This is a genomic window from Emticicia fluvialis (genome assembly GCF_024793945.1).
Classification (GTDB): domain Bacteria; phylum Bacteroidota; class Bacteroidia; order Cytophagales; family Spirosomataceae; genus Emticicia; species Emticicia fluvialis.
This window is the reverse complement of the sequence record NZ_JANUSD010000001.1, coordinates 1-57,671: the sequence shown is the minus strand read 5'-3', so window position 1 is coordinate 57,671 and position 57,671 is coordinate 1. Positions and strand designations below refer to the sequence as shown.

Below are 57,671 nucleotides of genomic sequence, written 5' to 3'. Positions count from 1 at the left end.
GTGGTAATTTCAACCGCTTTGTAACAGTAAACCTCAACAACCCGCCGGTACGCCAGTTTACGTTAGGTGTAAATCTTAAATTCTAATTTTTGAAAAGACATGAAAAAAATAAAAGTTATACTCATCATCGCAACGCTGTTTTCTAGCCTGGGTTGCGAAAAAATTCTTGAAGAACACCCCCAGTCGCAGATAGTACCTTCATTTTTTAACAGCCCTGCAGGGGTTCTGGGTGGTATTGCCGGGGTATACAACGAAATCCGTAACCAGTGGGGCACCGAAGGTTTCTCTTCTGAAATGCAGGCCGGTACCGACGAATTCATTCAGGGTGCCAGTAGCGGTGGCGGGCCTGTACACACTTTTAACGGCCTGAACGGCACCAACTTCGGTTCTGCCTGGGCTACCTCGTTTACCTGTATCAATACCCTGAATGGTGTGTTGAAATTCGGACAGGACATCTCATTGCCCGAAGCCACCAAAAAACAATACCTGGCACAAGCCAAGTTTCTGAGAGGTTTCTGGTATTTTTATCTGGTTCAGACCTGGGGAGATGTGCCGCTGAATACCGAGTTTATTACCGTACCGTCTCAAAGCGCCAAAAGAGACCCGGCATCTGAAGTTTACAAACTGATTATAAAAGATTTAACCGAGGCTGCTGCCGCATTGCCAGACAAACCTACGGCTCCGTTTCTGGGCAAAGCTGCTACCAAGCCGGTGGCTCAGTTCTTTCTGGCCAAGGCCTACCTTACACGTGGCTGGCTGACAGGCTCGCAGGCAGATTATGCCGAAGCAGCCAAAATTGCAAGCGATATTATTGCCAACAAAGCCACTTATGGCCTGGATCTCTGGCAAGACTTTGGCGATGCCTTCGTGCCCGCTAACGACTACGGCAAAGAAACCATGTTTGTGAGCGATCACATGCTCGATGCCAAGTTTGGCTATTACACAGTTGGCGCCGGTGCCAGCGCCGGGGGTGCACAAAACCTTACGCCCTGGTTTACGAACTGGAACTACCCCAACAACAGTGGGGTTAACTCTTTCGTTAATGCTTCCGGCGTTCTGGTTAACTCGGGTACATCGGGCATGATCCGTGATTCTTACTATGGCCGCCCGTATCAACGCATTCGTCCAAACAGTGTCAAACAAACATCCGGCGAATACACCGGCAAGAACTACTTTCTTGACCAGGCCTTTGTCAGAAGAGACATAGACGCCAGGTACGCCAATACCTTTTACTCGGTTTATATTGCCAATACCAGTGTTACCAACACGCCATCTTCTGCCAATAACAAACGCGGCATTGGCTATACTACCCAGATAGGGATAGATACTGCCGTATGGCTGCCTGACTTTGAGGTTGTGGGCGCGCCGCAGTTTTATGGCACCAGACCATTTAAGGGCATCATTGCTCCACCCAGCCTTTGGAAGGCCGACTTATACCCGGCCATCAAGAAATTTATGGACCCCAGCCGCGGCAGTAACTTCAATGACCCTTCTACCCGGCCGGTGGTAATTACCCGCTTTGCAGAGGTGTATCTGGTTGGTGCCGAGGCTTATCTGCAAGCCGGAGACAAAACCAAAGCTGCCGAACTGCTGAACGTGATACGCCAGAGAGCGGCTTACCGGAAAACCAACACGGCCGCGCAAAATGCTGCCGCAGCCGAAGCCATGTTAATTAAACCGGAAAACGTAACCGTAGACTTTATTCTGGACGAAAGAAGCCGGGAGCTGTTTGGAGAATGGATGAGATACCACGACCTGGTACGTACCAAAACGCTGGTAAAACGTGTAAAGGCCTGGAACAACGAGGCCGCCAATTATGTGAAGGATTTTCACATGCTGAGACCTATTCCGCAATCGCAGATTGACCGGACGGTGGAAGGCCCTAAGTTTCCGCAGAACCCGGGATACTGATTAGGTCTGAATGAATTTGCACTCACTTACCTTAACTGAATAGCTGTTCAGACGTGGCTCAGGCAACCAACCATGATACCGCCACCGCCTTTCAGGCGTGGCAGATTCATGGGCCTGATTCACGCCGGGCAGAAACACCTCAGTCATATTAGAAAGTTTACAGTACCAATAACAATAGTAGTTTCGTTTCATACAAGTTGGTCTAACGTCTGTATATTACAGGCGTTAGATTTTATTCAGAAGCGTCATAACCCCATTTCATAGTTATTTTACTTTTAATAATACCCACATGAAAATAAAGCTGTTCATCATCATTGCCTGGGTGGCTGTCTTGTTTGCCAACTTCACCTTTCAGGACAACACCAAAAAAGCCAAGACCCTGAAAGAGGCATTTAAAAAAGACTTTGCCATTGGTACCGCCTTGAATACCGCACAAATTGAAGAGCGTAACGCTGCCGTAAATGAGCTCATCATTGCTCAGTTTAACAGTGCCACACCCGAAAACATTATGAAGTCTGCCCTGTTGCATCCCCAATGGGACACCTACGATTTCACTTTGGCAGATAAGCTGGTAGCTTATGGAAAAAGACATAAGATTAAAATAAACGGGCATACACTGGTTTGGCATAGCCAGCTGCCCGGGTTTATCCGTCGTATCCAGAGCGCCGACTCCATCCGAATGTTCTTTACCGACCACATCAAAACCGTGGCCGGCCGTTATGATGGCCAGGTGTTTTCATGGGATGTAGTCAATGAGGCGCTCAATGAAGACGGCACCCTCCGAAAATCAGTTTTTCTGCAAAAATTAGGAGAGGGTTACATTACAGAGGCTTTCCGGCTGGCGCAGCAGGCATCACCCAAAAGCGAGCTTTATTACAACGATTATAATAACGAGCAACCCGCCAAAAGAGCCGGATGCATCAATCTGATAAAGAAAATTCAACAGGCCGGGGTAAGAATAGACGGTGTGGGCATTCAGGGGCATTGGCATCTGGGTAAGTTACCGCTTAAAGACATCGAGGAGAGTATCCTTCAGTATGCTGCCCTGGGTGTTAAAGTGATGTTTACAGAGCTGGACATAGAGATTTTACCAAGGAATTTTCAGGGGGCAGATGTGGGCCAGCGTATGACAGCCAACGCGGAGTCGAACCCCTACCCTGATGGTTTACCCGAGGCGGTTCAGAATCAGCTGGCTGATGATTATGAAGCGCTGTTTAAATTGTTTCTGAAACATAAAGACAAGATTACCAGGGTTACTTTCTGGGGTGTAAATGACGGCGACAGCTGGCTGAACAACTGGCCCATCAGGGGCAGAACCAACTACCCGCTATTGTTTGACAGAAACAATCAACCCAAACCGGCCTATTATAAGGTTTTAGGCCTCAGACAATGATATTACCGCCTGAAAACCTGTTTATGAATGTTTAACTTTTTTATATCAAGTATCTTTTTTGTTTAATTATTCAATTAAAATTTATCAACTATGAAACAGCTTTTTGTATTAATGCTGATGCTGGGTGCATTGACAGCTTTTGCACAAAACCCCATTGATGGCAACTGGAAGGGGTCTCGTGAAACCCCGAATGGTAACTTTGAAGTAACCTATACTTTTAAAGTAGAAGGAAATGAACTAAAAGGAACCTGGAAAACACAATTTGGAGAGACCAAACTTGAAAACGGGAAAGTAGATGGCAAGAAGTTTTCTTACAGCATTTCGTTTAATGACATGACCATCGCCAGCACCGGTGAACTGATTAATGAGAATGAAATTATTGTAAAAAACGAGAGAGGCGAAATGAAACTAACCCGCCAGAAACCGTAAAAATAACGAGGCCCTTATTCTGTTATGAGTAAGGGCCTTCTTGTTTTATTTATCTGGCAGAAAAACTATAAACCGTAGTAGTCTGATAGGTTTCTCCGGGTTTCAGCACCGTAGTGGGGAATTTTGGTTGATTGGGCGAATCGGGATAATGTTGGGTTTCCAGACAAAAACCTGTGCGGAATTGGGCAGGAATACCGCCTTTTCCGATAACGGTTCCATCCAGAAAATTACCTGAGTAAAACTGAATGGCCGGCTCTGTGGTAGACACCTCCATCAAACGGCCGGTAGTAGGTTCATAAACAGATGCTACTTTTTTCAATTTATTACCGGCTTCGGTAAATACCCAGCAATGGTCATATCCTTTGCCGTACTTAATCTGTACATCCTTGGGGTCATTGATGCGCGCGCCTATTGAATGCGCTGTCGTAAAATCAAAAGGTGTTCCGGCTACGGCTTTCAGCTCTCCGGTTGGTATAAGGGTTTCATCTACCGGCAAAAACTTATCTGCCAGCAGGGTTACTTCATGCCCCAGAATATCTTTTGTGGCATCACCCGTCAGGTTAAAATATGTATGATTGGTCAGATTCACAACCGTCGCCTTGTCGGTAGTAGCCTTGTAATCTATTTTTATAGCGTTATCTTTCTGTAGGGTATAAACTACCGATACTGTCAGTTTACCCGGATACCCCTCTTCTCCATCTGCCGAAGTATAGCTGAGTTTCAGTTGGGGTTCTGCTCCGTCAACTGCTGTGGCTGTCCATAGTACCTTATCGAAACCCTTTTTACCACCATGCAGGGCGTTCACTCCATTGTTTTGCGCAAGGGTGTACTGTTGCCCATCCAGGCTGAATTTACCCTTGGCTATGCGGTTACCATAGCGGCCAATTAAGGCGCCAAAGTAAGGTACACCTTTCAGATACCCGCTCAGAGAATCGCAGGCCAGGGTAATGTTTGCAAACCTGCCGTTTTTATCAGGCGCCTGCAGGCTTGTAATGGTGCCGCCGTAGTTAGTAATTTGTACCTGCATGCCACTGGCATTGCGCAAGGTATATAAGTCGGCCGTTGTGCCGTCCGGCAATTGGCCGAAAGCTGCTTTTTCAATGGTGTTCACTTTGGCAGTGTCGGTCATTTGTGTATTTTCTGATGTTTTAGAGGCACAGCTCTGAAACAGGGCCATTCCGCAAAGAAGTACACCCAGTGTTTTTAGATTCATAATTATCAGATTGAATAGGTTTACCAAAAAACTGTATAAATTATAACAAAAATACCCACCACAACCCAGGCGCCTATGGTAAAAGGCGTATCTACCTTAAACCATTCTTTCTTTACCTCAAAGGCATTGGACTGGTCTTTACCTTTACCCTGCAAAAGACTGATGACAATATGCACCAGCGAGCAAATCCAGAACACCAGACCCATCCGGTTCATAAACGGAAACTCGGGGTAAACACTGGCAATTACGGTCGATAACACAATACTGAGCACGGCAGCTGCCAGTGCGCCGTTGGCAGTAGCTTTTTTCCAGAAAAAGCCCAGTACAAAAATACTGAGAATACCCGGAGAAACATAGCCTGTATAAACCTGAATATACTCAAAAGCCTGCCCGAAATTAGCCAGAAGCGGGCTTACCAGCAAGGCAATGATAAAGGCAATGACAATGGCTACGCGGCCCGTCCAGACGGTTTGCTTTTCAGTCAGGTTTTTATTGAAAAACTTGGTGTGAATATCCAGCATATAAATCGTAGAAATACTGTTGGCCTTACCCGCCAGCGACGCCACAATGGCTGCCGTAAGCGCTGCAAAAGCCAGGCCTTTTAAACCCACCGGCAACAGATTCAGCAAAACCGGATACGCATTATCAGGTTTAACGATGCCGTTCTGGGTAATGCCATTAACAATAGAACTATCGGCGTTTTCTTTGAATATCACATAAGCTGCCAGCCCGGGTAAAACCACTATAAAAGGCATCAGCATTTTCATAAAGGCCGCAAACAACACGCCCCTGCGAGCGGTGGTGATATTGGCACCCAATGCCCTTTGTGTAATGTACTGGTTACAGCCAAAATAACTAAGGTTGTTAACCCACTGCCCACCAATGATGAACATCATAATGCCCGGTACCTGATGATAGGCATCTATGAAACCTCCTTTGCCGTCATGTACCTGATATTCGCCGGGTTTGAAAATCATGTGCAGGTGGCCATTGGCTTTCTGGGCTATCAGACTCATGCCTTCCAAGACACCAGAGCCGGTACCAACTTTGTTCGATAACAATTCCAGTGCCAGGTAAGTAGTGGCCAGCCCGCCGAAAATCAGGCAAACTACCTGAATTACATCCGTATAGCCAATTACCTTCATACCACCCAGGGTGATAATCACAGCAAAAATGGTCAGGAATAGGGCGCAGGTCATAAAACTAAAACCTGTCATTTTCTCTAAACTGAGCCCCCCCAGATAAATGATAGAGGTAAGGTTGACAAAAATGTAAAGAAACAACCAGAAAACAGCCATGATGGTTGCCAGGCGGCCGTCGTAGCGTTTGGCAAGAAACTGCGGCATTGTAAAAATCTTGTTGTTCAGATACATGGGCAAAAAATACACCGCCACTATCAATAAAGATACACCACCTAAAAGCTCATACACCGAAATAGCGATACCCAACTGAAAAGCCTGCCCGCTCATACCAATAAATTGCTCGGCAGAAATATTTGAGGCAATAATAGAGGCGCCAATGGCCCACCAGGTTAGCGAGCCTTCTGCCAGGAAAAAATCCTTGCTATCGGCCGACTGCTTCCCTTTGTTTTTATAAATCCAGTATCCGTAAGCAGATACAATAACAAAATATACCAGAAATATGATATAGTCCAGGCTTTCGAGTCCGAGTGTCATTAGATACAGGTGTAATAAGGTTGAATGAGGTTGTCTGGTAAAAGGCGTATATCAGCCGTTTACTTTTTTGTAATCGGCCAAAAATTTCTCCAGGCCAATGTCAGTAAGCGGGTGCTTCAATAAAGCTGTTATAGCGCTCAAGGGGCCGGTCATTACATCAGAACCGATTTCAGCACATTTAATAATATGCATGGGATGGCGAACCGAAGCGGCCAGAATCTCCGTCGGATACCCGTAGTTATCAAAAATCAGGCGGATTTGTCTGATTAACTCCAGGCCATCCACTGAAATATCGTCCAGCCGGCCAACAAACGGCGACACATAGCTGGCGCCTGCTTTGGCAGCCAGCAATGCCTGCCCTGCCGAAAATATCAGGGTACAGTTGGTTCTGATGCCCTTGTCTGTAAAGTACTTGATGGCCTTGATACCGTCTTTTACCATTGGTACTTTTACCACTATATTCTGGTGAATCTCAGCCAGTTCTTCTCCTTCTTTAATAATTCCGTTGAAGTCGGTAGCTATTACCTCTGCCGAAATAGGCCCATCAACAATCTGGCAAATGGCTTTGTAATGGTTCAGGATATTCTCTTTGCCGGCAATACCTTCTTTGGCCATTAGCGAAGGATTGGTAGTAACCCCATCCAGCACGCCCAGGTCATTGGCTTCTTTAATTTCGGCCAGATTGGCCGTATCAATAAAAAATTTCATTGGTAATATATTATTTAATGTAAAAATCAGGTTCAGTTAGCATCCTTGTCCGTAATACGCATTTTTACCGTGCTTGCGCTCATAGTGTTTCATGCGTAATGTATCTTTAATACGGGGGGTATCAGGGTTAATCTGCAAGGTAAGCAGCGCCATCCGGGCAACTTCTTCCAGCACGGCAGCATTGTAGACAGACTTTTCAGCGGTTTTGCCCCAGGTAAACGGACCGTGGTTCTGTAAAAGAACCATTTCCACTTCTTTGTGCGACAGCCCTCTGGCCTGAAAGACATCAAATATCTGGTTGCCGGTTTCAAATTCATAGTCTCCCTGTATCATCTCGTCTGTCAGCACCGGTGCACACGGAATATCATGGTGGGTATGGTCGGCATGGGTAGTGCCAAACACCGGTATGTCCATACCGGCCTGTGCCCAGGCAACCGCATAAGTGCTGTGTGTATGCGTAACACCGCCGATATCCTGCCAGGTTTTGTAAAGCCGGGCATGCGTTTTGGTATCTGAAGACGGCCGCAGATTACCTTCAACCACCAGGGCATCGTAATCTACAATTACTATATCTTCAACTTTGAGGGTTTCGTAAGGCACACCGCTGGGCTTTATGGCAAAAACAGCTTTTTCTCTGTCAACCACACTTACATTGCCAAAAGTAAACAAAACCAACTTCAGCTTCGGCAGCATCATATTGGCTTCATAGCACTCTTCTTTTAATGATTGATAGGCGCTCATTTGTAGAATACTTCGTTGATTTTCAGTTCATTCTTCAAACCTCTGATGGTGGTTGCTTTATCAATCACTACCAGTTCAATATCCAGCATTTCTGCCAGGTTTTCAAGGTACTCAACCGTAAGGTTCTGGCTATATACGGTATGGTGTGCCCCTCCTGCCAGTATCCAGGCTTCCAGACCCACCTTCATATCGGGTTGAGGTTTCCATAGGGCCCGGGCAGTAGGTAGTTTAGGAAAAGACTCAGTTACTTCTACTGCTTCTACTTCATTAACAATAAGGCGGAAGCGGTTGCCGAGGTCTACCAGCGAAACGTTCAGAGCCGGGCCTGAGGCAGCATTGAACACCAGGCGCACAGGGTCTTCTTTACCCCCGATGCCCAAAGGATGCACCTCGCAATTAACCGTACCGGTGGCAATGGAAGGGCAGATTTCAAGCATGTGAGAACCCAGAACCATGGCGTTTTCAGGGTCAAAGTGGTAGGTGTAGTCTTCCATAAAGGTGTTGCCTCCTTTCATACCACTGGCCATCAGTTTCATTACATGCACCATGGCAGAGGTTTTCCAGTCGCCTTCACCGCCATAACCATAGCCGGCGGCCATCATGCGCTGCGAACCGATACCCGGCAACTGGCGCATACCATGCAGGTCTTCAAACGTATTGGTGTAGGCACCGTAGCCTCCATCTGTTAAAAATGCTTTCAGCCCCGCCTCTATGCGTGCGGCCTCAACCAGTGAGCTGCGCCTTTCGCCGTTCTTTAAAAGCGAGGGCATCAAGGCATACGTATCTTCGTATTCCTGTATGAAACGTTCAATTTCCGCATCAGTAATCTGGTTAATTACCTGCACCAGGTCTCCTACCGCGTGGGTATTCACTGAAAAACCGAACTTCATTTCAGCCGACACCTTGTCGCCGTCAGTAACGGCTACCTGGCGCATGTTATCGCCAAAGCGTACCACTTTCAGGTGTTGCATCTGATACCTGCCTACGGCCACACGTGCCCAGGCATTGATTTTATCGTGCACCTCTGTATCTTGCCAATGCCCTACTACAACCTTGCGGTTCAGGCGCATTTTGGTCATGATATGCCCGAACTCCCTGTCGCCATGCGCCGACTGGTTCAGGTTCATGAAGTCCATATCGATGGTATCAAAAGGAATATTACGGTTGAACTGGGTATGCAAATGAAGAATGGGTAATTGCAGGGCATTTAAACCGCGAATCCACATTTTGGCCGGAGAGAACGTGTGCATCCAGGTAATAACACCCACGCAGTTGGGGGTATTATTGGCTGCTTTGCAAACAGACCATATCTCGTCGGGGGTTTTTACCACCGGTTTAAATACAATTTTTACGGGTATGGCAGAAGAATTATTGAGTGCATCAGCTATGATCTGCGAGTGTTCATCTACCTGCCGGAGGGTTTCTTCTCCGTAAAGATGCTGGCTACCTGTTACAAACCAAACCTCAAATGATTTTAGATTAAACATTGCTTTCTGTAAATTTTCCTAATCGATGATATTTCTTATATAATTGTTCATATACTTCAACATACGGAGCCCGTGGCACATAGTGGGCATCAAAGCCTGACCCCATGGCCTTTTGTGCGGCAAATAAGTCTGGGTGTATGCCTGCGGCTACTGCGGCATTCATGGCTGCACCTAAGGCACAAGCCTGGTCAGACGAGGCCACTTTTATGGGCATATTCAGCACATCTGCCAGTGTCTGCATCACGAACGGAGATTTTTTGGCCACGCCACCAATGGCAATTACCTGTTTAATAGGCACCCCTTCTTCTATAAAACGGTCAACTATGGCCTTAGAGCCAAAGGCCGTTGCCTCTACAATCATTTTAAAAAGCCTGACGGCATCGGTACCCAGATTCATACCGGCAAAAGCTGCTTTCAGGGCATGGTTGGCATCGGGTGTCCGCCGGCCGTTAATCCAGTCGGTAGCTACCGGGTCTTTTTCAGTTACCAGTATAGCGGCCGCTTTTTCTGATAAATAAGGAATCAGTTTTTCGGCCAGTTCATCCGCTGCTTTTTCGCCCAGCAAGGCCCGCACCGGCTCGGTAATTACTTTCTGAAACCAGGCGTAGTAGTCACCATAGGCAGATTGCCCGGCTTCCATACCCAGCATACCCGGTATAATGGAGCCATCTACCTGCCCGCAAATACCTTTGATAAGCAAATGGCCTATTTCTTCGTTAGGCGCAATGAGCATGTCGCAGGTAGAAGTACCCATTACACGCACAAAATCGTAGGGTTCAATTTCTGCGCCCACAGCGCCCATGTGGCAGTCAAATGCGCCAACACCAATAACCACCTCTGATGAAAGCCCGAGTTTTTGGGCCCATTCGGCAGATATTTTGCCCATTGCCTGGTCTGATGTAAAGGTATCTCTGAAAAGCCTGTCGCGTACACCTGTTAAAAGGGGGTCAAGCCTGCTCAGGAATTCTTCTGAAGGCAGCCCTTCAAATTCTTCATGCCACATGGCTTTATGCCCGGCCGCACAGCGTGAACGTTTCATGGTTAGCGGATGGGTATTGCCCGTAAGCACGGCAGAAATCCAGTCGCAATGTTCAACCCATGAAAATGCCTTGTTTCGCACGCCTGCGTCTACTCTTAATGTATGAAGTATTTTAGCCCAGAACCACTCAGAAGAATAAATGCCGCCTACATATTTTGTAAAGTCGGTGTCCCATCTATGGGCCAGATTATTGATTTCTTCGGCTTCGGCATTGGCGGTATGGTCTTTCCAGAGAATAAACATCCCATTGGGGTTTTCGGCAAACTCGGGCAACAATGCCAGGGGTGTTCCGGTAGTATCTACCGCTACGGGCGTTGAGCCCGTGGTATCTATTGAAATACCGGCTATTTGCTGCTTTACGGCTTCCGGAATATTCTCTAACGTGGTCTGAATGGCACTTTCAATGCCTTCCAGATAATCCAGCGGGTGTTGTCTGAACTGCGCAACAGAAGGGTTACAATACAAACCTTCATGCCAGCGCTTATAATAAGCAACGGCAGTGCTTAAACATTGCCCGTTGGAAGTATCCACTAATAAAGCACGCACAGAGTCGGTTCCGAAATCAACACCTATTGTAAACTTTTGCTCCATTTATTTATGTGTTAAAATGACACATTTCATTTTATAAAATTACTCCCAGACATAGCGAATCCGGAATTATCTGAGTTTAGATGATTGCATCTGAAATAAAATAGTGAAAGGCATTAAACTGGCTTTGATATTTTTCTTTGTCAAGCTTATAAAGAATAGCCTTTTTTGTGGTTGAATTTTGATTTTTCTCTCCGGTATCAATCAAAAGCTTGGTTGAAAGTATCTTACGGCTAAAGTTTCGTCTGTCAAGCGGTGTATCATAAATCGCTTCATAAAGCCTTTGCAGTTGTGGAATCGTAAATTGCTCTGGCAGCAGCTCAAAACCAATCGGATGCAAAGCAGCCTTGTAACGGAGTTGCTCCAGGGCCAGGTCTACCATCTGGTTATGATCAAAAATAAGGTCTGGTCTGTTTTTCAGGTTTATCCAATAGGCATTTTGCGCCTTTGCCAGGTCCTGATTATGGGCATGAATGTTAATCAGTGCAAAAAAACATATTGAAATTGTTCGTTCTACGGGGTCACGCCCCACCTTGCCAAACGTTTTGATTTCTTCAAAATAAATATCTTTCAAGCCGGTCAAATCATATAAAATCCGGTTCGCTGCCACTTCCAGGTCTTCTTCTGCTTCCAAAAAACCACCCATCAAAGACCATTTTCCTTTTTCAGGCTCAAAATTCCTTTTTATCAGAAGTAACTTAAGCTCTTCACCATCAAAACCAAATACTATACAATCAAGTGCCACCAATATTCTGGTGGAGTGCGGGTATTTATTCATTATATAATTTGATGCATAAAATTTGCGCAATTTTAGTATTACCCTCCTTAAAATCAATAAAATTCGTGAAAATCAAGGATTTTCACGAATCAAATTAATCTTAACCTAATATAAACTAATAGTAGATGCAAATCTAATTGTGTAAATATAACACAATATTTTCAAATTGTATAAAGTGCCTGAAAGTATTTAAGATTTTACTTCCTTACATTCAACACAATAACCGAGTACGCCGGCACTGTAAGTTTCAATACGCCTTTCTCAAGTCTGGCTCCGCTGAAGTCTTTTACCGAAACTTTTTGCGGTTGCTCAAAGGTGTTGTGGTCGCTGATTTTTGCTGAACTCAGAATCTGTCCCGAAACTTTAGAGAACTCCTCGCCTCTCAGGCTGATAGTCACTTCGTGAGCTTTGGTGTAATCTATATTAGTCAATGATATATTAACGCCATTTTCATTTCTGGAAGCAGAAGCAGAAACGGCTGTCAGCTTTTTGCCCTGGTACTCATAAGCCGGAGACTCAATACTGATGGGTACCAGTCGGGCATCCTGATGCACATTATACATCTTCATGACATGATAAGTGGGTGTCAGAATCATTTTCTCTTCGTTAGTCAGTATTACCGACTGCAGCACGTTAACTATCTGCGCCAGGTTGGCACCTCGCACACGGTCTGCATGATTATTGAAGATGTTAAGGGTAAGACCGGCTATCATGGCATCGCGCATGGTGTTCTGCTGATATAAAAACCCGGGATTCGTGCCCGGCTCTACATTGTACCAGCCACCCCATTCGTCTACAATTAAAGCTATGTTTTTCTGAGGATCATACTTGTCCATAATGGTGCTGTGGCCTTTAATAAACTCTTCCATCTGCCAGGCCTCATCCATGGTTTTGAAATACTGCGCTTCGGTAAAATCTACCGACGGCCCCTTGTCTGTCCAGCTTAGTACCGAGTAATGATGTAATGCAACAGCCGCCAGCATTTTATGCGGAATGTTCTTCATCAGGGTTTCTGTCCAGGCATAGTCGCCATCACTGGCACCCGAGGCAATACGATAAAGTTTAGAGGAGTTGTCCCAATCTGTCATGAAAGTGGCATACTGGCGATAAATGTTGGCATAATAATCGGCCGTCATGTTTCCGCCGCATCCCCAGGCCTCGTTGCCTACACCCCACATCTTCACGCTCCAGGGTTTTTCACGGCCATTCTGTTTACGTAGCTCCGACATCGGGCTGCCCCCGGGATGATTCACATAAGTTACCCAATCGGTCAGGTCTTTAACGGTACCGCTACCTACGTTGCCTGCCAGATACGGCTCAGCGCCGATGCGCTCGCACAAATCAAGGAAATCGTGCGTACCAAAACTGTTGTCTTCTGTTACGCCACCCCACCATACATTAACCATTTTGGGGCGGTTAGCCTTGGGCCCTATGCCGTCTTTCCATTGGTAGGTATCGGCAAAGCATCCGCCCGGCCAGCGCAGGTTAGGCACCTTCAGGTCTTTCAGTGCCTGAATAATATCATTTCTTACACCGGCGGTGTTGGGTATTCTGGTGTTTCCTTCGCCAACATAAATACCTCCGTAAATACAGCGGCCCAGGTGTTCGGCAAAGTGGCCGTAAATATGCTTGCTGATCTGGGTTTTAGCCAGGTCGGTGTTCAGGGTAATTTTGGTTTGCGCCAGTGTATTTACCAACGCAGCACACACCATAATTAATGATAGAATAGTTCTTTTCACGGTATTATAATTTTTATTTTTGTCTTTTTTTTACTCCTTCATAAGCCTGAACTGATTGAATCTGGGCGATAAAGCGTTTTGTATTGTTTCAATTCTTACCTCTACCCATTCGGCATCAATACCTGTAACTAGTAGTAAGTTATCCGCTTTAACGATTGGTTCAACCGGTTTTCCGTTAATCAATATCTTTACTTTGCCGATATTGAAGTTTTCCAGCGTGGTAATTTCCAGCTGTCTGCCAGCCAGCCCTTTGTTTTGCAACAGATAAGCAAAATACGCACGTGTCGAACGCCAGAAATGCTCGTCATCATAGCCGGTAATACTTTTTTCTCCTTTATACTGGTGGTCAACTTCCGATTGCTGTTCTCCACAATTGACCTTATCAACCGTACGCGCTTCAATGGCCAGCAGTTCTTTTTCTTTCTGCTTCAGTTTCTGTTGATGCGCCTCATAATCCTTCCCTGTAAAAGTAGGGAAATACATTTGATAGCGGGCTTCGTGAATCTCAAAAAAGGGTTGCAGTGTAAGCGAATCTAAACTGAACCTGAGATTACCGAGCGGTTTTAATTTTGAAACAAAATGGCCGGAGTCGTCCACCAGTGCAAATGCCTTGTCGAGCGGATAAAGCGGGCCTTTGGTTTCATGACCCATGCGGCTGTCGTCGGCAAACTGACCCGTGAGGTCGCGGGTTGAGGTGGCTGCCGCCAGCACGATGGGGCCATTGACAAATGCCGCCCAGTTAGAGCCATCCGGCAGATTCTCCAGATGGGTGGCTGTCCTGAAACGGATAATGACCCTGTCGCCTGTTTTCCATTTCCTGTTCAGGGCGGCATAACCGGCAGGCTGCGCCACAAAGTTATGCTTTTTACCATTCACTAAAACTTCAAAATGCTGCGCCCATTTCGGAATCCTGATATTGACAGCGAACCGTTTGGGAGGTACCGTTGTAAACACCAATTCTGATTGATTTTGATACGGAAAATCGGTTTTCTGCGTCAGACTAATCCCCTTTTCTTTCCAGGTCAGACTTGACGGAATGAAAAGGTTGACAAATACTTCATCAGCCGTATGGCTGTAAATCAGTTCGCCATATTTGGTATGGTTTTCAATGCCAGAACCTACGCAGCACCACATACTGGTTTCTGGCTGAGAATACACCCGGTAATGATTGGGGCGGATGGGTGTAAAATAAACAAAGCCGCCCTTTTCGGGATGCTGGCTGGACAAGATATGATTGTACATGGTACGCTCATAAAAATCCAGGTATTGCACATCCTGACTATCCAGAAATAAGGCCTTGCTCAGGCGCAACATATTAAACGAGTTGCAGGTTTCGGGGCCTTGGTTGGTTGCCAGCATTTTGCTGAAATCATTAACCGGATTGAAATGTTCTCTCATGCTGTTACCGCCAAAGGCTACGCTTCTGGTTTGTGAAACATTCTGCCAGAAATACCGGGCCGCTGCCGACCACTGGCCGTTATTAGTTAAAGCCCCTATTTTCTCAAACCCGATTACTTTCGGAATCTGCGTGTTGGCATGCAGGCCGGTCAGTTTATCCTGCCTGGCTATAAGTGGGTCTAATAATGCCCGATGAGACAACCTTTCGGCGGCCTGGAGATACTTACGGTCTTGGGTAAGCATATACAAATCGGCGAAGGTTTCGTTGATACCCCCGTGTTCGGTGCGCAGTATCTGCTGAATCTGTGCATCAGAAAGGGGCTGTATAAGGTCAATAAACCAGTCACCCAAGCCCATCAGCACCTGTTTTGCCTGCTGATTACCGGCGTACTCATAGGCGTCACGCAAACCGGCAAATAATTTATGAATATTATACAACGGCACCCAGGTGTTGTTCAGACCAAAGCTGCTGCCGTCAATATCACCTTTATGGATTCTTTCCCAGAATACCTTGCCTTGCGGAATCCCCCCAACGTAACCATTGCCGTTTTTTGCCTGGCATTGAGCCAGCTCAGCAATCATGTAATCGAGCCGGGTTTTCATTTCGGCGTTTCCGGTACTGGCATACATCATGGCCAGCGCCGACAGATAATGGCCCCCTATATGCCCATCCAGACCAGAACTTTCCCAGTTTCCATACTTGCTGGTTTTTGGAGGCAGACCGGCATCCAGCAGGTAAGGTGTCAGCAGTTTATCGGGGTTCAGGGCCAGTATATACTTCAGGTCAACATCCTGAGCATTCTTAAAAATGCCATCGTTTAGCTTAACTTCCTGCAATGAAAAAGGCCGCATCTGTGCCTGAACAGACAAAGAGCAAAACACCAGACCAATGAATACTATTTTTCTCATATTGTTTTCTAAACACATCACACCGCTAATGCTCAGGATGCCCCCCACAATTAATTATTTGAACAGTAGCTGAGCGAACTCCATCAAATCATGTCGCCAGACAGGCCAGGTGTGTCCACCGGCATACTCACTGTATTTATACTTAACACCAAATTCGTCAAACTTTTTCATCATTATCTGGCAATTGGCATGGGCAATGTCTTCTTTACCGCCCTGCGATATCCAGAATTCTTTCAGGTTGCCGTTTATTTTATCTTTGTTGGTTTTCATGTACTCATACTGTGGGTCAGACAATTTGTTATTATTTGCCCACCAGCCCGAACTGAAAACGCCCAGATAATTAAACATTTCGGTGTTGTGCACACCCGCATGCAAGGTCTGCAAACCACCCATTGACAAACCTGCTAAAGCCCGGTTTTTGCCATCGGCCAGAACCCTGTAGTTCGCTTCAATTACCGGAATCACGCCATTCTTCAATTCATTTTCAAAGGCTTTCAGGGCGTTTTCATTAAAACCTGCCACGCCGCCACCCATGCCAACGTTACCGTCTACCATCACAATCAGCATGGGTTTTGCTTTCTTTTCAGCAATGAGGTTATCCAGAATCAAATCGGTTTTACCCTGTGTTGCCCAGCCTCTCTGGTCTTCACCACCGCCATGCAGCAGGTATAATACCGGATATTTTTCTGTAGACACATCATAGCCGGGAGGTGCATAGATATACATTTCTCTCCAACTGTTAGAGGCCTTTGAGAAATATTTTTTGATACGGATATCGCCATGAGGCACATCTTTCAGCGCATAAAAGCCTCCTTCTTTGTAAGGTATTTCAATGCCGCTGGCCATTCGGCTCATTCCGTAGAAACTCTCACTGGCGGGGTCGGCCACGGCCACGCCGTCAATCAGCAATGAGTAATAATGAAACCCTCTGCTCACCGAGTCGGTAGTTACCGTCCACACCCCACTGGTGTCTTTTACCATGTCATACTTTTTGCCCAGGTCAATCTGCACCTTTTGGGCTGCTGGTGCTTTTACCTTAAATATCACCCGGTTATCAGGCAGTATCTGCGGGTACTTGCCGTTTCTGATATTGGTGGCGGCGGGCGTACCCAACACTGAGTAACGGGTAAAGTCTTTGGTACTTACCGGCTTGAACAAAAACTGAGAAAACATATACAGGCCGTTTTTCCAGACTTTAAAATCGTGTACGCCCGGCTCAAGGTAATAAATGTGCGGCACGTCTTTCTCGTACAGGTAATCATGCGTGCGTTTACTGAAAGTAATCAGTCCGTCTGCATCACCGCACGAAATCCACAGAAGTTTCAGTTTTTTTCTGGCTTCTTCCGGGTCTGGTACCAGTTCTTCCGGCCTTTTGGTATTGGGCGCTGAAGAAAAACCACCTACCCAGGCAAACTTGTCCAGATTGCCCAGACCAAAATTAAGCGATTGCCCGCCACCCATTGACAGCCCCGCAATGGCTCTGTTTTCGCGGTCAGCCAGTACCGGGTATTTCTTTTCAATAAAGGGTATCAGGTCATTCAATAAATCTTTCTCAAAAGTAGCAAAAGCTTCCACTTTCTCGCGATCAAATATATTGCCAATGGCGCGGTCGTCTTTCATGGCCCTGCCGTTTGGCATCACCACTATCATGGGTTGCAGCTTGCCTTGGGCGTACAGGTTATCCAGAATTACCGGAGGATTCCCGCCATTCAGCCATTCTTTGTCGTCACCGCCAATGCCATGCAACAGGTACAAAACCGGATACTTTTTCTTTTTATCAAAACCAGGTGGCGTATACACCAGAGCCTTACGGGTGGCGCCTACGGTTTTGGATTCATATTTTATAGAATCCAGCCTGCCTTTGGCTATGCCGGTTTGTTCTTTATCAAAACCTTTGGGCGCTTCTTTTTCGATTGACTGGGCAAAGGATGAAATCACCATGCCTAAAATACCGATGAGCGATACAATTTTTTTCATCTGTTGTAAGAATTTATCTACCTGCTGTAAGAAATTTTTTCAAGAATCTGGCGGGCCACAAGACCCACCAGACCAACGGTTTATTTTTTGAAAAGAAGCGGTGCTAACTGATACAGACTGCGGCGCCAGGTCTGAAACTCATGCCCGGTACCGTCTGAAACATAAGAAACGGCGTTAAACCCAGCGTTTTTCAGCTCTTCAGCTGCTTTTTTCACGCCATCAGGGCGTTCTTTACTGCCACAGCTCAGGAAAATCAATTTCACTTTCGACTTATCCTTGATATCAGCCGGGGCATATATGCCACCACTTAACAAACCATAATAGCCAAAAACATCCGGGTTATTAAGCGTAATGGTCTTTGTTTCCATTCCGCCCATCGACAACCCAGCCATCGCGCGGTTATCCCGGTTGGCCAGGGTACGGAAATGGCCGTCTACATACGGAATCAGCTCATTGATCAGCACCGTCTGAAAAGGGTCAATCTTGAAATTGCGCATTCCACCCGGTTTTACATCGTTGGTCATTCCGTAGGTCATTACAATAATAAAGGGCTTGATTTTGCCTTCGGCTATCATATTATCCATAATCAGGTTGGCGTGTCCCTGGTTGCTCCAGGCGGTTTCATCTTCACCCCAGCCATGTTGCAGGTACAAAACAGGATATTTAGCCTTGGTATCTTTTTCGTATCCCGGAGGCGTATAAACAAATGCTCTTCTGGATGTATTGGTGCTGGGCGATGGGAACAACACCTGTTGTACATGGCCATGCGGTACGTTTTTCAGGGCATAGAAGTCCTGATCATGGGCAGGTATTTCAATGCCGCTTTCCCAACGAACCGAGCCGTAATAGTTCAGCGCACCGGGGTCGTTGAATTTCCCGCCATCAATTCTTACATTGTAGTAGTGAAAACCCTCATCCATCGGGCCTTCGGTGGTGCCCATCCAGGTACCATCTTCTGCTTTAGCCAGTTTGGTGCCTTTTCCACCGCCCAAACCCAGGCTCACGCGCACACTGTCGGCGGCGGGTGCAACTATCTTGAAGCGGGCATAACGTTGCGAATTAACCATTGGGTATTCCTGCCCAGGCTGGTTTAATGATGAAGGCTTGAAGTCTTCAATAATACTGGCCTGTTGGGCCTGTGCCACAAAAGCACTACCTGCAAGGGCAGCCACAGCGGCAAGTTGTAATAATGTGCTTTTCATTGTTTTAAGGTTGATTTTGGTAAGAGAGGTATGTAATTATTTAAAAGCCTGTTGTAATGAATTTGCCAGAAACAGCTTACAGTTCATCCAGGTATGCCCGCCAGACACAATCAGAGGTTCAACCTTGATTTTCTTTTCCTGAAACATGGCTATATTTTGTTTCACGCTTTCATAGAGAAAATCTTCTGTGCCTACGCTGATGGTAAAGAGCTTCACCTGTTTGTTTATCAAACCGGCATTGGGGTTCCAGTCGGTAAAATTCTTCTTGAATTCTTCAGTAGCTGTGTACGGGGCATAAGAAAAAATATAACCGAATTTATCGGTATTGGTAAACCCGATATTCAGGGTTTGCCCGCCACCTACCGAAAACCCGGCTATTGCCCGGCTTTTACTGTCGGTCTTAGCCGGATAGTTTGCCTCAATAAACGGGATAATGTCATTAACTATCTCCTTCGTAAAGTCTGGCATCGGGCTTGGGCGCACATTGCCGTATGGCATCACAATAATCATGGGTATTGCTTTTCCCTGAGCAATGAGGTTGTCGGCAATGAAATTGGCCCGGCCTACTTTTGTCCAGGTCTCCTGCGTATCAGAGCCGCCATGAATCAGATACAATACCGGATATTTGGTTTTGCCGCTGGCATCAAAATTCGGTGGGGTATATACCAGCAGGTCTCTTGTACGCCCCAGTGTTTTTGAGTTGTAGTATTGATAATGAATTTTTCCGTGCGGCACATTCTGCAAAGCATGCACCAGTGGTGTTTTACCCGGCACATCAACAATACTGCGTTTGAAACGCTCATTGGCAAAAATAAAAGTATTGTTAGGGTCGGCTATCTGCACGCTGTCTACATAATAACTGTATGGGTAAATATCAGGTTTAATAGCCGGTACGGTAACAGACCAGATTCCGGCGGTATCTCTGGTCATGGCTACTGGAGCTTTCAGAAATTCGCCTGAAAGCGAGACTCTCTGCGCTTTTTTAGAAAAGTATCTGAACGTAACGCTGTTGTCGGCCTGCACATCAGGCGAACTGATAACGGGCGGTCTTTGCTGTGCGAAAACGCCCCCGCCCACCGTTAGCATCAGGAATATGAATGAGATATATTTTTTCATGATTTTAGTTTTATTGAAATAACAAGGGCAGAGTTTGGTTCATGTATTTCTTCACGTTCATCCAGGTATGGCCACCATCCGTTACATAACTTTTGAAGTTGATTTTTCTGGCCTTCAGATAATCTTCAAACTCAACAGTACCTTTGTACAGAAAGTCTTCAGTACCAATGCCCGACCATAGCAGTTTCAGTTGTTGGTTGGTTCTGTCGGCATTGCCACCAATGTGGCTGAACCCCTTGTCCATTTCAGCGGGTGATATGTACGATGCGTAACTGCAAACCCAGGCAAACTTATCCATATTATTAAATGCAGCTCTGAGTGTTTGCCCGCCACCCCTTGAAAAACCCGCTATGGCTCGGTTCTCACGGTTATTGAGCGTGCGATAGTTTTTCTCTATATAGGGAATAATATTGGTGATTAAATCGGTCTCAAAAAATTTGGCTCTTTTAATGGCATCTTCACTGTCACGGTTCATGATGTCGGCTGGTTTAGCCTGGCTTTTCTGCTCGGCAATGCGTGCCGCCGGATTACCATAAGGCATTACCACTAGCAGGGGTTTGGCTTTGCCGTCTGCAATCAGGTTATCCAGTATAAGGTTGGTTTTTCCTACTTTAAAAAAGGTCTCTTCGGTATCGGTTGTGCCGCTTATCAGATAAAAAACGGGGTATTTTTTGGCTTTATCTTTTGTGTATCCCGGTGGTGTGTACACTACTAAAGTTCCGGTTGAACCTTCCACAGAAGGGTAGTACTCATAGCTGATGGTACCATGAGGCACATTAGTTAATGAATACACCGAAGGGGCATCATCCGGAATCTCAACAAGGCTTGCCTTGAAACGTTCATTCGGAAAAAAGGCTACATTGGCCGGGTCCATTACAGTAACGCCATCAACCACAAAACTGTAAGGATAAATATCCGGTTTTACAGGGGCGGTGGTAACGCTCCAGATACCCTGCGCATCTTTGGCGAGGTCTACGGGGGCTTTCAGAAACTGCCCGCTGAGTTTTACTTCTTTGGCTGCTGGTGCCAGATACCTGAAAGTTACCGATTTGTCGGCATTTACCTGTGGCGAAACCACCAAAGGCCCTCTGGGAGGCTGGCCGCTTACCTTGCCTGCGAAAACCAGCAGCAGGGTGAGCGTCAAAAGCTGGATAGTCACAATTGTTTTCATTTTCATAGTTTTTATTTAAAGCTTAAATCAATTACCGGAATAATTTGGGCGCAATGGTTGACAGATACAGTTTGCAGTTCATCCAGGTGTGTCCTCCGTCTGAAATCAGGCTTTCGTATCTGATTTTCTTCTGGTTCAGCACCTCTATAAATTCCTGATTTACCCCATACAAACCATCTTCTTTGCCCACCCCAATCCAGAACAATTTCAGATTTTTATTTACCAGTTCAGGATTTTTAAAGGCTGTCTCATTGTTTCTGTCGAACTCGTTTTTGAGCATTCCCGGAGCAAAACCGCATACATAAGCAAACTTGTCGGTATTGTTCAGTCCGAAGTAAAGGGTAGTGCCACCTCCGCCCGAAAAACCGGCAATGGCCCTGCTGTTTTTGTCTTTGATGATTCTGTAGTTTTGTTCAATAAAGGGCATCAGGTTATTGAAGAAATCTTTTTTAAACGCCTGCAGGTTATCCCAGTTTCGCAGGCTGCCTGACGATTTGCTGATAACCGGATAGGCCCGCCCATAAGGCATTACAATAATCATGGGTCTGGCTTTACCCTGCGCTATCAGATTATCCAGAATAATATTGGCCCGGCCTACCTTTGTCCAGGTTTCTTCGGTATCGGTAGTGCCATGCAGCAGATACAATACAGGATACGCGGTTTTGGTATTGGATTCATACCCCGCAGGCGTGTAAACAACCACCGGGCGCGTACCCAGTTCGGGCGATGTATAATAGCGATAAGCAACCGTACCATGCGGTACAGGCTGAATGGTATGCACCAATGGTGTGCTGCCGGTTATTTCAACCAGACTATTCTGGAAACCCTCATTCGGAAAAATAACCGAATTGGCGGGGTCGGCTACCGGAAGACCATCAACCTGAAAGGCGTAAGGATACATATCTGGTTTTACCGGGCCCACTTTCACGCTCCATACACCCCGCTCATCTTTGTTCATGCCCACCGCTGCTTTCTCAAACTGCGCATTGAGTTTTACTTCTCTGGCTGTTGGTGCATAGAGGCGGAAGGTAACGGTGTTATCAGGATGCACCTCCGGCGAAACCACCGTTGGCCTGGGGTTGGGCTGGGCTTTTGCCACTACCCCTAAACCAATCAGTAAGAGGCTTGTAATCAGCTTTTTTTGCATAGTACGGTTTAGATTTTTATTGGGTAATAATATCTATATCGGCATATCCCGGAGCAGCGCCTTCCTGCACATTTTTAAGGGCCCGCAGCCTGATGTATCTGGCCTGCGACGGTTCAAACAGCTTATCCTGCCAGAATGGGCTGTTCTTAATATTGGCAAACTCGCCTTCACTTTTCAGTTGCCAGGTTTTGTTATCGGTTGAAACCTCAAACTGATAATGAGTAATGATGCCGGCATCGGCCCACCAGTTCTGGTCTGGCAGGTATCTGAAACCCCTCACCATTTGCTGTGTACCTAAGTCAATTGTTAAATCTACCGGCATCTTCAACCCCTTATCCTGATGCCAGGAGGTATTTGGGTTTCCGTCCAGTACCTGATAGGCTCCTTCTTTGCCGGTGCTTAGTATTTTCCAGTTTTTGCGTGCCACATCAAACCTCTCTTCGCTTATCACGCTTTTTTGCTTCGTAAACGGGTTATAAGCAATGGCTTTTACTTCCAGTTTACCTTCACCGCTTTTTACAGGAACTGTATACCTGGCCGTATTCGGCCCCGGCATACTTCCATCTAATGTATAATAGAGTACCGACTCAGCATCGCCTGACTGAAGGTGAACATTACCGGCCTGGTCTCGCATGATAACCGGTGGAGCTAGAATAATCGGGGCATTATAAATTTCCAGATTCGATATAAGTGGGGTGCTTTTGGCATCCAGAATATTGAATCTTATCCGGGTTGTTTCCAGAGTCGGGAACCGCAGGATACGCTTGTAGCCAATGGTGGTTTCTCTGGCAATTTCCTGCCATTGGCCTTTTACCAATGCCTCTACACTAAAGGCTTTTACCCGCTGCCCCAGCTTGATAGGCTCCTGCACCAGAAAGCGGTTAAAGGATATTGGCTTTGTATATTGCAGGGTAAGAGAAGCTTTTCTGCTTGTATCGTTTACCGCCCAGTAGCTGTCTTTGTCTGCATCTATGGCCTTGGCCGCGCCATAAGTCTGGCTGTTACCTCTAACCTGCGATGCACTCACTTTTGCACCTGTAGCAAGATTTTTTGCAAATGCGGCTTTAACGGCATTGGCAAATTCAATAGCCACTTTTTCATCCTGCGGGTGAATCAACCCATTGGGCATCACCGGAAAATTAAGTAGAAGTGTACCATTTCGCCCGATGGAATGATAGTAGGTATCCATCAGTTGCGGCAGCGTTTTTACTTTTCTATCTTCTCTTTGATGATAAAACCATTCAGGACGAATAGAAGTGTTTACCTCGCCCGGCACCCAGGCATTGCCGTTTTCAACACCATGGCGCAACATATCTTCGGGTACATCGCCGGTGGCATTCAACAGGCTCCAGTTGGTTTCACCCACATAACCTGCTTCGGTTCCCACCCATCGCAAATCGGCCCGGTCTCCGCCATCATTCCATATCACAATATTGGGTTGCAGCTTACGCACCAGCTTATAGGTTTCCTGCCAATCATAATACGTTTTGGCATCAATTTTACGGGTTTCGTTGGCACCGCCATAATAGCCCGAACCGCCATTGGCGCCATCAAACCACACTTCAAAAATATCTCCGTAGTTTGTCAATAGTTCGGTCAGCTGGTTTCTGAAATAGGTAATATACTCCGGTTTTCCGTAGTCAGGATGGTTTCTGTCCCATGGAGACAGATAAACACCGAATTTGAGGCCATATTCTTTGCAGGCATCAGCCAGCTCTCTTACCACGTCGCCTTTGCCGTTTTTCCAGGGTGCGTTTTTTACCGAGTACTCTGTATATTTCGACGGCCACATACAAAATCCGCTATGGTGTTTAGCCGTGAAAATGATGCCTTTCATGCCAGCTTGCTTACATATTCTTGCCCATTGCCTGCAATCGAGTTTTTCAGGGTTAAACAAAGCCAAAGGTTCATTACCGAACCCCCAGGCCATATCGGTATAGGTGTTTACCGAATAATGAATGAATGCATAATACTCCATTTTTTGCCACCGAAGCTGATTAGCGCCGGGCAAAGGCCCGTAAGGCTGCGGTGGAGTAACCTGGCTAAAAGCCAGTAAAACCATAAGATTTAAAACTAAGGTATTTAGTACCGTTTTTTTCATTGTAATTAGTTAGATGAATTTACCTGGCCCATTGTTTTCCTTCTGAGGTGCGGCGCCATTCAAAGTATTTATCAAGCACCTGCAAGGCCTCTGCGCTTGGCACGCCACCCATTTGCGCCTTTTGCTGAAAATGCATCACACCGGGCTTCTGAATGCTGAATGGCTCCCACTGAGGCACACCTTTGCCGTTAGGGTCGCCGTATTTGGCAAAGTTTGTCCAGTAAGTCATAATTGTTTCTGAGACATCGGCATCGCTTGGCGTCTTTTCCTGACTATTCGGATTAATGTGTCCGAACACAAAGCCTACGTCCTGCCCATGAGGCGAACCATAGCCATGCCGCGGTGAATCAGCCGGAAACTCCGGGTGCTGGTCGAAGTAGTAATAGTAAACCTTCGACTTACCGGTTTGTGATTGTAGCCTTGCCCAACTCCAGGTATGCCAGCCAAATGCAGCATCACGCGCCAGGTCGCGAGCCGTTTTAGGCACCTTGGTTTCACCAACCGGGTAGGCCTTTATCAGTTCATCGGCAAATTTCCCATAGCGTTTGTTTGTACCATCCACATAATCTTTAGGTGTTTTGGGTGGAGAGAAACTGGCGCCTTCGTCTGAATTATAGCCAATCAGTATGGGGGTATCGTTATATTTTTTTCTTTCGTATAGTAAGTGCTGGTCGTCAGGCACTACGTAGCCGTCAATGATAGGCCAGGCACCGGGCAGGCCAAATCCCGACGGCAGTTTGTCGGCAGGTAAACTTCTTAATTCAGCCAGATTTTTAGCGCCGGCTTTCTCCATAAACTCTAGCCCCTGTTTTTCTGCCAAAGAAAGAAGTTTCATGTTTTCTCCGGGATACGTTGTACTCCGGTAAGGACCAAAAGAACCGCCACTCTGAGAAATAGCTCCATGAAACAAACCTTTGGCCAAAGGTGAAACACAAAGCATACTGACGGCTATACCCCCGGCAGACTCACCAAAAATGGTTACTTTGTCGGGGTTACCACCAAAGGCTTTGATATTTTGCCGAACCCATTTCAAACCGGCAATCATATCGAGCAATCCATAATTACCTGATACCCGCTGGGGGTTTTCAGCGCTTAACTCCGGATGTGCCAGAAAACCCATCTGCCCTACCCGGTAAGCGATGCTTACCAGTATTACTCCTTTTTTGGCGAGGTTCTCGCCGGTGTAAACAGGCTCTGAAGTGGCACCGAAACTAAAGCCACCTCCGTAAATCCAGACCAATACCGGCAGGTTCTCTTTAGGCGTTTTGGCCGGCGACCAGATGTTGAGATACAGACAGTCTTCACTTTTACCTGAAGGCGGATTCCCCCCCTGAAACGGAGCCGGAGCAAACTGTGTGGTATTTTTTACGCCCGACCAGTCAGCCGCAGGCTGCGGGGCTTTCCAGCGGAGCTCACCGACAGGAGGTGCCGCAAACGGAATACCTTTAAAGACAGATAAACCACCTTCAATTGTTCCCTGCACCAAACCCTGCTGCACTTTTACAGGTTTGTCCAGTTGGGCTACACCGGTAACAGGTACTAACGCCAGCAAAAGTTTTAATAAGTATAAAGATTGTTTTTTCATTAGTTTCAGTTATTTATTTGGTCCAACCATAACGTTTTAGCCAATCAAACAAGGGGTTCATCCAGCCCGGATGCCTGAATATAAATCCATGGTCACCCTTCGGGAAAATATGCATTTCTACGTCTACTTTATGTTTTCTGAGCCGCTCAAAGTAGGCTATGCTGTTGTCTACATCTACTACTTTATCATCTGCAGCATGGGTAAGCCACGCTGGTGGTGTATTGGCTTTGATTTGCAAATCGTTTGAAAAATACTGTTTGTCTTCTGTAGATGGATTTTTGCCGAGCAGGTTATCTCTTGAGCCATGATGCGCGAGGCTGTCTAGCATACTGATAACCGGATAAACCAGTATCTGGAAGTCTGGCCGAAGGCTTGTTTTTTCAGGATTACTCACCCAGGCTTTTTCGAAATGCGTGGCGGCGGTGCTGGCCAGATGCCCTCCGGCCGAAAAACCCATGATTCCGATTTTATTTGGGTCAATGCCCCATCCGGCGGCATTGTCTCTCACAAGCTTTATGGCTTGCTGGGCGTCCTGCAAGGGGCCGATTTTCTTATCGGTCATTATTTCGTCACTCGGCAGGCGATACTTTAACACAAAGGCGGCTATCCCTTTTTCTGCCAGCGCTTTGGCCGTATTTATGCCTTCGCCGTTATAGACAATTACGCCATACCCTCCGCCGGCAACCACAATCATGGCAGCGCCCGTAGACAGTGCCGGATTAGCCTTGTAGTATTCCAGAGTCGGGTTGGTGATGCCTTTGTAAACGCCGTTTTCTGCCCCTGTCTCTTTTACGGCAGCGGGCTTTGCGTTCGGAACGCCATTCGGGTACAAGATTATTTTTTCCTGAGCAATGGTAACCAAACTTTGGGCAAGATTGAAAAATGCTGAAATGCAGAATATAAGATATACCCTTTTCATTATAGTTTTATTTAAGGTTGATTTTAGAAAAATAATACTATTATAAATAAGTTTCAGCAATTCATCTAATCTATTGGCAAAGTGTATTAACCATGCATTCTTTATTCAAATAACCGGTGCCTTTTGTGTTTATTTTCTTCCTTCAGCAACCAGTAGAGCCGTAGCGTACCTCTTGCCGAAATCTCGCACCCCCTCACTGCTGAAATGCAGTTTGTCTGGCACTGCAGGCAGGCCTTTTGACGAAACAACGACGGCTTTTGGCAGAGTTTGAGGCAGCGTAGCTATAATTTCGTTCATGCTGGCACATTTACCGCCCTGGTCTGCACCCACCACTTCTCCGGCGAGCAGAGGAATAGAGTTTGGAGCCAGGTTCAAATCGGCCAGAATATCGTCATACAGTTTCTTTACCTGTGCGGGCCAGGTTTTGTCTCCGGTGTTTGACTCTCCCTGATGCAACAGAATGCCTTTAATAACGCCCGATTTCTGTGCAATTCTGGCCATTTCAATCAGCCTTTCGTACGGGTTGCCGCCATATTCTTTGGCCATGTTAATCATCCAGGGTTTTTCTTTGGCGGATGAATCCAGATAAGCCTTATAATTCACTTTATCAAAAATTTCAAGTTTGCTACCTGCCACGGCAACATGTACGAGCCCGAGCGATTGCTCATTGGGCATGGTTTCAAGCATGGCACGGCCAAAGTAATCAGCTGGCGAAAGCCCTGTTCTGCAGCGGCACAATGGCGGTTTGGCCGTATACCACTGCCCTTTTGCGCGGTTGATCTGGGGGCAATCTACGGCTTCCAGTATTTTAAAGCGGGGGTCAATAGTTAGGGTATCCTGTGCTTCAATGCGCCCGGCACCTTCCATATTTGACTGACCTATGCAGAGGTAGATATGAAAGTTGGGGTTCTGAGCCACACAAACCTGCCCTGCCAGCAGGGAAGCAGAAATCAGCAGGTAAACAAAGACATTTTTCATAGTTTTAAAGAGGCCATACGGTTTATGGATTGCTTGAAATAGTATCTGTGATCCTGAAAAAATCAAAGTCGGCAAAGCCGCCTGTCTGCTTAGTAGCATAATTAAAAAGCCCGAATCGGTATCCCATAAAATGGGGTATGGTATAAGGCATTTTCAGGGGTTCGCCAATTCGTTGCCAGGTTTTGCCATCAAGGCTGTAATAAAAAAGGGCAGTATCTTTTCTGTCTCTGAAATTACATTCGGCTTTCAGGTACACCGTACTTCGGGTAAGCGGAATACGTTCAATCTCAACGGGTTTACCTGTATTGGCACTTATCATCACAAGTAATTTACCTTCTGAGGTAGCTTTTACACCCACCTGCCCATAGTTTTTCTGCAATAGGCCCAGACCGGCGAAATCGCCTTCTTTCAGATTTGAAACATCAAGTAAAGTAGAGCCTGATGACTCAGGCCCTACGGTTCTTTGGGTAAGTGTATTGCGTGCTAAAACAAAAGAAGTGTCCAGTCTACCTGTTTTTAATCTTAAAAAACCTTTGCGGTCAGTTACCGACCACAAGGTATTATCGGGGTTGTGGTTCCATTGCCAGACCAAAGGCAAGGCAGGCTCACCTTTTTTGCGTTTAAACTCATCTGAATGCACTATTCCGGGAATCAGTCCCTTTCCTGCCGGTAAGTCCAGCGTTTCCGATACTTTGCCGTTTTCGCCCAGCACCGGCCAGCCGTCTTCCCATTTGACAGGCACCAGATACGGAATCCGCCCCACTCCACCAAAATCACGGAACAGGTAGGCAAACCAGCGGCCGTCGGGCGTATCTATCATGCCGCCCTGTGCCACACCCAAATCCTGCAAGGCCACGCGCCCTTCCCACGGGCCTGTAATTGTATCAGCCCGGTGAACCAGTACTGTACGCATACCACCCCGGGGCCATACAATATTAAAAAGGTAGTACTTACCGTTTACCTTGAACAACTGCGAGCCCTCGGCACCAAGCATAATTTTATCGCCAGCAGGGGCATTGGCATTTTCAATAAGTGTCTGGTTAATGCCCCCTTTTTTAAGGCCCGATACATCGGCATTCAGCTCTATGATACTCAGTTTACCGTTTCCGTAAACCATGTACACCCGGCCGTTGTCATCAAAAAACAAGCTGTGGTCGTGCAGACTTGGCGTAAATGAAACCTCTTTCCAGGGGCCTTTTTCTATATTTCTGGTGCTATAAATATGCGTTTTGCCGGTTGTTTGCGCAAAAGTGGTAACATAATAGATACCCTGATGATACCTGATACAGCTTGCCCACGAACCCCGCCCGTAAGTACCTTTGCCATCTGTCAGATTCAAAGCCGGAATATTGGCCAGGGTGTCATATACATAGCCCATCATTTGCCAATTTACTAAATCGGTGGACTTCATCAGCGGAACCCCCGGGCTCATGTGCATGGTGGTGCTGCTCATGTAGTAATTTTTGCCTACACGTATCATGGCCATGTCTGGCACATCGGCATAAATAATCGGGTTTCTTGCCTTACTTACCTGTGCCTGTACGCTAGGTTGTATTCCCAGAGCCAGGCATGTTACCCATATTTGTGCTAGTCTTTTCATTTCAGCATGGGGTCATTACCACTGTATTTGAAAAACCTGAAAGAAGCGCTGTTCACTGAGCTTTCACCTGTTGAGGTGGCATACAAGCCAAACACACAGCCAATGAAACTACCCGCCTCTTTGGTACTCAGGAATTTACCATCTACTTTGTCTTTTAGCAATTGCCAGTTTTTCGCATCTGTTGAGTAGTAAAAGCCGTAGTCTGCACCGGCAGAGGTGATTCTGAAAAACACTTTGCCTGTGTTGGTGGTCAGCGGAACTTCGGTTATTAAATCGGTCGATTTTCCTTTCGGCTGGCTTTTATAAAGCTGAATTACATCTTTGCCTTCATTTTTTGATTGCGCAATGAAGTAATAATGGCGTTCGTCCTGAAAAATCACCAGCCCTGCTTTTTCTTTATCAGACCCGGGCGTAAAGCTCAACTGTGTTTCGGCAGTACTATTCAGGTGCTGCTGGCGTCTGCCCACAAAAGCAGGATTACCGAGTTCTGAAATCGTTTCTGGTTTTAGTTTCAGGGTTAAACCGGTGGCCTTTGAGGTTTTGAAAGCGCTGCTGTCAACCGTACGCATAAACAGCCATGAGTAGTCTAGTCCTTTGTCAAAAGTTATGGTGTACTGAAAATTACCCGATTGCGGTAAACCACCTTTGTGTTTTATTTCTTTAATGCCTGTTTTATAACTGTACGGAATGGCCTTTTCGCCATGTTCAATCATCGGCCAATCGTCTTTCCAGGTAACCGGGGCGATGAAGGTTTCGCGACCCGTATTGTAATAATCTCCCTCATACGGGCGCACGGCCAGAAAAATGCTGTACATTTTGCCATCTGGGCCTTCAACAAACTGTGCATGGCCTGCTGATGTGATCGGGTAAGGCCTGTCGGCAGGTAATTCTCTCTGGGTTAAAATCGGGTTTCCTTCAAAGGGTATGTAAGGCCCCCATACTGATTTGCTGCGTAGCACCACTTCAGAGTGATTAACAGAGGTACCTCCTTCGGCTGCATATAAATAATACCATCCGTTACGTTTAAGAATATGCGGGCCTTCTATCCAGACAGGTTTTTTAGAAAGATCTACACCGCCGTTTACCAGTTGTTTTTCTTCGCCCACCACCTTCAGATTCTGATAATCAAATTCATACATCCTGATTGTTCTATGGCCTGAATACAGGGGTTTTCTGTCTGGGGCATCGCTGTTATAAATGATATAGGCTTTGTCGGTTTCTTCATCAAAGTAGATAGACGGGTCAATGCCGCGCACTTGCGGAATCTTCACCGGATTGCTCCAGGGGCCTGCCGGATTTTTGGCCGTTACCACAAAGTTGCCGTCATGGTCTATGTCGGTGCAGGTAACATAAAAAGTACCTTTATAATAGCTGATGGCCGGTGCAAACAAGCCACGGGTCATGCGTTCGCCCATAAAATCAAGTTGAGACGGGCGGTCAATCACATTTCCTATCTGTTTCCAGTTTTTCAGGTCTTTGCTGTGCATAATGGGCAGACCCGGAAAATAGGAAAACGTTGAATTGACGATGTAATAATCCGGCCCTACCTTTACTATACTCGGGTCAGGATAAAACCCGGTAAGAATAGGGTTCTTTATGGTGGTTTGTGATTGAGCAAAGCTGATGGTCAGGCATAAAAGCGTAATCATTAAAAGCCTGGAAACAAGGGTCTTCATTTTTTTGATTTTAAATTTTGGTTTACAATCCGGTTAGTTCAATGGTTTGTCCTTTCCGGGTGGATATATCAAATAATCTGGTCTCTTTCAGAATCAGCGGCTGGATGGTCGATTGCCCGGAAATAATAGCTTTTGGGGTATCGTCCACCTCGAAGAATGGATTAGGATTTTCACCAACTGCCGGTTTAAGTTTTTTTCCACCAGCCAATTGCACATCATTAGGCAGGCGCAAGCGAAGGTTGCCACCTAAGGTAGATTTTACCGTTAGCCTGGTTATTTTGCCTTTTTCCCATTTCATTTCTAGAATCTCGAAACCCCCTCTGGTTCGCAGGCCTGCAATACTGCCCGTTTGCCATACATCCGGCAGGGCAGGCAATACATGAACGGCACCGTCTGAACTCTGCATCAGCATTTCGGTAATGCCTGAGGTACAGCCAAAGTTTCCGTCTATCTGAAAAGGCGGGTGGGCATCAAACAGATTATTGTAAGTGCCGCCACCGTCTTTATTGGTTCCCAAAGGTGTAAGTTGATTCTGAATCAGAGAATAGGCATGGTTGCCGTCCTGCAATTTGGCCCACCAGTTTACTTTCCAGCCCATGCTCCAACCGGTAGACACATCGCCCCTTTGTATAAGTGTGTTCTTTGAGGCTGCAAACAATTCGGGTGTACGGTAAGCCGAAATCTGGTTGGAAGGATACAAGCCATACAAATGAGAAACATGGCGGTGATGGTCGTTGGGGTCGTCTACATCGTCCAGCCATTCCTGCAACTGATTATGCCTGCCAACCTGCATCGGCGCCAGCCTGCTTCTTACCTGCAAAAGGGTATCTGCCAGCGACTTGTCTTTATTTAACAAACCGGCTGCCCTGATGGCGTTGTTGAGTACATCCATTACTATCTGGTTGTCCATAGTTGTGCCGGCATCCAGAGATGAGCCGCCGTGGGCAGCCGGAGCGTTTTCAGGCGAATTACCCGGATTCACCACCAGCCATTTGTATTTGGGGTGCTCAACCAGAAAATCAACATAAAACAAAGCGGCATCTTTCAGAACCGGATATACCGACGCCAGAAAGGTTTTGTCGCCGGTGTAGAGGTAATGCTCCCACAGATGCTGGCTTACCCAGCCGCCGCCTGCGGTCCACATACCCCAGAAAGCCCCGTCTATGGCGCCGGTGGCCCGCCAGATGTCTGTATTGTGATGGGCCATCCACCCTCTGGCTCCATACATGCTTCTGGCTGTTTCGCGGCCTGTTACTGCCAGTTCTTTAACCATGGTCAGAAACGGCTCATGCAGCTCTGAAAGGTTTGTTTTTTCGGCCGGCCAGTAATTCATCTCAGCATTGATATTGATAGTGTACTTGCTGTCCCAGGGTGGGTTGACACGGTGGTTCCAGATACCCTGCAGATTAGCCGGCTGCCCACCGGGTTGAGAGGAAGATATCAAGAGGTAGCGACCATACTGATAATACAGGGTTACCAGGTGGGGGTCGTTTACGTTTCTGAAGTTGCGCAGGCGTTCGTTAGTAGGCGCCTGAGCGGCAGGCGTAGTACCCAAATCGAGTTTTACCCGATTGAAGAATTTCTGATATGCCGCTACGTGGGCATTGAGCAGGGCGGCATAGGTTTTGCTACTGGCCTTGTTCATATACTCAGCGGCGCGGCTGTTCTGGTCACCGCTGATGTCCTGATAATTATTAAAATTAGTAGCAACTGATATAAAGATAACCGCCGCATTGGCGCCTGTCAAGGTCAGGGTACTATCGGTTTGTGTCAGATGCCCCCCCTCCGGCTGAATACGGGTAATACCCTTAAAGTTAACCAGTCCTTTTACGGTTTCGTGGTCATTGGTTGTACCTGCTATGGTTAGTTCGCGGTTTGTGGTGGTGGCAACGGTTTTTCTTTTTTGCGGAGACGAATACCCGGCCGTAAATGACAACTGGCCTGCCTTGCTGGCCGAGATTCTCATTACAATAACCCTGTCGGCCAGTGAAGCAAATGCCTCCCGGGTATAGACCACCTCGCCTACCTTATAACTGGTTTTGGCAATGGCCTTTTCGATGTCTAGTTCGCGGTTATAATCTGTATATTTTTCATGCCCCTCAAACAAAAGGTTGAGGCTGCCTACGGGTTCAAACTTTTGTCCGTGCGATTTCTTGGTAATAATGGCTTTGTTGGCCAGATTCTCTGCTTCCTTGTGCTTACCATCAAAAATCAGCTTTCTTATTTCTGCCAGGTTCTCAAGCGCCAGTGGGTTATCGTTTCTGTTAGGGCTTCCACTCCATACTGTATGTTCGTTCAACTGAATGATTTCTTTCTCCACATTGCCGTATATCATGGCACCCTGGCGCCCATTACCAATAGGTAGTGCGTTTTCCCAGGTATTGCCGGATGGCTGCTTATACCAAAGTTTTAAAGGAACCTGCCCGGATGCTATTCCTTTTCCGAAAATGAACAGGATAATGAGTAGTTTTTTTTTCATTAGAATGGATAGTAGTCAATAGAAATTATCTGGATTCAGACGTGTAATTTTTACCTGGATTGAATATGTGTCATTTATACACAAATATACTTATTAATACTGCTCAGCCAAATTTTTGTAGAAAAAAAAGAATTAATTTTACATTTTTAATTTTGCCTGGTCATCTGCCAGCACTACCATTTCACTAAAGAGGGCTTTTTTGTACGGAGTCGGAAAAACTTTAAATAATTGTAAATCAGGCAAAAATTGTTTTGGGTAGCATCGCCCAAGTGTTTACACGGCTATCAGATTAATCAGGTAAGAATAGACCGCCTTTCAACGGTCTATTCTCAGGCTTTGCATTAATATCCCGGATTCTGGTCTTTAGGATCAATCTTCGGATTATTATCAATTTCTGTTTGTGGCAGTGGCAGTAATTCATGCTTGCTTGCTACAAAATAAGGTATAGGCTCTGCGGTAGCCTTTTTGTTTTTCCGCCATCTGATAATATCAAAGTTACGCACCTGCTCGGCAGCCAGCTCTACGTGGCGCTCATGCTGCAAAGCTGCAAATACCTGTGCTTTTGAAGCGACAGGATAATTGGCTGTTGGATACGGAGGCATATTTACCGATGCTCTGGCACGTACCTGATTCATCAGCTGAATCGCTCTTGCCGAATTACCCAATTCGTTCTCACATTCGGCCAGCATCAGCAATACATCTGCATAGCGCATAATTCTCATGTTGATGCCGCTGGTGGTGAATCCTGAATTTGACTTATAAAGCACTGAGTATTTTCTCCAGCTGATTTTAAGCGTTTGTCCGTTTAACTTTGACGAATTACCCTGCACATTTTCGTCTTTCATTACATCGTTACCGTTATTGAATTTATCTCCGGCCTTCCAGAAAGACATATCAAAGCGCGGGTCGTTTTTGGCATCACCCTTAACTGTGCTTTCATAGCTGTTAATCATTTTGTCAGACGGTATCAGGTTTCTCCAGCCAATAGGCGAATACTCCTGTGTTCTGATGGTTTCTTCCTGAGCACTGGTTCCGTCGCCATCCGGGCCACTCCAGTTAAAGGCACCATTAGACGGCGAAAACACGACTTCGAAGATGGATTCTGAGTTAAACTCACCTTCCTCGTTAGTCAGGTCAAGGTAGTTATCAACCAGCTTGTAAAGGCCGGAGCTCACTACTTTTTCAAGTTCGGCTTTAGCGCTGGTGTAGTCGCCCAGTTGCAGGTAAGTACGGGCAAGCAATACCTGTGCGGCACCTTTGGTGGCACGGCCATATTCACTGGCTGTGTAAGTAGCAGGTAGGAGGCCTTCGGCGGCTTTAAGGTCATCAATTACCTGTTTGTACACATCTTGCTGGCTTGATCTGGCCTTGGCGCCCTCAACAGACTTAACGTATTCAGTATAAAGTGGCACACCGCCCCATAGGGTGGCCAGTTCATAATAAGCCCAGGCGCGCAAAAACTTCGCCTCGCCGGTTACACGGTTTTTTATGGCAGTAGAGAAAGACGCCCCCGTGGTTTTATTGGCGCTCTCAAGCACCACATTGGCACGGTGGATGGTTCTGAACCAACCTGTCCATACTGAATTAGCAACAGAGTTGGCGGGGTCGTTCACCCCAATAAGTAACTGGTTACGGGGGGTTTCAAGCTGCCCGCCACCTGTGGCCATTTCATCGCCTCTCAGGTCATGAACAAAGAACCACTCACGGGCTGCAAGGCCAAAACCCTGAATAATGGCATAAGCGCCATTCACACCAGCTACCAACTCATTATCGTTCGTAAAATATGTCTCAAAAGTTACACCGTTCGGATTTACCTTGTCCAAAACAGAGTCATTACAACTCATCACGGTGGCCAGGCCTAATAAACCTGATAACAATACTGTTTTTTTCATTTCGAAGTATTTTAAATCTTTTTTGGCAATTTCTTAATTAAAACCAAGGTTTAAACCAATAGTAAGCGTGCGCGCCTGAGGGTACATGCCGTAGTCTACCCCATTGGTAAGCAGGTTACCGTTTCTTGAGGCAATCTCAGGGTCATAGCCGCTATACTTGGTAAAAGTGAGCAGGTTCTGGCTGGTAAAATAAATTCTGGCTCTGGTAAGCACATTATTGGTCAGCTTAGAAATTTTGTCTGATGGTATGGTATAACCTACGGTCAGGTTTTTCAGGCGCAGGTACGATCCATCTTCAATAAATCTGTCAGAAGTTCTTGCATTCTGGTTAGGGTCACCGCTAACGGCTCTTGGCACATCTGTGTTGGTGTTAGATGGTGTCCAGGCATTTAGCACATCAGTAGTGGCATTGAATAGTCTTAACATACCCTGACCAATCACCTTGGTTCCATTATAGATTTTATTGCCTTGCACACCCTGGAAGAACAATGAGAAATCGAAGTTTTTGTAGGTTCCTGAGTAGTTAAGACCATAAGAGAATTTAGGCAGGTAGCTGCCCAGATAGGTTCTGTCATTGGCATCAATCTTACCGTCGTTGTTCAAATCTCTGAACTTGATATCGCCGGGCTTGGTGGCCTCGTTCTGATACGGAGTGCCTGAGTTGCCGTCTGCACCGTTGGCCGCCGCTATTTCGCCTTCATTCTGGAAGATTTTTTCTACCTGCCAGCCGTAGAACGACTGTAACGAACTCCCTGCTTCTGTTCGGGTGATGTCAAATCCACCAAAATCGGCATTGTTACCTGCATTAATAGTAGCATTTGGCGTATCTAGGCTTAATACTTTGTTTCTTACCAGGTCAAAAGTTCCTGTAATGGTTGACTTGAAGTCTTTTTTATCAATATGATAACCCAGAGAAAGCTCAAAACCTCTGTTTTCCATGCTACCTACGTTGGCCAATGGGCTGTTAGAATATCCTTCTGAGTCTGGCAGAGGCACACGAAGCAATAGACCATCTGTTTTACGTGAGTATATCTCGGTTGAGATACTTACCTTGTTGCTGAACAACGAAAGGTCTAAACCCAGGTTTTTCATGGTTGTTTCTTCCCAGCTCAGGCCGGTGTTACCCAGGCTGTTGAAATAAGAACCTAACTGTGAAGCATTACCGAACGAATAATTAGTATTATTGGCTGAAATCAACGGTTGCCAGTCATAGTCTCCTATTGAGTTATAACCCGTTACACCCACACTTCCTCTCAGTTTCAGTTCGTTAATAGCTACGATGTCTTTCATGAAAGCTTCTTCGCTGATTCTCCAACCCAGTGAAACCGAAGGGAACGTACCCCACTTGTTACCCGGTGCAAATTTTGATGAGCCGTCGCGGCGTACCGTTGCACTCAAAAGGTATTTGCTGTTGTACTCATAGTTTAAACGACCCACATAAGACAACAAGGTGTTTTCAGAACTTGAGGTGTTACCATTGACATTGGCTGCGCCTTGTATCTCTTTAATGTTATTGTCGGGTCTCTGGCCTGTCAGGTTGATAGACTTGAAGGTAGCGTCTTGTCTTTCAAGCACCGCGGTAGCGTTTACATAATGCTTTCCGAAGGTTTTATCGAAAGTTAGCTGATTAGTAAGTATGGTAGAAAAATACTGCCCTCTGTTCTGGGTAAGCTCTGCTGTCTGGCGGCTACGGTTACCGTCATTGTAAATGGGTACAAACCCGTTGAAAATAGAGCTTGAGTAGTCGCCACCCATGGTAAATTTGTAACGCAGCCAGTTAGTAAATTTCACTTCGGCATATACTGTACCCAGAATTTTAAAAGAGCGGTCTATCTGGTCTTTTTGCTCCTGTACGGCAATACGCATCGGGTTTTCAGGGTCGGTAGCATCAAGCCCCTGTGCAGTAGTACTGTAACCACCCAGTTTAGTCGGGTCGCTTACAGGCCAGTAAGGCACCATACGCATAATGTTCATTACCATGCTCCGGCCACCGGCATCTCTTTCGGCAATGCGTTTGTCTTGCGTCACCATCATGGTCTGCCCGATTGATATGTATTTAGAAATGCTATGGTCTGAGTTTAACCGGATGCTCTGGCGACCATATTCAGTAAATGGCAGGATACCCTCCTGCTTGAAATTACCCAGCGAAAGGTAAAACTTCGATTTCTCGGTTCCGCCTGCCAATGAAAGCTGGTTGTTATGAATAGGGCCATTTTTAAACATTACATCCTGCCAGTTGGTCTGGGTTTGGGCAAATGTGGTAGTGGCACCCTCATAAATTGGGGTGTTCATGGCCGAAAAACGACCAGGAACAGGTTGACCTGAAGCAGTCAATAAAGCTGTACCATATTTGATATACTGCTCGCTGTTCAGCAGGTCCAGGGTTTTCCAGGCAGATTGCGTACCCACGTAAGAGTCAAGGCTGATGGTAAGTTTACCGGCCTTTCCTTTTTTGGTGGTTATCAAAACAACGCCATTGGCCGCTCTTGAACCATAAATGGCAGAAGCGCTGGCATCTTTTAAAACTTCAATTGATTCAATATCGTTGGGTGCAATGGTATTTAAGCCCCCGGCAGGCACCCCGTCAATTACATAAAGCGGATTAGGGTTCAAGCTGATGGACCCTACCCCTCTGATACGAACGGTTGGCTCAGCTCCGGGGCTGCTATTATTAACAATAGATACCCCTGCCACCCGGCCCTGCATGGCCTGCGTGGCGCTGATAACCGGTTGCGTGGCCAGCTCTTTGTTGGTGATGGATGACACTGCACCCGTCAGTGACGATTTCTTCTGTGTACCATATCCAACTACCACGATTTCTTCCATCAGACCGGCATCTACATCCAGGGTTACGTTAATTTCCCTCTGATTACCAACTCTAATTTCAGCAGGTTTATACCCCAGGAAACTAAATATCAGAACAGACTCGCTGGAAGCCTTAATTTCGTAACGGCCGGCAGCATCAGTTACTGTTCCTTTGGTTTCGCCCTTAATCACAACATTTACTCCTTGAAATGCCTCGCCATTTTCGTTTTTGACTACCCCTCTGACCTGAGCCATCAGTGAGCCAACCGAAAATAAAGACATTAAGAAAAACAGCAACAGCCTTATCGACTTGCGTGATAAACCTCGCTGGATGGTCGGTTTGTAATTGTTTACCTTCATTTTTTAAGAGTTAAAATAAATTGTACAAATAGAAGTTTTATAAGGTTTTTTTATATAATTTTGATATGTGTCAAATACACACAAATCAAATATGTGTCAAATGTACACATAAAAACGATAAAAAAAACTAAGTATGATTTTTTTTTTATTAACTAGTACTTTTTTAACAATTGCACGTGCAGTTCTTGAAATATTTAATTAAAATCACAATCAATTTCTATAAATCAATCATGAAACCATCCCTATTATTTTTACTTTTACTATTATTTATCTCCGGGTGCAAAAAAAAAAACGCCAGGCTGTTCAATAAACTGGCTGTAACAGAAACAGGCGTTGATTTTGTTAATTCACTGAAGGCAAACGACTCGCTGAATGCTTTTACATTTACAAATTTTTATAATGGTGGTGGGGTTGGAATCGGAGACTTTAACAATGATGGCTTAATGGATGTGTTCCTGACGGGCAATCAGGTAAGCTCAGAGCTTTACCTCAATAAAGGAAACCTGAAATTTGATAAAATAACCAAACAGGCCGGGCTGTCAACCAACCGATGGTGCAACGGGGTTTCGATAATTGACATTAATAATGACGGCTGGGATGATATTTATATATCGGTAGCCTACCACCCCTCAATGGCTGACACACATAACCTGTTATTCATTAATCAAAAGACCTCTGCCCCCACTTTTAAAGAAGCTGCCGCCGCCTACGGATTAGATTACGCAGGCTACACCACCCAAACCGCCTTCTTAGACTATGACGGAGACGGAGACCTGGATGCCTTCTTATTGAATACCTCGCCTGATACCCAGAACCCAAGTTACCTGAGGCCGGCCATTAACGATGGGTCGCATCCTTCTGCCAGCAAACTTTTCAAAAATGATGGCACAACAGACGGGCATCCGGTGTTCAGAGATGTATCGGCAGAGGCCGGAATCATTTATGAAGGTCTGGGGCTTGGCGTGGTGGTGTCTGATTATAATAATGATGGCCGGCCTGACATCTATTGCTCGAACGATTTCCTGAGCTCAGATGCACTCTATCTCAATAAGGGCAACGGACAATTTGAGAACGTAATTAAAACCGCTATGCCTCACACGGCTTTGTCTGGTATGGGTATTGATGCCGCCGATATCAATCAGGATGGCAAAGTAGATATTTTCCAGCTGGATATGCTGCCCGAAGATAACGCCCGCCAGAAGCAAATGCTGGGCAAGCCCGACTACGACAAAAAAGAAATGAGTATACACGCACCATACAATTATGAGTTGCAGTATATGCGAAACATGCTTCAAATCAATGTGGGAAATGCGGGGGGGATTCCGCAGTTCAGCGAAAACGGATTATTGGCCGGTGTAGCCAAAACAGACTGGAGCTGGTCTACCCTTCTTTGCGACCTGGACAATGACGGCCGCAAAGACATATTTATTACCAATGGTTATAGAAAAAACGTAACAGACCTGGACTTTATCAGCTATTACCGCAACAAAGATATGTTTGGCTCAAACAAATCGAGGGTAGAAAACCGTAAAAAACTGATGGAAATGGTGCCAGAAATACCACTGAAAAACTATGCTTACAGAAACAGGAATAACCTTGATTTTGAAAATGTATCTGAAAGCTGGGGGCTGGATGAATTGTCTTATGCCAATGGAGCCGCCTATGCCGACCTTGATAACGACGGAGACCTTGATTTGATAGTAAATAATGTAGATAGCGAAGCATCGGTCTTCAGAAACAATTCAGATAAGCAAAATAGCAGCCTTACAATTAACCTGAAGGGTGATGCCAATAATAAAGCAGGCATAGGAACGCGGATAAACGCCTGGATTGGCCATGAAGTGCTGTTATTTGAAAACTACCCTGTAAGGGGCTACCTGTCTTCCATGCCACGTAACATTGTAGTAGGTTTAGGAAAAAAGAAAAAAATCGACTCTCTGATGATTACCTGGCCTGATGGCAAAGTGCAGAGAAAATATGGCATTGACAGTACGACAACAACAATTACCCTGAAATATGAAGACGCAACAAATGGTAAACCCTCACCCCTGATTGCAGAAAAGCTTTTTGAAACAACTGACCATGCACCCGATTTTGAGCATAAAGACTTTACATATATAGACTTTAACCAAACAGCCACCTTGCATAAAATGCTCTCGAAGCCCGGGCCGGCAGTAGCTAAAGCGGATATCAACGGCGACGGGCTGGAAGACCTTGCCATAGGAGGTGCTTTGTATGGTAGCGAAACACAGGTTTTTGTGCAGAATAAGGATGGGAAATTCAGCAGGATACAGGAAATACCCACCAGCCGTTTGATGGAAGTTGGGGCGATACATTTTTTTGATGCTGATAATGACGGAGACCAGGATCTGATTTTTGCCGGAGGCAGTTGCGAGCGACCTCTGGATATAGCAGAAGCCTACCGGCCACAATTATGGCTCAATGATGGCCGGGGCAATTTTAAAAACACGGCTGATTTCCCGCTATTACACGTAAGCAGCCGTACAATTACCACCCTTGATATTGACAACGACCACGACCTTGACATTTTTATTGGCGGGCGTGTTTCTCCAAATCAATATCCGGTTGCCCCTCCAAGCTATATACTCAGAAACGATAAAGGCAAATTTACTGATGCCACCGCTCAGGTTGCACCTTATCTGAGCAAGCTGGGAATGGTGTGCGACGCCGCCGCCATAGACATTAACCAAGACGGCTATACCGATCTGGTGGTAGTAGGTGAATGGATGCCCCTGACTACACTGATTAACAAGCGAGGGCAGTTTACACACACCCAAAAGGCCGGAACAGAAGGCTGGTGGAACACAATAGCAACTACCGACCTGAACCATGACGGCCTGATTGATTTAGTGCTGGGTAATGAAGGGTTGAACTCATTTTATAAGGCCACCCCACAACACCCGGTTGTGCTATTGGCCAAAGACTTTGATAACAACGGCAGAATTGACCCCGTTATGGGCCAGTATGTTAACAATCAATTGGTACCGGTGCATCCGCGCGACAACCTGAACCTGCAAATCAACAGTTTCCGGAAAAGATACACCAATTTTAAAGACTACTCCGGCGTTTTGTTTGATGACCTCTTCAGCGAAACCGATAAGAAAGGGGCTATTGAGAAGCAAGCCTATGAACTACGCAGCTGTATAGGTATAAATACCGGCAAGGGCGGTTTCAGCCTTACGCAACTCCCCTGGCAGGCACAACAATCGCCCGTTTTTTCAATACTATCCGAAGACTTCAATCAGGATGGGCACCAGGACATACTTTTAGCGGGTAATTTCTTTGCCAATGAGGCCCATCAGGGCAGGCAGGATGCATCCAAAGGCGCCCTGCTGCTGGGCAACGGGAAGGGAGGGTTTCAGCCTGTTGACTTTGACCAAAGCGGCCTGAATTTTCAGGGTGACACCCGTAAATGTGTGTTCTTCAAAAAAACCGGAGTAATGCAGGTTTTTGCCAATGCAGGCAAGGTGCAATCTTATCAGCTTCAAAAAAAGGCTCACCCATAGGGTGGCATCCAAAAAAATTCACGGCCATGATGCTAAACAGCTTCAGAGCCGTGAATTTTTCATGTAAACAAATAAAGGCTTTACGAATTTCTTCATAAAGCCTTTATTTTCTGGTGGTAATGGACGGAATCGAACCGCCGACACAAGGATTTTCAGTCCTTTGCTCTACCAACTGAGCTACATTACCTTATTACCACCATTCCCTGTGTTTTGGGACTGCAAAATTAGACAAAAACTTTTTATGAACAAATTTCAGGCAAAAAAAATCTTAAAAATTTTTACAACGCTTGCTTTATATGTTTTTTGACTATATTTGTAATGGTATGCAAGCATACTGTTTGGCAAATTACCAACCATTATTTTCCCAAATACTGATATCATGCAAGTACTCGCCCAGATATTATTTGTAGCCGCATTAGCAACCGCTGGTTTTTTTATAGGCCGCCGGGTAAAACTTATCAAGAAAACCATCCTGCTGGGCCAAGCCGAAGACCGTACCGACCGGCCGGCTGAGCGCCTTAAAACCATGCTATTGATTGCTTTCGGGCAAAAAAAGATGTTCAACCGACCAATTGTAGGGCTAATGCACTTTATCATTTATGCAGGTTTTCTGATAATTAATATTGAAGTGCTGGAAATAATGCTGGACGGCATACTGGGCACCCATCGCCTGTTCTACCCTTTGCTGGGCAGTCTTTACGGTTTTCTGATTAATTTTTTTGAACTACTGGCCCTGGGTGTAGTAGCCGTTTGTCTGGTATTTCTTATCAGAAGAAATGTTATTAAAGTACCACGCTTTCAGGAGAGCCGTCACCGTGAAATGACATCCTGGCCCCGCACAGACGCCAATATTATATTGATAACCGAGGTATTATTGATGTGGGCATTTCTGAGTATGAATGCCGCAGATACCATTTTGCAACAAAGGGGCGTTGGCCATTATGCAGAGGCATCAACGGGTAATTTTCTGGTTAGCCAATGGCTACAACCAATTTTTAATAATTGGAGCGACACCGCCCTTGTTACCTATGAACGCGTTGCCTGGTGGTTTCATATTCTGGGCATTATGGGTTTTGCTCTTTACGTTACCTACTCAAAACACCTGCATATCTTTCTGGCGTTTCCTAATACCTACTTTTCGAATCTTGACCCCAAAGGAGAAATGCACAACATGCCAGCTGTAACAAAAGAGGTGAAAATCATGCTGGGAATTGAGCAACCAGATGCAACACCGGCTGAAGTGGGCCGCTTTGGTGCTAAGGATGTAAAAGACCTGAGCTGGAAAAACCTGATGGATGCCTACAGCTGCACCGAGTGTGGCCGTTGCACCTCTGCCTGCCCGGCTAATATAACAGGCAAAAAACTGTCGCCACGCAAAATAATGATGGACACGCGCGACAGACTGGAGGAAATCCAGAAAGGCTGGTTACAAAACGGCTATGAATATGATAGCGGAAAAACCCTGCTGGGCGACTACATTACGGAAGAAGAAATTCTGGCCTGCACCACCTGCAATGCCTGCGTACAACAATGCCCTGTTAATATATCGCCGCTTGATATCATTCTTCAGCTGCGTCGTTACAAAGTAATGGAAGAATCTTCCGCGCCCGGGTCATGGAATGCGATGTTTTCGAATCTGGAAAACAACATGGCTCCCTGGAAACTTTCGCCGGGAGACCGATTCAACTGGGCAGAAAACCTCAACAACCCCTGATTAACCTGATTTTAGGTACCGGAAAATAACTTTACCATAAAATCAATTTTTAATGTAGAAAAACTTTGCACTTAGGTGATATTTTTTTTAACTTTACATAGAAGTAAACGTTACTGAACGGTATTATACCCATCAGAGCCACGTTTAATTAAGTAATCTTATTTACCTATTTACAAGTTTGCCTCTACCATTATGAAAAAATTCAATTCATCCATGTTTTTACAATGGATAATTTTCATGCCACTTCTTTTACCATTGGCCATTGTGAGCGGTGCCTTTGATGGCATCAAGCGTTTCTTTGAACAGGCAGCGTCTGACATTATTGAAAAAGAAATCATATCTTAATCTGCCCGTTTTATTACTACCTCTAAAGGCACATACGCTTAGAGTGGTTTCTCTTTTGCTGTTACCTGTACTTCTCAACAACACTTTTCAATTGCGGTAAAGACAATACGCCAGACTGCCGCCATTTAAGCTCACTGTTCTTAAAAAGCATTAATGTAGGCACCCCTGATATTTTGTATTTATTAGCCAGTTTCGGATTCCTGTCTACATCTATTTTTACTATCTTGAGATGATCGCCTGCTTCATGCGCCAATTGCTGTAAAGTGGGTGATAAAACCTTGCACGGCCCACACCATTCAGCAAAAAAATCAATAAGTATGGGCGTTTCTGAGGCTATCAGTTCTTCAAATGTTCCTGTCATAATGGTATAATTTCTATCATCAACAAAATACAGGCAGCCCGGGTTTCAGAAATCTCATAATTCAGCTTATCAAAGCTTCGCACTGCTCAGGGGCTTTTACTCACAACCCACACAGCACAGGAAAGTTACTCAACCCAAAACGTTATCTTTGTGTTTGGAAGCAGCCATTTATTATTGGCAAACGTCTTTTTATCATATTAGAAGTATATTATTCAGTAATCAAGCTCCATGAAGAAAATTATATCTGCATTAACTATCATTTTTTTGCTTGCCAGCTTTTGTGCCTTTGCGCAAAGCCTGCCTAAAAATCAGGATATCCTGAAAACCATCAACCTTGCCAACGAATATTTTATGCTCCGGTGGCCGGATGTCAGCAAACCCATTGCCGGACCAGACAAAACCAGACCCAGCAATATCTGGACCAGGGGTGTGTACTATGAAGGGCTGATGGCACTCTATAAAATTGACCCTCAAAAAAGATATTACGACTACGCAGTGGCCTGGGGAGAAGGCCATAAATGGGGCTTGCGCAATGGCATCGCCACCCGCAATGCCGACGACCAGTGCTGCGGACAAACCTACATAGATTTGTATGTAATAGACCCTAAACCTGAGCGTATTCATGATATTAAGGCATCTATAGATAGTATGCTGAACAACCCAAAAAAAGACGACTGGTGGTGGGTAGATGCCCTGCAGATGGCCATGCCTGTGTTTGCTCAGTTGGGGGTTATATACGAAGACAACCGTTATTTTGAAAAAATGCACGAATTATATCTGTATACCAAAACCCGGCACGGCGAAAAGGGGTTGTATAATGAGGCAGATGGTTTATGGTGGCGGGACAAAGACTTTGACCCGCCGTATGCAACCCCGGGAGGCAAAAGTTGCTACTGGGCCCGGGGGAATGGCTGGGTTGTAGCAGCATTGGTACGTGTATTGGATATTTTACCCAAAGATGCCCCGCACCGCGATGAATATCAAAAAACGTATCTGGAAATGATGAATGCCCTGCTACCCTTACAACGGACAGATGGTTTCTGGAATGCCAGCCTGGCCGACCCGAACGATTTTGGAGGCAAAGAGTTAACGGGCACTTCGTTATTTTTATATGGCATGGCATGGGGCATTAACAAGGGTATTCTTGACCGCCGTAAGTTTTACCCGCCAATGGCCAAGGCAGCCCATGCCATCATGAACAACTGTGTGCATCCGAATGGATTTCTGGGCTATGTGCAGGGTACAGGCAAAGAGCCAAAAGATGGCCAGCCTGTTACCTATGATAAAGTTCCTGACTATGAAGATTTCGGGCTGGGGTGCTTCATGCTGGCCTTATCAGAGGTATATAAAATAAAACGCTGAGCGGGTACGCATTTTCTGCCGAAAACGCAGCTAAGTGTGCTTACTTAGCTGCGTTTTCGGTTTAATTTTATAATTTTGGTAAATCTAAAGCCACCAGACATGAAAATCTTAGTGATTGAAGACGAAGTACGAACCATTGAGTTAATCAGACAAGGCCTGGAAGAGCAGCAGTGGGAAGTTGATATAGCCTACGACGGTGCCATGGGTTTCCAGCTGGCCACAAGGCAGGTATATGCACTTATCATATCTGATATCATACTTCCGGGCATGAATGGGCTGGAGCTTTGCCGGAAACTGCACGAAGTTGGGGTTTCGTCGCCGGTGCTGCTTCTGACGGCTTTGGGTACAACTGACGACAAGATTGAAGGCCTGGATGCCGGGGCAGATGATTACCTGGCCAAGCCGTTTGAGTTCAGAGAATTGATGGCACGGGTACGCGCACTTACCCGCCGCAACATTGGTATTATGCATACCTCAAATACCCTGAAAGTTGCCGACCTGGAAATGGATCTGGACACCAAAACCGTAACACGCGCCGGGCAGGAAATTACCCTGACAGCCAAAGAATTCGGCTTACTGGAGTACTTTATCCGTAATCAGGGCAGGGTTATTGCAAAGGCCGAGCTGGCCGAAAAAATTTGGGATGTTACCTTTGATACAGGCACCAACGTGATTGAGGTTTATGTGAATTTTTTAAGAAAAAAAATAGATAAAGACTTTGAACCCAAGCTTCTGCACACACAAATAGGGATGGGCTATGTGCTGAAAGTAGTTTCCTGATGAAAAACATTCGCTCAAAGCTAACCTATCAGTTTGTCATACTGGTAACGGCGGTACTTCTGATATTTTCTTTCGGGGTTTATTTCTTCAGTAAACTATACCTCGAAAAGCGTTTTTATAAACGCCTGCAAGACCGCGCCATTACCACTACAACTTTGTTATTTGATATACAGGCCGCCGATACAACGGTAATGAAACTGGTGAATGTATCAGACAAAGAGCTATTAACCAGCGAAAGCATATCGGTTTATAACGAAACCCTCGAGCAGTTCATTTTTTTTACTCATCCTGCCGACACCAGCTTTCATAAAAAGCTACTCCCGCTGGTGGCATCTGCCGCACCGACGGCCTACACCAGTTATAATGATTATCAGGTGCTGGGCATTCATTTCGCATCCACCAAAAATAAAGGTAACTGGGTTATTGTGAGTGCCATTGACGCCACCGGGCATGAGGCACTGAAAGACCTAAAAAAAATTCTGATTGTAATGGTAGGCGTAGGCATTTTGCTGCTGGGTATTTCCGGCTGGCTTTTTGCCAATCGGGCATTGGCGCCTGTGTCGGGTGTTATCAGGCAGGTAAATCAGATTTTCCCGCGTAATGTCAAAAAAAGGGTGGAATACCCAAACCCTGATGACGAAATAGGCACACTGGTTGCCACGTTTAATCAACTGCTCGACCGCATTGAAGAAGCCCTGGTAACCCAGAAGATGTTCATTGCCAACGTGTCGCACGAGTTAAAGAATCCACTTACCAAGATTTATTCGCAGATAGAAGTAACACTGCTTCAGAAACGCAGCCCCGAGGCCTACGAAAAAAGTCTGAAATCGCTACAGGAAGACACCCGCACCCTTACCCAGTTGACCAACACCCTGTTGAATCTGGCGAATGTAGTGGCCAATGCAGAAAATGTAAAATACACACCTGTCAGGCTCGACGAACTCTTATGGGAGGCCAAAAGCCAGGTACAGAAGTGGCATGAAGACTACCAGATTCAACTGACCTTTGCCAATTTCCCTGATGATGAGAACGCATTAATTATACCGGGTAACGAAGCAGCCCTGAAAGTGGTTTTCATGAACCTGCTTGATAACGCCTGCAAGTTTTCAGACAATAAAACTGCTGTTGTCAACTTTTTTTCACACCCCGGCCAGATAACCGTATCGTTTTTTAACAGTGGCCCTGCTATTCCTAAAAGAGACATTCCATATATTTTTCAGCCCTTCTACAGAAGCAATGCCTCGGCCCAGGGTGTACAAGGGCACGGGGTTGGCCTGGCCATCGTATCGCAGATTGTTCGGCTGCACAATGGCGACATAAGCGTAAATTCTGACTCTGAGGGCACTACATTTACGCTCAGTTTCCCGCTTCAATAAATTTCAATCATATTTTAAGGTAAATTTAAAGTGAGTTTAACGGCTCTTTAAGTTGGGTTGTTTTAGTTTGTAGTTAACAAACTATTACTATGTATCATGAGTGCATCGGCAACACAAGGCGTATTCAAGATTTCGTTCGGAGTACTAACCGGTATCCTGGCATTGTTGGGGTACCTTTTTATGGGCGCCCGAAACGAGACTTTTGAGCTTCAGCAATCATTGACACAAAAGGTTGAGCAATTATCGGCCACCCAGGTAAAGCTGGATTCTATCTCAAAAGCGCTCGACGAAAAAATTGAAAAAATCAATCAGATGGGTGGCAATATTACAGAGTTGAAGCGCATCAGGGTACAGCTTGAAAACGATAAAAAACTGCTGAAGTCTGATTTAAACTTTTCAATACAGAAATATGACGCCAAAATAAAAGACTACGAAAATTTCCTTTCAGCCAAAGACAAAGAATTTAGTTTACTGAAAGAAGAAAACTCTCAGTTAAAAGAACGCACCCAAACACTCGAGTTTGAAAAGCAGGTAGTATTAACTGAAAACGAAAACCTGAAAACAGATAAAGAGTCTTTGTCGCAAACGGTGGCAGAGTACTCGGCTGAAAATTTCAACCTGCAAAGGCAGGTAACCATAGCGTCATCCATGAAAGCCATTAATGTACAGGTTGCGGCTTTGTCGGCCAATGGCAAAGTAAGAGAAGCAACGCCTTTCAGAGCGTCTCGCATACATCGGCTGAAAATTTCTTTCATTATGCCTGCCAATCCAATTGCAGTTAAAAACAAAAAAGAAATTATTGTGCGTATTCTTGATGCCAACGGTGGCGTGGTAAGCGACAACACCGGCAGTGGCGTTTTTGATTTTGAAGGTGATGAGCTGGGTTTCAGCACCCGTCATAGTGTACAATTTGAAAATAATGACCAGAAAGTTGATATCATCTATACACACGATGCCCCCTATACGGCTGGCAAATATACAATAGAACTTTATTCAGAAGGGTTCAAGATTGGAAAAGGTGCATTTGAAGTGAAGTAGGCTGCTTTTGATGGCAAGCCCTGTGTTTAATTTCTAACCTGAAAACCAGAGGAAACATGACAGTATTAAACGGCTTTAAAATATTTGTATGGGCTATGATTCAGACTTTTGGAGAAATAGCCCTGGTTGGGTTAAAGAGCATAGCCACCGTTTTTAAGAGATATCCACGTTCTTACATGGCATTGTTTTACCTGTTTATTACAATGGCCTTTTGCTATTACCCTATTTTTGGGCACTGGCTTACCGGATTTATTATGATGAGCCTGCCGCTTGCTGTGTTGGCCGGTTTAACAGCCAGCAGTTATTTGCTTTATAAAAACCAGAAACTGATTGCCTCGGCCGGCTTTATATGGGTTTTAATGACCTTCCCCATTATTAAACGTTTTGTTGGCATAGGTAACAGCCAGCAAGACTTCGGGTCGGCACAATCATTAAAAGTCCTGAGCTTCAATAGTGAAAGTTTTGGCGGGCCAGACCGTAAGAATGTTAACTGGGCAACTTTAAAGGCAGACATTGCCTGTTTTCAGGAATACGTACCCAACGGCCATGTAGAGGAGCAGTATCAGGATAAGTTTGAAAAACTGATATCGCTCGATGCAACCACCAGAGTAGGCCTGGCCTTGTTTTCTCAGTATCCGATTATCAAGCAATACAGCAAAATCTGGGACCGTGACGGCCAGCCTAATATCAACGGTTTTATATGTGCCGACATAGCCTATGAGCAAGACACCGTACGGGTTGTAAATGTGCATTTGTGGTCGATGGGCGTGCGTATCAACAAAGCGGCAGATGCCTTCAAAAAAGGCCATATTGGTGAGTTTTTTGTTGAAATAAGCGACACATTCCGCCGTTTGAAAGAAGGATTTGATGCCCGCGACGAGCAGATAAAAGAAGTGGAGTCTTATGTGGCAGGCAGTAAGTATCCGGTTATTATTTGTGGCGATTTCAATGAAATACCGTTCGGATATGCATACGGTAAGCTTCGCCTGAGCTTCAAAAATGCTTTTGAGGATGCCGGCCAGGGGCTTGGTTTTACCCTGAACCGCAAGCCTTACTGGGTTCGGATAGACCAACAGTTTTTTAGTGCCGACTGGCAGGTGCAGTCGTGCCAGACCATGCGAGGCATTACGTTCTCAGACCACTTTCCGGTGGTGGCCAAATATGTACTTAAAAAATCTCTTGACAAACCAACCCCGCTGGTAGCTCAACGCTAATTACCGTTTAAACATTCTGGCCAGAACCTTATGATAGGTATTCGGAAAAACCCGAGCAATTAAATCAAGGGTTCTGGCATCTTTACCTACTATAATGCGTGGCCGGTCTTTTTCAATGCCAGCCAGTATAATAGCTGCGGCTCTATCGGGCGACATCTTCAGGGCGGCTTTTTCAAATTGTTTAATTGCTCTTCTGCCCTCTTCATTGTCTTTGGTGCGCCCCAGCCTTGAATTGGCCGCAATATTGGTTTTAATACCCCCTGGATGCACCGACGATACCTTTACGCTGGTTCGTAGCAACTCTAGCTTCAATACATCAGAAAAACCCTTTACACCAAATTTGGCAGTAGAATAAGCCGAATTATTAGGCATGGCTGTTATACCAAAAACGCTCGACATATTGACGATGTGTCCCTGATTCAGTTTAACCATGTGTCTTAAAAAAGCCTTGGTCATTCGTACTACGCCCATCAGGTTAATATTGAGCAACCACTCAAAATCTTCAAGCGATGTTTCAAGAAAACTACCTGAAAACAGCGCAACCCCTGCATTATTTACCAGTATAATGGGTTCATGCGGATATTCATGAATGATATCCTTTGCAAAGCGCTTTATCTGCTCAGGGTCTGCCACATCAAGCAGATACTTTTTAATAGTACCAGATGCCAGTGCCAGGGTATCATCCAGCCCTGTCTGGTTTACATCTGTGGCTATTACTTTAGCTCCGGCAGCGGCGGCCTGTATAGCCAGTGCCCTGCCTATACCTGAGGCAGCCCCTGTTACAATAAATACACTGTCTTTTATCTGGCTCATGCCCTGTGCTATGGTTTTTACAAAAATAAAAAACCCGCCAGGATTATCCGCCTGGTTGACCAATAGTTTTACAAAAGTAAGATTCACCGGCTACGCAAAGCCAGAAAACAAAAACAGGGCAGGCGTTAAACACCTGCCCTGCCTGATTTGCAGAACGCTTAATTATTGCAATTTTACACTGCCAAAATTACTATCAACCGTTATTTTACAATTTGCCGACCCTTTACCCAGCTTGCCTGAATAATACTTGGTTGGATTAAACCCATACCTGTCTTTTTTCTCAGTATCGGTATTTCTGGTAAAAGACACGCCCTGGTCTTTAGGGTAGTTAAAGTCGCCATAATGAACTTTTACATCAAAATCATAGCTTGAATTATCAGCAAGTATAAGGGCTACCGGAGAATAATTGGCTTTTATTTCCAGTTCTTTCACGTTCTTGCCTACACTCCCCAGTTTAAACCCACCCGAAAACTCCAGGTTCAGGGTGCCTGATTCTTTCAACAAATCAATGCTACCTTTAGAATAGCTGATTTTGGCATCAATTTTACCTACCTCTTTGATGTCAATATCACCAAAGCTGTTATTAAAATCAAAGTTATCGGCCTTTTCCATCTTGATACCCGAGTAAGATGCTTTCAGGCTGCCACCATTCATTGACTTTATGTAAGAGTTCTGGCAAAAGGCTAATTTAACTTCCGTCTGCGGGTTAAGCAAATCATCAGCTATGAGTTTACCGTAACTCAAATCTAATTGCAGCGGCGCCGAAAACGAGGGCAGGTAACTATTGCCGAATGAGTTTTTCAACTGCAAAGGATTAGACTTAGGCATATACACGATGTAGTCTATTTTTAATGAGTGTTTGTCACCTTTATTACTCCAGCTTCTGTTTTCAGATTGGTTCATAATGGTTTTGATACTCACAACACTACCCTCTTTTTTGCCAAAAACGTCTACCGTGCTCAGAAAATCCGCTGCCCGGTCTTCCGACGACGCGCTAGCTGTAATACTTACGTCCGCCCGCACTTCTTTTTTATCCCAGAAGTTTACTTTTACATCGCCAAACTGATTCTGGATATAAATTTTATCTGAGGCTGATATAGAGAAAGACAAATTGACAATTTTCTTCTTCTCAATCCATTCTTTTTCTTTGGGTACAGCAAATGCCTGCACCGCCGACAAAAAGAACAATATCCGGAACACCCCTCTTAATTGCCCCGGGAGGCTATACCATCGTTTTAATTTTTCCATCTTTCATATTTTTAATTTTTTGAATTATTTGTAACTGTTGGTTTAACAGATCGATCTGCATATTTAAGTTTTGTACCATAGCCTTCAGCAGCTCTTCCGGATTCGGATTCTGCGGCAACTCGTTTTTCAGGTTCTGGTAATTTTTGTCTAATGCCTGCAATTCGGCATCAAACTGGTGGTAGAGCTGCGGGTCTTCTTTCTCTAATGCCTTTAACTCTTCTCTTTTTTGCTCTACTAACGAAGTAAACTGAACCAGTTCTTTGCCATAGGCGCTTCTATAAGCAGGCGGAAGGCTCAGACCGGTTATATCATTGGGCATCTGCATATAAGTAATGATACCATAACCTACCGTAAGTATCAGGGCAATGCCTGCGGCTATACTCATGCGCCATTGCACCCGGCCCAATTTTACTATCTTGCCGTTCAGGGGTTTGCCTTTCGGTTGTTGTTGCGTTACCTCAGTTTCAATTTTTTTCCATAAGGCTTTAGACGGCTCGTAGCTATCAAAGTCTTCACGGTTGTCTCTCACAAATCTTTCCAGACGGTCTTTCATATCTATCACCCTTTGCCGGGATTTTTTAATTCATTCATTTACTTAAAACAATTGCCTGCTCACTATTTCCAGGAGCCTCTTCTTGGCCCGCATATACTGGGTGCGCGAGGTGGTCTCGCTAATACCCAATATATTCCCTATCTCTTCGTGGTCGTACCCTTCAAAAAGATACAAAGACAACACCACTCTGAAACCCTCGGGCAGTTGCTCCATTGCCCTTCTGATGCGTTCTACCTCATACTTAGTGTTATCTTCATTATAAGTATTTGTATCCGGGTAATCAGCTATATCATATTCATCTCCACCTATGCCGTATTCGTCAATATTTACCAGTTCTACTCTTCTTGAGCGCAGGTGGTTAATGGCCTTATTAACCACAATCTGTTTCAGCCATACGCCAAATGTTGCCTGCTGCCGAAAATCACCGATTTTGGCAAAGGCGTCAATAAATGCCTCCTGCAATACATCTTCAGCTTCACCTACATGGTTCAGTATGCGCATGCAGACATTGAACATCGCTTTAGAGTAATGCTTGTACAGCTCGTACTGCGCTTTACTTTCGCCACGTTTACATTGCTCGACCAGGTCGGCATGTTTATTAATGAATACTGTGGTAGCCAGAGGTTATCCTGTTTTATGGTTTCAAACAAAAGACGCCCTAAAAAAGCGAATGTTGCATAATTTAGGTAAGTTTTTTCAAAACACCGCTTAAAACCCTGATAATGAGAAGAATAAATGATTAAAAAAAGTAAGAGACCGCTAATAGGCTTAACCCTACACCCAAAAAAAGGCCGGCCCAGGCTTGTTTTGGTGTATGCGCATTGAGCTGCAGACGGGCGCCCAGTACATACCCCGCTAATATCATACAAAACAAAAGCGGCATAAAAAGGGCGTTTTCGCCCATCTTTACCATAATACCTGCCAGTGCGCCAATCACCCCGCCGATACCCGCACCATGTGCACTGATTTGCCAGCGGAAACTGATAAGTGCCACACACAAAATAACGATGGTAATGCTCCAGAGTATATAAGCACATGCAAACAGGCTAGAATTTTTACTGTATAAAAAATAGCCCAGCAGCCCATAAATAAGCGCAGTAAGCAGATAAGGTAGCCGGCGTTCCTGCAGGTTTTCTAGCTGAAGGCTGCTGATAAAGCCCCAGCGTTTAAGCAGGTAAATCAGGTAAGCTGGTATGGCAAAAGTATAAATGAATACAAAGCCGATCACAATCCATCTGAACATGGGTTCCAGACCTTCCAAACCTAACGAAACAGGTGCCAGAAAGAACAGAATCATAAACAAAACTGTTGGCATTAATAAAGGATGCAATATAACCGATAGAAAGGTGGCCAGGCGCGTATTCAATGCTTATTCATTTTTTCTTCAAAGTTATCAGATTTTTTCTAATCCACGAACTAAAACCCGGGGTGCTTCGTTATTCTAGCTCATACAAAAATATTGGGCTTATATTTTGGATATAAATTTTAAAGCTGACATCTTTGTATCTGTCTTATAAAAATGAACATTCGTCTTCCCATAACGCCAGTTCGATATGTCAGGTCCGAAAGGACTCGACCATAACCGCTTTTGCCTGCGTGGCAAAACAACCCCTCCGATATTTTTTTCTTTATATTCATTTTAACAATCTTAGGATACAGCGTCTCCGTTTGTGGGAAAGCCCAATAAATGACGATGAATAATACAGATATAACTTCCGACGACCAATATATTGTTCAAATAGCTAACGAAAGCCACTATAACTTAGCAGAAACTATTTGTGACGAGATGGCAGAGAGTGCGAAGGCCCGTGGTACAGGGATTGCCAAACGTTCTCCTGATTATTTGCGTGAAAAGATGCGTGAAGGTAAGGCTATTATAGCGCTTACCCATACCCGTAAATGGGTTGGCTTTTGTTACATAGAAACCTGGGAACACGGTAAGTTTGTAGCTAACTCGGGCCTGATTGTAAACCCTGAATATCGTAAAAGCGGCATTGCAACGCGTATCAAACAAAAAGCGTTTGAGCTTTCGCGTTCTAAATACCCCGATGCCAAAATCATAGGCCTTACAACCAGTCTGGCGGTAATGAAAATTAACTCTGACCTGGGCTATGAGCCAACCACTTTCAGTGAGCTGCCTGCCGATGACGCCTTCTGGAAGGGCTGTTCGAGCTGTGTCAATTATGATATCCTGACGCGTACCAACCGTAAGCATTGCCTTTGCACCGGTATGCTGTTTGACCCGGCCGAAGCCAAGAAAAAAGAAGACGATGGCAAGCACCATGAAAACTGGGATTTTCTTAAGGAACTTCCGCTTTACGAACGCTGGATGCGCTTTAAACAAAGAATTTTATTGAGACGTGAAGAACGTAGAAAAAAAAAATTGGCAGCAGCAAGGGAATTAGTGGAATTATAGACACTATTAACGGTATTATTGAATAACTGAAGGCCTTGTTGCAGAAACGAGGCTTTTTTTATGGCATTCAATTTATGCTTGCGAGTTAATAAATATGCAGATTAATGATAATTTGCGCGGTTTAAACAGAGGATTATCGTAATTTTCGGCAGTTTAGACCTGTCACCTAAACCCCAACACATGAAACTTTTTACTGTTCCTAACCTCATGACCCTCGGCAACCTGCTATGCGGGTGCTTCGGAATTATCTTTGTTTTTCAGGGTGAACTGATAAACGCCTCTTACCTGATTTTTCTGGCCGGTGTGCTTGATTTTCTCGATGGCTTTCTGGCACGCCTGCTCAATCAGCACTCTGCCATTGGTAAAGAACTCGACTCGCTGGCCGATATGGTTACTTTCGGTGCCTTACCTGCATTTATGATTGCCTGGCTTATCAGTTACACCAGTTATCAATCTGCCATGCCTGCACATGATATCCAGACCGTGGTTTCATACACAACGTGGCATCCAATATCTTATGTAGCTTTTATACTGGCGTTATTTTCGGCCTTGCGTCTGGCCAAATTCAATATAGATACGCGTCAGTCAGACTCCTTCATTGGTGTGCCCACTCCGGCCAATGCGCTGGTTGTGGCGTCGTTTCCGTTGATAATCACCTTTAACCCCTCCTATTCATTTGTTATCTTCAACGTTACTTTTCTAATTATCTATACTATCGTCATGAGTTATCTGATGGTTTCAGAAATACCCCTGTTTGCCATGAAGTTTAAAAATTTTTCGTGGGTAGATAATAAAATCAAATACATATTTATAATTCTTTCTGTAATTTTGCTGGTGGTTTTGCAATTTCTGGGCATCCCGCTGGTGGTATTCCTTTATATTGTTCTATCGTTATTTAATAATAAGTCTGCCCCTGTTCCCAAAGGGGAGTAATTTTTAAACCAAATCCCCCGTTTCGGGAATGGGGGTAAATACTTATGAAATTCCTCGCTTCGATTGACGTAATGCCTATCAAAGAAATCCTTGACCCTCAGGGAAAAGCCGTATTATTGGGTCTTAAAAACCTTGACATTCAAGGTTTCAGTGATTGCCGCATCGGTAAGCACATTAACATGGAAATAGAAGCAGCCGATAAAGCTACTGCAGAAAGCATTGTAGAAGATGCCTGCAAAAAACTTTTGGCCAATCTGATAATGGAAGAATACAGCTTTGAGCTTACAGCTATTTAACAATTCTTTATAAATATTTTTACTATGCGTAATCCATTTGATGAGAACACCGTACCTGTTCGCCCTGCGTTTCTTACCGTTTTATGCATACTCACTTTTTTGTGGAATGCCTACAAATTTTATGGTGCCATTCCTAACGTTTTTGCGCCTGAAAAAGTAGTGGCCAGTAAAGAGCAGGCCAATGAAATGATGATGGATATGATGTCTAAGTACTTTTCAGAAAAAGACCTGGAAAAGATAGAAGAAAGCCAACAGGAAACCAACAAAATGTTTGAAGAAAAAACACTGATAACCACAGGTGTGGTAAGCATTGTGTCAAGTGTGCTGTTGATACTGGGTGGAATCTGGATGTGGAGTTTACGTAAAAAAGGATTCTTCGTATATATTGCCGGTAATGCCCTGGGTGTTATTGCCCCTATTGTAATCTTAGGCGGGCAAGTGGGCTGGGCTATCGGCATTGTCTCATTAATTAATGCTGCGCTGTTTACAGGCTTGTATGCCATGCATTTGAAATACTTTTCATGATACTGTTAAGCATTTGTTAATGCTATTAAAGAGGCTGTCCAAAAAGGGGCAGCTTCTTTTTTTAGTTCAGATAGGAATGATTCGGGTTTTACTAAGCGGCGTAGCGATATTTTACCTGGTAAGATTCAAAAAGTACATAAATAGTCCTATTTT

Annotated in this window: 46 protein-coding genes and 1 tRNA gene (1 of these 47 running past the window's edge); 16 read left to right on the top strand and 31 right to left on the bottom strand. The window is 45.3% G+C overall.

The features are described from left to right. Together NZ848_RS00235 and NZ848_RS00230 are read left to right on the top strand one after the other, a co-directional pair. Positions 1-86 carry the 3' portion of a SusC/RagA family TonB-linked outer membrane protein gene (locus NZ848_RS00235; protein ID WP_259013895.1) on the top strand. 3,046 nt of this gene lie to the left of the window's left edge, so only the last 86 of its 3,132 coding nucleotides appear in the window; its start codon lies beyond the left edge, outside the window; it ends in the stop codon at positions 84-86. Between the two features lie 13 nt (positions 87-99). Next, positions 100-1,911, top strand: a complete 1,812-nt coding sequence (locus NZ848_RS00230) for a RagB/SusD family nutrient uptake outer membrane protein (protein ID WP_259013894.1) — start codon at positions 100-102, stop codon at positions 1,909-1,911. Here NZ848_RS00230 and NZ848_RS00225 read toward each other — a convergent pair whose 3' ends face one another. Beyond that, a complete protein-coding gene (locus tag NZ848_RS00225) occupies positions 1,912-2,058 on the bottom strand; it encodes a hypothetical protein (RefSeq protein ID WP_253532907.1) in 147 nt (48 codons plus the stop codon). Positions 2,059-2,200: 142 nt separating this feature from the next. On the opposite strand from NZ848_RS00225, the gene NZ848_RS00220 reads away from it, so the two are divergent. Beyond that, a complete protein-coding gene (locus tag NZ848_RS00220; RefSeq protein WP_259013893.1) occupies positions 2,201-3,304 on the top strand; it encodes an endo-1,4-beta-xylanase in 1,104 nt (367 codons plus the stop codon). 90 nt (positions 3,305-3,394) lie between these two features. Further along, positions 3,395-3,733: a hypothetical protein gene (locus NZ848_RS00215; RefSeq protein ID WP_259013892.1), complete on the top strand. Its 339-nt coding sequence runs from the start codon at positions 3,395-3,397 to the stop codon at positions 3,731-3,733. A 49-nt stretch (positions 3,734-3,782) separates the two neighbouring features. On the opposite strand, the gene NZ848_RS00210 is transcribed toward NZ848_RS00215, so the two are convergent. The 23 genes from NZ848_RS00210 to NZ848_RS00100 form a co-directional block, all read right to left on the bottom strand. Further along, positions 3,783-4,946: an aldose epimerase family protein gene (locus NZ848_RS00210; protein WP_259013891.1), complete on the bottom strand. Its 1,164-nt coding sequence runs from the start codon at positions 4,944-4,946 to the stop codon at positions 3,783-3,785. Between the two features lie 20 nt (positions 4,947-4,966). Continuing rightward, positions 4,967-6,622: a sodium/sugar symporter gene (locus NZ848_RS00205; RefSeq protein ID WP_259013890.1), complete on the bottom strand. Its 1,656-nt coding sequence runs from the start codon at positions 6,620-6,622 to the stop codon at positions 4,967-4,969. Between the two features lie 51 nt (positions 6,623-6,673). Further along, positions 6,674-7,330: a fructose-6-phosphate aldolase gene (gene fsa / locus NZ848_RS00200; protein ID WP_101726760.1), complete on the bottom strand. Its 657-nt coding sequence runs from the start codon at positions 7,328-7,330 to the stop codon at positions 6,674-6,676. A gap of 36 nt (positions 7,331-7,366) precedes the next feature. Then, complete coding sequence (locus tag NZ848_RS00195) at positions 7,367-8,071, bottom strand: L-ribulose-5-phosphate 4-epimerase (RefSeq protein WP_259013889.1); 705 nt, start codon at positions 8,069-8,071, stop codon at positions 7,367-7,369. Continuing rightward, positions 8,068-9,558: an L-arabinose isomerase gene (araA, locus tag NZ848_RS00190; RefSeq protein WP_259013888.1), complete on the bottom strand. Its 1,491-nt coding sequence runs from the start codon at positions 9,556-9,558 to the stop codon at positions 8,068-8,070. The genes NZ848_RS00195 and araA overlap by 4 nt, the downstream gene beginning before the upstream one ends. Beyond that, the gene (locus NZ848_RS00185; RefSeq protein ID WP_259013887.1) at positions 9,551-11,188 is read right to left on the bottom strand and encodes a ribulokinase; all 1,638 of its coding nucleotides are present in this window, start codon (positions 11,186-11,188) and stop codon (positions 9,551-9,553) included. The genes araA and NZ848_RS00185 overlap by 8 nt, the downstream gene beginning before the upstream one ends. Before the next feature lie 76 nt (positions 11,189-11,264). Beyond that, positions 11,265-11,963 (bottom strand): NUDIX hydrolase, encoded by a 699-nt coding sequence (locus NZ848_RS00180; RefSeq protein WP_101726764.1) that lies wholly within the window; start codon positions 11,961-11,963, stop codon positions 11,265-11,267. Positions 11,964-12,160: 197 nt separating this feature from the next. Next, entirely contained in the window at positions 12,161-13,702 is a 1,542-nt protein-coding gene (locus tag NZ848_RS00175) for an alpha-N-arabinofuranosidase (protein WP_259013886.1), read from the bottom strand. 30 nt (positions 13,703-13,732) lie between these two features. Beyond that, a complete protein-coding gene (locus NZ848_RS00170; RefSeq protein WP_259013885.1) occupies positions 13,733-16,009 on the bottom strand; it encodes a glycoside hydrolase family 127 protein in 2,277 nt (758 codons plus the stop codon). A gap of 54 nt (positions 16,010-16,063) precedes the next feature. Further along, positions 16,064-17,986, bottom strand: coding sequence for an alpha/beta hydrolase-fold protein (locus NZ848_RS00165; RefSeq protein WP_259013884.1), 1,923 nt, complete (start codon positions 17,984-17,986; stop codon positions 16,064-16,066). 80 nt (positions 17,987-18,066) lie between these two features. Next, entirely contained in the window at positions 18,067-19,188 is a 1,122-nt protein-coding gene (locus tag NZ848_RS00160) for an alpha/beta hydrolase-fold protein (RefSeq protein ID WP_259013883.1), read from the bottom strand. Positions 19,189-19,224: 36 nt separating this feature from the next. Further along, positions 19,225-20,304 carry an alpha/beta hydrolase gene (locus NZ848_RS00155; protein ID WP_259013882.1) on the bottom strand — a complete coding sequence of 360 codons (1,080 nt, stop codon included), beginning with the start codon at positions 20,302-20,304 and terminating at the stop codon, positions 19,225-19,227. Positions 20,305-20,314: 10 nt separating this feature from the next. Beyond that, entirely contained in the window at positions 20,315-21,475 is a 1,161-nt protein-coding gene (locus NZ848_RS00150; protein ID WP_259014129.1) for an alpha/beta hydrolase, read from the bottom strand. Positions 21,476-21,506: 31 nt separating this feature from the next. Beyond that, positions 21,507-22,622 carry an esterase gene (locus NZ848_RS00145; protein WP_259013881.1) on the bottom strand — a complete coding sequence of 372 codons (1,116 nt, stop codon included), beginning with the start codon at positions 22,620-22,622 and terminating at the stop codon, positions 21,507-21,509. A 16-nt stretch (positions 22,623-22,638) separates the two neighbouring features. Continuing rightward, entirely contained in the window at positions 22,639-24,723 is a 2,085-nt protein-coding gene (locus tag NZ848_RS00140) for an alpha-L-fucosidase (RefSeq protein ID WP_259013880.1), read from the bottom strand. 19 nt (positions 24,724-24,742) lie between these two features. After that, positions 24,743-26,308 (bottom strand): carboxylesterase/lipase family protein, encoded by a 1,566-nt coding sequence (locus NZ848_RS00135; RefSeq protein ID WP_259013879.1) that lies wholly within the window; start codon positions 26,306-26,308, stop codon positions 24,743-24,745. Positions 26,309-26,321: 13 nt separating this feature from the next. Next, on the bottom strand, positions 26,322-27,227 hold the full coding sequence (locus tag NZ848_RS00130) for an alpha/beta hydrolase (protein ID WP_259013878.1): 906 nt from the start codon (positions 27,225-27,227) through the stop codon (positions 26,322-26,324). Positions 27,228-27,356: 129 nt separating this feature from the next. After that, a complete protein-coding gene (locus tag NZ848_RS00125; protein WP_259013877.1) occupies positions 27,357-28,205 on the bottom strand; it encodes a sialate O-acetylesterase in 849 nt (282 codons plus the stop codon). A gap of 22 nt (positions 28,206-28,227) precedes the next feature. Continuing rightward, positions 28,228-29,805 (bottom strand): glycoside hydrolase family 43 protein, encoded by a 1,578-nt coding sequence (locus NZ848_RS00120; protein WP_259013876.1) that lies wholly within the window; start codon positions 29,803-29,805, stop codon positions 28,228-28,230. Continuing rightward, complete coding sequence (locus NZ848_RS00115; protein WP_259014128.1) at positions 29,802-31,454, bottom strand: glycoside hydrolase family 43 protein; 1,653 nt, start codon at positions 31,452-31,454, stop codon at positions 29,802-29,804. Before NZ848_RS00115 ends, NZ848_RS00120 begins: the two co-directional genes overlap by 4 nt. Before the next feature lie 49 nt (positions 31,455-31,503). Then, positions 31,504-33,960, bottom strand: a complete 2,457-nt coding sequence (locus tag NZ848_RS00110; RefSeq protein WP_259013875.1) for a glycoside hydrolase family 95 protein — start codon at positions 33,958-33,960, stop codon at positions 31,504-31,506. A gap of 341 nt (positions 33,961-34,301) precedes the next feature. After that, complete coding sequence (locus NZ848_RS00105; protein WP_259013874.1) at positions 34,302-35,852, bottom strand: RagB/SusD family nutrient uptake outer membrane protein; 1,551 nt, start codon at positions 35,850-35,852, stop codon at positions 34,302-34,304. A gap of 33 nt (positions 35,853-35,885) precedes the next feature. Continuing rightward, positions 35,886-39,017 carry a SusC/RagA family TonB-linked outer membrane protein gene (locus tag NZ848_RS00100; protein WP_259013873.1) on the bottom strand — a complete coding sequence of 1,044 codons (3,132 nt, stop codon included), beginning with the start codon at positions 39,015-39,017 and terminating at the stop codon, positions 35,886-35,888. 230 nt (positions 39,018-39,247) lie between these two features. On the opposite strand from NZ848_RS00100, the gene NZ848_RS00095 reads away from it, so the two are divergent. After that, positions 39,248-42,544: a VCBS repeat-containing protein gene (locus NZ848_RS00095; protein ID WP_259013872.1), complete on the top strand. Its 3,297-nt coding sequence runs from the start codon at positions 39,248-39,250 to the stop codon at positions 42,542-42,544. A 111-nt stretch (positions 42,545-42,655) separates the two neighbouring features. On the opposite strand, the gene NZ848_RS00090 is transcribed toward NZ848_RS00095, so the two are convergent. Then, positions 42,656-42,731: transfer RNA gene (locus NZ848_RS00090), tRNA-Phe, on the bottom strand. A 192-nt stretch (positions 42,732-42,923) separates the two neighbouring features. Here NZ848_RS00090 and NZ848_RS00085 point away from each other — a divergent pair. Both NZ848_RS00085 and NZ848_RS00080 read left to right on the top strand, forming a co-directional pair. Then, positions 42,924-44,258 carry a 4Fe-4S dicluster domain-containing protein gene (locus NZ848_RS00085; RefSeq protein WP_259013871.1) on the top strand — a complete coding sequence of 445 codons (1,335 nt, stop codon included), beginning with the start codon at positions 42,924-42,926 and terminating at the stop codon, positions 44,256-44,258. A gap of 192 nt (positions 44,259-44,450) precedes the next feature. After that, positions 44,451-44,603, top strand: coding sequence for a hypothetical protein (locus NZ848_RS00080; protein WP_253532833.1), 153 nt, complete (start codon positions 44,451-44,453; stop codon positions 44,601-44,603). Between the two features lie 61 nt (positions 44,604-44,664). Here NZ848_RS00080 and trxA read toward each other — a convergent pair whose 3' ends face one another. Further along, positions 44,665-44,964, bottom strand: coding sequence for a thioredoxin (gene trxA / locus NZ848_RS00075; protein WP_253532831.1), 300 nt, complete (start codon positions 44,962-44,964; stop codon positions 44,665-44,667). A 228-nt stretch (positions 44,965-45,192) separates the two neighbouring features. Here trxA and NZ848_RS00070 point away from each other — a divergent pair, with 228 nt between their 5' ends. The 5 genes from NZ848_RS00070 (at position 45,193) to NZ848_RS00050 (ending at position 50,734) form a co-directional block, all read left to right on the top strand. Then, positions 45,193-46,326: a glycoside hydrolase family 88/105 protein gene (locus tag NZ848_RS00070; protein WP_259013870.1), complete on the top strand. Its 1,134-nt coding sequence runs from the start codon at positions 45,193-45,195 to the stop codon at positions 46,324-46,326. 99 nt (positions 46,327-46,425) lie between these two features. After that, a complete protein-coding gene (locus NZ848_RS00065; protein ID WP_259013869.1) occupies positions 46,426-47,106 on the top strand; it encodes a response regulator transcription factor in 681 nt (226 codons plus the stop codon). Next, positions 47,106-48,482: a sensor histidine kinase gene (locus NZ848_RS00060; protein WP_259013868.1), complete on the top strand. Its 1,377-nt coding sequence runs from the start codon at positions 47,106-47,108 to the stop codon at positions 48,480-48,482. The genes NZ848_RS00065 and NZ848_RS00060 overlap by 1 nt, the downstream gene beginning before the upstream one ends. A 96-nt stretch (positions 48,483-48,578) precedes the next feature. After that, positions 48,579-49,520 (top strand): hypothetical protein, encoded by a 942-nt coding sequence (locus NZ848_RS00055; protein ID WP_259013867.1) that lies wholly within the window; start codon positions 48,579-48,581, stop codon positions 49,518-49,520. A gap of 56 nt (positions 49,521-49,576) precedes the next feature. Beyond that, positions 49,577-50,734: an endonuclease/exonuclease/phosphatase family protein gene (locus NZ848_RS00050; protein WP_259013866.1), complete on the top strand. Its 1,158-nt coding sequence runs from the start codon at positions 49,577-49,579 to the stop codon at positions 50,732-50,734. Here the strand turns inward: NZ848_RS00050 and NZ848_RS00045 are convergent, their stop codons facing one another. The 5 genes from NZ848_RS00045 to NZ848_RS00025 form a co-directional block, all read right to left on the bottom strand. After that, a complete protein-coding gene (locus NZ848_RS00045) occupies positions 50,735-51,634 on the bottom strand; it encodes an SDR family NAD(P)-dependent oxidoreductase (RefSeq protein WP_253532811.1) in 900 nt (299 codons plus the stop codon). Positions 51,635-51,709: 75 nt separating this feature from the next. Next, entirely contained in the window at positions 51,710-52,795 is a 1,086-nt protein-coding gene (locus NZ848_RS00040; RefSeq protein WP_259013865.1) for a DUF4097 domain-containing protein, read from the bottom strand. Next, on the bottom strand, positions 52,770-53,348 hold the full coding sequence (locus NZ848_RS00035) for a hypothetical protein (protein ID WP_259013864.1): 579 nt from the start codon (positions 53,346-53,348) through the stop codon (positions 52,770-52,772). The genes NZ848_RS00040 and NZ848_RS00035 overlap by 26 nt, the downstream gene beginning before the upstream one ends. Before the next feature lie 42 nt (positions 53,349-53,390). After that, complete coding sequence (locus NZ848_RS00030; RefSeq protein ID WP_259014127.1) at positions 53,391-53,969, bottom strand: RNA polymerase sigma factor; 579 nt, start codon at positions 53,967-53,969, stop codon at positions 53,391-53,393. A 118-nt stretch (positions 53,970-54,087) separates the two neighbouring features. Beyond that, on the bottom strand, positions 54,088-54,714 hold the full coding sequence (locus tag NZ848_RS00025) for a hypothetical protein (RefSeq protein ID WP_259013863.1): 627 nt from the start codon (positions 54,712-54,714) through the stop codon (positions 54,088-54,090). Positions 54,715-55,041: 327 nt separating this feature from the next. Between NZ848_RS00025 and NZ848_RS00020 the strand changes: the two genes are divergently transcribed. The 4 genes from NZ848_RS00020 (at position 55,042) to NZ848_RS00005 (ending at position 57,518) form a co-directional block, all read left to right on the top strand. Next, positions 55,042-55,764, top strand: a complete 723-nt coding sequence (locus NZ848_RS00020; RefSeq protein ID WP_259013862.1) for a GNAT family N-acetyltransferase — start codon at positions 55,042-55,044, stop codon at positions 55,762-55,764. A gap of 180 nt (positions 55,765-55,944) precedes the next feature. Next, a complete protein-coding gene (gene pssA / locus NZ848_RS00015; RefSeq protein WP_253532801.1) occupies positions 55,945-56,697 on the top strand; it encodes a CDP-diacylglycerol--serine O-phosphatidyltransferase in 753 nt (250 codons plus the stop codon). 44 nt (positions 56,698-56,741) lie between these two features. Then, positions 56,742-56,993 (top strand): phosphoribosylformylglycinamidine synthase subunit PurS, encoded by a 252-nt coding sequence (gene purS / locus NZ848_RS00010; RefSeq protein ID WP_101726793.1) that lies wholly within the window; start codon positions 56,742-56,744, stop codon positions 56,991-56,993. A gap of 24 nt (positions 56,994-57,017) precedes the next feature. Further along, complete coding sequence (locus NZ848_RS00005; protein WP_253532799.1) at positions 57,018-57,518, top strand: hypothetical protein; 501 nt, start codon at positions 57,018-57,020, stop codon at positions 57,516-57,518. Positions 57,519-57,671 lie beyond the last annotated feature (153 nt).

Coding starts and splice junctions, on each gene's coding strand:
- NZ848_RS00165 (WP_259013884.1), bottom strand. CDS start 17,986: ATGAAAAAAATTGTATCGCTCATCGGTATTTTAGGCATGGTGATTTCA.
- NZ848_RS00140 (WP_259013880.1), bottom strand. CDS start 24,723: ATGAAAAAAACGGTACTAAATACCTTAGTTTTAAATCTTATGGTTTTA.
- NZ848_RS00085 (WP_259013871.1), top strand. CDS start 42,924: ATGCAAGTACTCGCCCAGATATTATTTGTAGCCGCATTAGCAACCGCT.
- trxA (WP_253532831.1), bottom strand. CDS start 44,964: ATGACAGGAACATTTGAAGAACTGATAGCCTCAGAAACGCCCATACTT.
- NZ848_RS00080 (WP_253532833.1), top strand. CDS start 44,451: ATGAAAAAATTCAATTCATCCATGTTTTTACAATGGATAATTTTCATG.
- NZ848_RS00120 (WP_259013876.1), bottom strand. CDS start 29,805: ATGAAAAGACTAGCACAAATATGGGTAACATGCCTGGCTCTGGGAATA.
- NZ848_RS00195 (WP_259013889.1), bottom strand. CDS start 8,071: ATGAGCGCCTATCAATCATTAAAAGAAGAGTGCTATGAAGCCAATATG.
- NZ848_RS00210 (WP_259013891.1), bottom strand. CDS start 4,946: ATGAATCTAAAAACACTGGGTGTACTTCTTTGCGGAATGGCCCTGTTT.
- NZ848_RS00205 (WP_259013890.1), bottom strand. CDS start 6,622: ATGACACTCGGACTCGAAAGCCTGGACTATATCATATTTCTGGTATAT.
- NZ848_RS00180 (WP_101726764.1), bottom strand. CDS start 11,963: ATGAATAAATACCCGCACTCCACCAGAATATTGGTGGCACTTGATTGT.
- NZ848_RS00035 (WP_259013864.1), bottom strand. CDS start 53,348: ATGAAAGACCGTCTGGAAAGATTTGTGAGAGACAACCGTGAAGACTTT.
- NZ848_RS00060 (WP_259013868.1), top strand. CDS start 47,106: ATGAAAAACATTCGCTCAAAGCTAACCTATCAGTTTGTCATACTGGTA.
- NZ848_RS00185 (WP_259013887.1), bottom strand. CDS start 11,188: ATGGAGCAAAAGTTTACAATAGGTGTTGATTTCGGAACCGACTCTGTG.
- NZ848_RS00055 (WP_259013867.1), top strand. CDS start 48,579: ATGAGTGCATCGGCAACACAAGGCGTATTCAAGATTTCGTTCGGAGTA.
- NZ848_RS00135 (WP_259013879.1), bottom strand. CDS start 26,308: ATGAAAAAACAATCTTTATACTTATTAAAACTTTTGCTGGCGTTAGTA.
- NZ848_RS00065 (WP_259013869.1), top strand. CDS start 46,426: ATGAAAATCTTAGTGATTGAAGACGAAGTACGAACCATTGAGTTAATC.
- araA (WP_259013888.1), bottom strand. CDS start 9,558: ATGTTTAATCTAAAATCATTTGAGGTTTGGTTTGTAACAGGTAGCCAG.
- NZ848_RS00040 (WP_259013865.1), bottom strand. CDS start 52,795: ATGGAAAAATTAAAACGATGGTATAGCCTCCCGGGGCAATTAAGAGGG.
- NZ848_RS00170 (WP_259013885.1), bottom strand. CDS start 16,009: ATGAGAAAAATAGTATTCATTGGTCTGGTGTTTTGCTCTTTGTCTGTT.
- NZ848_RS00070 (WP_259013870.1), top strand. CDS start 45,193: ATGAAGAAAATTATATCTGCATTAACTATCATTTTTTTGCTTGCCAGC.
- NZ848_RS00125 (WP_259013877.1), bottom strand. CDS start 28,205: ATGAAAAATGTCTTTGTTTACCTGCTGATTTCTGCTTCCCTGCTGGCA.
- fsa (WP_101726760.1), bottom strand. CDS start 7,330: ATGAAATTTTTTATTGATACGGCCAATCTGGCCGAAATTAAAGAAGCC.
- NZ848_RS00145 (WP_259013881.1), bottom strand. CDS start 22,622: ATGCAAAAAAAGCTGATTACAAGCCTCTTACTGATTGGTTTAGGGGTA.
- NZ848_RS00150 (WP_259014129.1), bottom strand. CDS start 21,475: ATGAAAACAATTGTGACTATCCAGCTTTTGACGCTCACCCTGCTGCTG.
- NZ848_RS00105 (WP_259013874.1), bottom strand. CDS start 35,852: ATGAAAAAAACAGTATTGTTATCAGGTTTATTAGGCCTGGCCACCGTG.
- NZ848_RS00110 (WP_259013875.1), bottom strand. CDS start 33,960: ATGAAAAAAAAACTACTCATTATCCTGTTCATTTTCGGAAAAGGAATA.
- NZ848_RS00230 (WP_259013894.1), top strand. CDS start 100: ATGAAAAAAATAAAAGTTATACTCATCATCGCAACGCTGTTTTCTAGC.
- pssA (WP_253532801.1), top strand. CDS start 55,945: ATGAAACTTTTTACTGTTCCTAACCTCATGACCCTCGGCAACCTGCTA.
- NZ848_RS00225 (WP_253532907.1), bottom strand. CDS start 2,058: ATGACTGAGGTGTTTCTGCCCGGCGTGAATCAGGCCCATGAATCTGCC.
- NZ848_RS00050 (WP_259013866.1), top strand. CDS start 49,577: ATGACAGTATTAAACGGCTTTAAAATATTTGTATGGGCTATGATTCAG.
- NZ848_RS00100 (WP_259013873.1), bottom strand. CDS start 39,017: ATGAAGGTAAACAATTACAAACCGACCATCCAGCGAGGTTTATCACGC.
- NZ848_RS00155 (WP_259013882.1), bottom strand. CDS start 20,304: ATGAAAAAATATATCTCATTCATATTCCTGATGCTAACGGTGGGCGGG.
- NZ848_RS00095 (WP_259013872.1), top strand. CDS start 39,248: ATGAAACCATCCCTATTATTTTTACTTTTACTATTATTTATCTCCGGG.
- NZ848_RS00160 (WP_259013883.1), bottom strand. CDS start 19,188: ATGAAAAGCACATTATTACAACTTGCCGCTGTGGCTGCCCTTGCAGGT.
- NZ848_RS00215 (WP_259013892.1), top strand. CDS start 3,395: ATGAAACAGCTTTTTGTATTAATGCTGATGCTGGGTGCATTGACAGCT.
- NZ848_RS00020 (WP_259013862.1), top strand. CDS start 55,042: ATGAATAATACAGATATAACTTCCGACGACCAATATATTGTTCAAATA.
- NZ848_RS00005 (WP_253532799.1), top strand. CDS start 57,018: ATGCGTAATCCATTTGATGAGAACACCGTACCTGTTCGCCCTGCGTTT.
- NZ848_RS00115 (WP_259014128.1), bottom strand. CDS start 31,454: ATGATTACGCTTTTATGCCTGACCATCAGCTTTGCTCAATCACAAACC.
- NZ848_RS00220 (WP_259013893.1), top strand. CDS start 2,201: ATGAAAATAAAGCTGTTCATCATCATTGCCTGGGTGGCTGTCTTGTTT.
- purS (WP_101726793.1), top strand. CDS start 56,742: ATGAAATTCCTCGCTTCGATTGACGTAATGCCTATCAAAGAAATCCTT.
- NZ848_RS00130 (WP_259013878.1), bottom strand. CDS start 27,227: ATGAAAAGGGTATATCTTATATTCTGCATTTCAGCATTTTTCAATCTT.